This is a genomic window from Bradyrhizobium manausense (assembly GCF_018131105.1).
GTDB lineage: Bacteria > Pseudomonadota > Alphaproteobacteria > Rhizobiales > Xanthobacteraceae > Bradyrhizobium > Bradyrhizobium manausense_B.
This window is the reverse complement of the sequence record NZ_JAFCJI010000005.1, coordinates 112,152-168,701: the sequence shown is the minus strand read 5'-3', so window position 1 is coordinate 168,701 and position 56,550 is coordinate 112,152. Positions and strand designations below refer to the sequence as shown.

53 protein-coding genes, 1 tRNA gene and 1 pseudogene (2 of these 55 running past the window's edge) are annotated in these 56,550 nt (G+C 63.3%); 30 read left to right on the top strand and 25 right to left on the bottom strand.

All coding sequences use genetic code 11. From position 1 onward, the window contains the following. The 4 genes from cobT to JQ631_RS29885 form a co-directional block, all read left to right on the top strand. Positions 1-111, top strand: the 3' portion of a protein-coding gene (cobT, locus tag JQ631_RS29900) for a cobaltochelatase subunit CobT (protein ID WP_212333079.1). The gene continues 1,791 nt to the left of window position 1, outside the view; 111 of the gene's 1,902 nt are visible here — the last part of the coding sequence; its start codon lies beyond the left edge, outside the window; its stop codon occupies positions 109-111. Further along, a complete protein-coding gene (locus JQ631_RS29895) occupies positions 108-1,169 on the top strand; it encodes an esterase-like activity of phytase family protein (RefSeq protein ID WP_212333075.1) in 1,062 nt (353 codons plus the stop codon). Before cobT ends, JQ631_RS29895 begins: the two co-directional genes overlap by 4 nt. Positions 1,170-1,488: 319 nt before the next feature. After that, complete coding sequence (locus tag JQ631_RS29890) at positions 1,489-2,601, top strand: NADH:flavin oxidoreductase/NADH oxidase (protein WP_212333073.1); 1,113 nt, start codon at positions 1,489-1,491, stop codon at positions 2,599-2,601. 325 nt (positions 2,602-2,926) lie between these two features. Beyond that, on the top strand, positions 2,927-3,334 hold the full coding sequence (locus JQ631_RS29885) for a hypothetical protein (protein ID WP_212333071.1): 408 nt from the start codon (positions 2,927-2,929) through the stop codon (positions 3,332-3,334). A 143-nt stretch (positions 3,335-3,477) separates the two neighbouring features. On the opposite strand, the gene JQ631_RS29880 is transcribed toward JQ631_RS29885, so the two are convergent. After that, positions 3,478-3,723, bottom strand: a complete 246-nt coding sequence (locus JQ631_RS29880; RefSeq protein WP_212333069.1) for a PilZ domain-containing protein — start codon at positions 3,721-3,723, stop codon at positions 3,478-3,480. A 482-nt stretch (positions 3,724-4,205) separates the two neighbouring features. Beyond that, positions 4,206-5,537, bottom strand: a complete 1,332-nt coding sequence (locus JQ631_RS29875) for a T6SS phospholipase effector Tle1-like catalytic domain-containing protein (RefSeq protein WP_212333067.1) — start codon at positions 5,535-5,537, stop codon at positions 4,206-4,208. 51 nt (positions 5,538-5,588) lie between these two features. Here JQ631_RS29875 and JQ631_RS29870 point away from each other — a divergent pair, with 51 nt between their 5' ends. The 3 genes from JQ631_RS29870 to JQ631_RS29860 all read left to right on the top strand — a co-directional run bounded on the left by JQ631_RS29870 (position 5,589) and on the right by JQ631_RS29860 (position 7,788). Next, the gene (locus tag JQ631_RS29870; protein WP_249161245.1) at positions 5,589-6,314 is read left to right on the top strand and encodes a class I SAM-dependent methyltransferase; all 726 of its coding nucleotides are present in this window, start codon (positions 5,589-5,591) and stop codon (positions 6,312-6,314) included. 122 nt (positions 6,315-6,436) lie between these two features. Next, positions 6,437-7,138 carry an SIR2 family NAD-dependent protein deacylase gene (locus JQ631_RS29865; RefSeq protein WP_249161244.1) on the top strand — a complete coding sequence of 234 codons (702 nt, stop codon included), beginning with the start codon at positions 6,437-6,439 and terminating at the stop codon, positions 7,136-7,138. Positions 7,139-7,140: 2 nt separating this feature from the next. Next, the gene (locus JQ631_RS29860) at positions 7,141-7,788 is read left to right on the top strand and encodes a non-canonical purine NTP pyrophosphatase (RefSeq protein ID WP_212333063.1); all 648 of its coding nucleotides are present in this window, start codon (positions 7,141-7,143) and stop codon (positions 7,786-7,788) included. Here the strand turns inward: JQ631_RS29860 and JQ631_RS29855 are convergent. Further along, positions 7,783-9,456: an HTH domain-containing protein gene (locus tag JQ631_RS29855; protein ID WP_212333062.1), complete on the bottom strand. Its 1,674-nt coding sequence runs from the start codon at positions 9,454-9,456 to the stop codon at positions 7,783-7,785. The two genes, JQ631_RS29860 and JQ631_RS29855, sit on opposite strands and share 6 nt — an antisense overlap. Before the next feature lie 265 nt (positions 9,457-9,721). Continuing rightward, positions 9,722-10,027: a 50S ribosomal protein L28 gene (gene rpmB, locus JQ631_RS29850; RefSeq protein WP_148751926.1), complete on the bottom strand. Its 306-nt coding sequence runs from the start codon at positions 10,025-10,027 to the stop codon at positions 9,722-9,724. Between the two features lie 481 nt (positions 10,028-10,508). Between rpmB and JQ631_RS29845 the strand changes: the two genes are divergently transcribed. The 5 genes and pseudogenes from JQ631_RS29845 to JQ631_RS29825 all read left to right on the top strand — a co-directional run bounded on the left by JQ631_RS29845 (position 10,509) and on the right by JQ631_RS29825 (position 17,164). Further along, positions 10,509-11,372 (top strand): DUF3108 domain-containing protein, encoded by an 864-nt coding sequence (locus JQ631_RS29845; protein WP_433995534.1) that lies wholly within the window; start codon positions 10,509-10,511, stop codon positions 11,370-11,372. A 490-nt stretch (positions 11,373-11,862) separates the two neighbouring features. Beyond that, on the top strand, positions 11,863-15,246 hold the full coding sequence (locus tag JQ631_RS29840; protein ID WP_212333060.1) for a helicase-related protein: 3,384 nt from the start codon (positions 11,863-11,865) through the stop codon (positions 15,244-15,246). A gap of 13 nt (positions 15,247-15,259) precedes the next feature. After that, a pseudogene (locus JQ631_RS29835) lies at positions 15,260-15,532 on the top strand (RNA-binding S4 domain-containing protein); the annotation flags it as partial. A 143-nt stretch (positions 15,533-15,675) separates the two neighbouring features. Further along, positions 15,676-16,014: a ferredoxin FdxA gene (gene fdxA / locus JQ631_RS29830; RefSeq protein WP_212333058.1), complete on the top strand. Its 339-nt coding sequence runs from the start codon at positions 15,676-15,678 to the stop codon at positions 16,012-16,014. A gap of 349 nt (positions 16,015-16,363) precedes the next feature. After that, the gene (locus tag JQ631_RS29825) at positions 16,364-17,164 is read left to right on the top strand and encodes a CarD family transcriptional regulator (protein WP_212333057.1); all 801 of its coding nucleotides are present in this window, start codon (positions 16,364-16,366) and stop codon (positions 17,162-17,164) included. Positions 17,165-17,266: 102 nt separating this feature from the next. Here JQ631_RS29825 and JQ631_RS29820 read toward each other — a convergent pair whose 3' ends face one another. The 8 genes from JQ631_RS29820 to cyoA form a co-directional block, all read right to left on the bottom strand. Next, a complete protein-coding gene (locus tag JQ631_RS29820; RefSeq protein ID WP_249161272.1) occupies positions 17,267-18,655 on the bottom strand; it encodes an adenylate/guanylate cyclase domain-containing protein in 1,389 nt (462 codons plus the stop codon). A gap of 132 nt (positions 18,656-18,787) precedes the next feature. Next, positions 18,788-19,321, bottom strand: a complete 534-nt coding sequence (locus tag JQ631_RS29815; RefSeq protein ID WP_212333052.1) for a response regulator transcription factor — start codon at positions 19,319-19,321, stop codon at positions 18,788-18,790. After that, positions 19,311-20,696, bottom strand: coding sequence for an ATP-binding protein (locus JQ631_RS29810; protein WP_212333050.1), 1,386 nt, complete (start codon positions 20,694-20,696; stop codon positions 19,311-19,313). Before JQ631_RS29810 ends, JQ631_RS29815 begins: the two co-directional genes overlap by 11 nt. Continuing rightward, the gene (locus JQ631_RS29805; RefSeq protein ID WP_349645030.1) at positions 20,668-21,504 is read right to left on the bottom strand and encodes an SURF1 family protein; all 837 of its coding nucleotides are present in this window, start codon (positions 21,502-21,504) and stop codon (positions 20,668-20,670) included. The genes JQ631_RS29810 and JQ631_RS29805 overlap by 29 nt, the downstream gene beginning before the upstream one ends. An 8-nt stretch (positions 21,505-21,512) precedes the next feature. Further along, entirely contained in the window at positions 21,513-21,893 is a 381-nt protein-coding gene (cyoD, locus tag JQ631_RS29800; RefSeq protein ID WP_212333048.1) for a cytochrome o ubiquinol oxidase subunit IV, read from the bottom strand. Further along, on the bottom strand, positions 21,890-22,519 hold the full coding sequence (gene cyoC, locus JQ631_RS29795) for a cytochrome o ubiquinol oxidase subunit III (RefSeq protein WP_212333046.1): 630 nt from the start codon (positions 22,517-22,519) through the stop codon (positions 21,890-21,892). Before cyoC ends, cyoD begins: the two co-directional genes overlap by 4 nt. After that, positions 22,520-24,517, bottom strand: a complete 1,998-nt coding sequence (gene cyoB / locus JQ631_RS29790; RefSeq protein WP_212333044.1) for a cytochrome o ubiquinol oxidase subunit I — start codon at positions 24,515-24,517, stop codon at positions 22,520-22,522. 25 nt (positions 24,518-24,542) lie between these two features. Then, positions 24,543-25,703: a ubiquinol oxidase subunit II gene (gene cyoA / locus JQ631_RS29785; protein WP_212333042.1), complete on the bottom strand. Its 1,161-nt coding sequence runs from the start codon at positions 25,701-25,703 to the stop codon at positions 24,543-24,545. A gap of 180 nt (positions 25,704-25,883) precedes the next feature. Here cyoA and JQ631_RS29780 point away from each other — a divergent pair, with 180 nt between their 5' ends. Next, positions 25,884-27,221, top strand: coding sequence for an MFS transporter (locus JQ631_RS29780; protein WP_212333040.1), 1,338 nt, complete (start codon positions 25,884-25,886; stop codon positions 27,219-27,221). 26 nt (positions 27,222-27,247) lie between these two features. Here JQ631_RS29780 and JQ631_RS29775 read toward each other — a convergent pair whose 3' ends face one another. Further along, on the bottom strand, positions 27,248-28,090 hold the full coding sequence (locus JQ631_RS29775; RefSeq protein WP_349645029.1) for a LysR family transcriptional regulator: 843 nt from the start codon (positions 28,088-28,090) through the stop codon (positions 27,248-27,250). Between the two features lie 319 nt (positions 28,091-28,409). Between JQ631_RS29775 and JQ631_RS29770 the strand changes: the two genes are divergently transcribed. From JQ631_RS29770 to JQ631_RS29760, 3 genes are all read left to right on the top strand, one after another. Continuing rightward, positions 28,410-28,820, top strand: a complete 411-nt coding sequence (locus tag JQ631_RS29770) for a TadE/TadG family type IV pilus assembly protein (protein WP_212333036.1) — start codon at positions 28,410-28,412, stop codon at positions 28,818-28,820. 1 nt (position 28,821) lies between these two features. Continuing rightward, positions 28,822-30,483: a pilus assembly protein TadG-related protein gene (locus JQ631_RS29765; RefSeq protein ID WP_249161242.1), complete on the top strand. Its 1,662-nt coding sequence runs from the start codon at positions 28,822-28,824 to the stop codon at positions 30,481-30,483. 87 nt (positions 30,484-30,570) lie between these two features. Then, complete coding sequence (locus JQ631_RS29760) at positions 30,571-30,963, top strand: c-type cytochrome (protein ID WP_212333032.1); 393 nt, start codon at positions 30,571-30,573, stop codon at positions 30,961-30,963. A 10-nt stretch (positions 30,964-30,973) separates the two neighbouring features. On the opposite strand, the gene JQ631_RS29755 is transcribed toward JQ631_RS29760, so the two are convergent. Both JQ631_RS29755 and JQ631_RS29750 read right to left on the bottom strand, forming a co-directional pair. After that, a complete protein-coding gene (locus JQ631_RS29755) occupies positions 30,974-32,464 on the bottom strand; it encodes a M48 family metalloprotease (RefSeq protein ID WP_212333142.1) in 1,491 nt (496 codons plus the stop codon). A gap of 33 nt (positions 32,465-32,497) precedes the next feature. Continuing rightward, on the bottom strand, positions 32,498-33,349 hold the full coding sequence (locus JQ631_RS29750) for a thermonuclease family protein (protein ID WP_212333141.1): 852 nt from the start codon (positions 33,347-33,349) through the stop codon (positions 32,498-32,500). Between the two features lie 259 nt (positions 33,350-33,608). On the opposite strand from JQ631_RS29750, the gene JQ631_RS29745 reads away from it, so the two are divergent. From JQ631_RS29745 to JQ631_RS29730, 4 genes are all read left to right on the top strand, one after another. Then, complete coding sequence (locus JQ631_RS29745; RefSeq protein WP_212333030.1) at positions 33,609-34,817, top strand: ABC transporter substrate-binding protein; 1,209 nt, start codon at positions 33,609-33,611, stop codon at positions 34,815-34,817. Positions 34,818-34,951: 134 nt separating this feature from the next. Beyond that, positions 34,952-35,740 carry an enoyl-CoA hydratase gene (locus JQ631_RS29740; RefSeq protein ID WP_212333022.1) on the top strand — a complete coding sequence of 263 codons (789 nt, stop codon included), beginning with the start codon at positions 34,952-34,954 and terminating at the stop codon, positions 35,738-35,740. A gap of 2 nt (positions 35,741-35,742) precedes the next feature. Further along, positions 35,743-36,492 (top strand): VOC family protein, encoded by a 750-nt coding sequence (locus tag JQ631_RS29735; protein ID WP_212333020.1) that lies wholly within the window; start codon positions 35,743-35,745, stop codon positions 36,490-36,492. Positions 36,493-36,618: 126 nt separating this feature from the next. Then, a complete protein-coding gene (locus JQ631_RS29730; RefSeq protein WP_212333018.1) occupies positions 36,619-38,733 on the top strand; it encodes an acetate--CoA ligase family protein in 2,115 nt (704 codons plus the stop codon). Positions 38,734-38,794: 61 nt separating this feature from the next. On the opposite strand, the gene JQ631_RS29725 is transcribed toward JQ631_RS29730, so the two are convergent. From JQ631_RS29725 to JQ631_RS29715, 3 genes are read right to left on the bottom strand one after another with little or no spacing between them, the layout of a single operon-like run. Next, on the bottom strand, positions 38,795-39,613 hold the full coding sequence (locus tag JQ631_RS29725) for an enoyl-CoA hydratase/isomerase family protein (RefSeq protein WP_212333016.1): 819 nt from the start codon (positions 39,611-39,613) through the stop codon (positions 38,795-38,797). Between the two features lie 39 nt (positions 39,614-39,652). Beyond that, entirely contained in the window at positions 39,653-40,813 is a 1,161-nt protein-coding gene (locus tag JQ631_RS29720) for an acyl-CoA dehydrogenase family protein (RefSeq protein WP_212333014.1), read from the bottom strand. Positions 40,814-40,828: 15 nt separating this feature from the next. After that, positions 40,829-41,893 (bottom strand): acyl-CoA dehydrogenase family protein, encoded by a 1,065-nt coding sequence (locus tag JQ631_RS29715; protein WP_212333012.1) that lies wholly within the window; start codon positions 41,891-41,893, stop codon positions 40,829-40,831. Positions 41,894-42,159: 266 nt separating this feature from the next. Between JQ631_RS29715 and JQ631_RS29710 the strand changes: the two genes are divergently transcribed. Continuing rightward, a complete protein-coding gene (locus JQ631_RS29710; RefSeq protein WP_212333010.1) occupies positions 42,160-42,945 on the top strand; it encodes an SDR family NAD(P)-dependent oxidoreductase in 786 nt (261 codons plus the stop codon). A 131-nt stretch (positions 42,946-43,076) separates the two neighbouring features. Here JQ631_RS29710 and JQ631_RS29705 read toward each other — a convergent pair whose 3' ends face one another. Both JQ631_RS29705 and JQ631_RS29700 read right to left on the bottom strand, forming a co-directional pair. Continuing rightward, complete coding sequence (locus JQ631_RS29705) at positions 43,077-43,349, bottom strand: GlsB/YeaQ/YmgE family stress response membrane protein (RefSeq protein ID WP_194479162.1); 273 nt, start codon at positions 43,347-43,349, stop codon at positions 43,077-43,079. Between the two features lie 43 nt (positions 43,350-43,392). Then, complete coding sequence (locus tag JQ631_RS29700) at positions 43,393-43,986, bottom strand: YidB family protein (RefSeq protein ID WP_212333008.1); 594 nt, start codon at positions 43,984-43,986, stop codon at positions 43,393-43,395. Positions 43,987-44,148: 162 nt separating this feature from the next. On the opposite strand from JQ631_RS29700, the gene JQ631_RS29695 reads away from it, so the two are divergent. Both JQ631_RS29695 and JQ631_RS29690 read left to right on the top strand, forming a co-directional pair. After that, on the top strand, positions 44,149-45,162 hold the full coding sequence (locus tag JQ631_RS29695) for a 2-dehydropantoate 2-reductase (protein WP_212333007.1): 1,014 nt from the start codon (positions 44,149-44,151) through the stop codon (positions 45,160-45,162). Between the two features lie 19 nt (positions 45,163-45,181). After that, a complete protein-coding gene (locus JQ631_RS29690) occupies positions 45,182-45,394 on the top strand; it encodes a hypothetical protein (protein WP_212333005.1) in 213 nt (70 codons plus the stop codon). Positions 45,395-45,468: 74 nt separating this feature from the next. Here JQ631_RS29690 and JQ631_RS29685 read toward each other — a convergent pair whose 3' ends face one another. Then, positions 45,469-46,083: a hypothetical protein gene (locus JQ631_RS29685; protein WP_212333004.1), complete on the bottom strand. Its 615-nt coding sequence runs from the start codon at positions 46,081-46,083 to the stop codon at positions 45,469-45,471. A gap of 209 nt (positions 46,084-46,292) precedes the next feature. Here JQ631_RS29685 and JQ631_RS29680 point away from each other — a divergent pair, with 209 nt between their 5' ends. From JQ631_RS29680 to JQ631_RS29665, 4 genes are all read left to right on the top strand, one after another. Further along, positions 46,293-47,312, top strand: coding sequence for an alpha/beta hydrolase (locus tag JQ631_RS29680; protein WP_212333140.1), 1,020 nt, complete (start codon positions 46,293-46,295; stop codon positions 47,310-47,312). A gap of 111 nt (positions 47,313-47,423) precedes the next feature. Then, entirely contained in the window at positions 47,424-48,941 is a 1,518-nt protein-coding gene (locus JQ631_RS29675) for an AMP-binding protein (protein ID WP_212333003.1), read from the top strand. A gap of 23 nt (positions 48,942-48,964) precedes the next feature. Next, positions 48,965-49,603: an RraA family protein gene (locus JQ631_RS29670; RefSeq protein WP_212333002.1), complete on the top strand. Its 639-nt coding sequence runs from the start codon at positions 48,965-48,967 to the stop codon at positions 49,601-49,603. A gap of 91 nt (positions 49,604-49,694) precedes the next feature. Beyond that, positions 49,695-49,771, top strand: a tRNA-Arg gene (locus JQ631_RS29665). A 14-nt stretch (positions 49,772-49,785) separates the two neighbouring features. Here JQ631_RS29665 and JQ631_RS29660 read toward each other — a convergent pair. Continuing rightward, entirely contained in the window at positions 49,786-50,778 is a 993-nt protein-coding gene (locus JQ631_RS29660; protein ID WP_212333001.1) for a GlxA family transcriptional regulator, read from the bottom strand. A gap of 105 nt (positions 50,779-50,883) precedes the next feature. Here JQ631_RS29660 and JQ631_RS29655 point away from each other — a divergent pair, with 105 nt between their 5' ends. Then, positions 50,884-51,525 (top strand): HD domain-containing protein, encoded by a 642-nt coding sequence (locus JQ631_RS29655; protein ID WP_212333000.1) that lies wholly within the window; start codon positions 50,884-50,886, stop codon positions 51,523-51,525. A gap of 139 nt (positions 51,526-51,664) precedes the next feature. Then, the gene (locus JQ631_RS29650; RefSeq protein ID WP_212332999.1) at positions 51,665-52,804 is read left to right on the top strand and encodes an amidohydrolase/deacetylase family metallohydrolase; all 1,140 of its coding nucleotides are present in this window, start codon (positions 51,665-51,667) and stop codon (positions 52,802-52,804) included. 32 nt (positions 52,805-52,836) lie between these two features. Here JQ631_RS29650 and JQ631_RS29645 read toward each other — a convergent pair whose 3' ends face one another. Together JQ631_RS29645 and JQ631_RS29640 are read right to left on the bottom strand one after the other, a co-directional pair. Next, positions 52,837-54,447, bottom strand: coding sequence for an ABC transporter substrate-binding protein (locus tag JQ631_RS29645; protein ID WP_212332997.1), 1,611 nt, complete (start codon positions 54,445-54,447; stop codon positions 52,837-52,839). A gap of 242 nt (positions 54,448-54,689) precedes the next feature. After that, entirely contained in the window at positions 54,690-55,415 is a 726-nt protein-coding gene (locus tag JQ631_RS29640; protein ID WP_212332995.1) for an alpha/beta fold hydrolase, read from the bottom strand. A 122-nt stretch (positions 55,416-55,537) separates the two neighbouring features. On the opposite strand from JQ631_RS29640, the gene JQ631_RS29635 reads away from it, so the two are divergent. Then, positions 55,538-56,518 (top strand): helix-turn-helix domain-containing protein, encoded by a 981-nt coding sequence (locus tag JQ631_RS29635; RefSeq protein WP_212332987.1) that lies wholly within the window; start codon positions 55,538-55,540, stop codon positions 56,516-56,518. Positions 56,519-56,526: 8 nt separating this feature from the next. On the opposite strand, the gene JQ631_RS29630 is transcribed toward JQ631_RS29635, so the two are convergent. Then, on the bottom strand, positions 56,527-56,550 hold the 3' end of the coding sequence (locus JQ631_RS29630) for an acyl-CoA dehydrogenase family protein (RefSeq protein ID WP_212332985.1). It continues 1,122 nt past the right edge of the window; 24 of the gene's 1,146 nt are visible here — the last part of the coding sequence; its start codon lies off the right edge, out of view — the gene reads right to left on this strand; it ends in the stop codon at positions 56,527-56,529.

Below are 56,550 nucleotides of genomic sequence, written 5' to 3'. Positions count from 1 at the left end.
GCCGAAGAACTCGGCGGCGCCATCACCGAAAAGCTCGCCGAACTCTTCAGCGAGACCAACACGGCGCCCACGCAACCGGCCAATCGCCCGCGGCGCAAATTGCATTCGTGAGCAACCTTCGATCCCGCCGCAGCTTTCTTGGCCACGTGGCGGCGGGATTTTCCACTCTCGCTCTGCCTCGGCTCGCGCTGGCCGAACCTGCGCCCAGACCGGCGCAGCCCGAGCACGCCGTCACCGCGCCGGTCAGCATCGACGTCAATGCGCGGCAGATCCCGTCCTTCGAGCCGCGCGATCGCGCGCGCGTGCGCTTCGGCTCCTTGCAATATCGCAGCGGGCTGGTGCTGACCTCGCCGCATCGCGGCTTCGGCGGCCTCTCCGGCTTTCGCTTCCTCGACGGCAAGGGCGAGCGCTTCCTGGCGCTGTCGGATCAGGGCACCTGGTTCACAGGCGGCATCCGCTATGCCGGTGGCAAAATGGCCGGGCTCGACGACGTCGAGGCCGCGCCGATGCTCAATGCCGAGGGACGGCCGATCACCGAAAAGCGGCTCTGGTACGATACCGAGTCGCTCGCGCGCGATGGTTCGCTCGTCTATGTCGGGCTCGAACGCGTCAACCAGATCATGCGTTTCGACTTTGCCAGGGGCGGCACGCGCGCCCACGGCGAGGTGCTGCCGACGCCGTCCGCGCTGCGCAAGCTGCCCTACAACAAGGGGCTGGAGGCGCTGGTGTTCGTGCCGAAAGGCCAGCCGCTTGCCGGCACGCTGATCGCGATGTCGGAAGGCGGCATCGATGCCGACGGCAACCTGGTCGGCTTCCTGATCGGCGGGCCCTCGCCGGGCCAGTTCAGCATCAAGCGCACCGACAAGCAGTTCATCAGCGATGCCGTGCTGCTGGCCTCGGGCGAATTGCTCATCCTCGAGCGAAAATTCTCATGGTTCACCGGCATCAACATCCGCATCCGCTCGCTGCCCCTGAAGGCGATCGCGCCGGGCGCAGTGGTCGACGGCCCGGTGCTGTTCGATGCCGATCTCGGCCATGAGGTCGACAACATGGAAGGCATCGACGCCCATGTCACGACGGAGGGCGAGACCGTGCTGACCATGGTGTCGGACGATAATTTCTCGCTGCTCCAGCGGACGCTGCTGTTGCAGTTCACGCTGATGGAGTAGCCCGGCTGTCGCGGCAATCTCCGCTGTCGTCCCGGACAAGCGAAGCGCAGATCCGGGATCCATGACCACAGGGAGTGGTTTGGCGAGGACTCGGGGTGACCGGTTTTGCGCAACAACTCCTCCCTGGGGGTATGGGTCCCGGCTCCCGTGCGCAATTGCGCACCAGGCCGGGACGACGGCTGTGGGTCTGGCCCCCATCACATGACGACCACAATGCATGACCCCGCGCGCCGCCATGCTCCCCGTGCGGCTGGCAATTCGCCGTCGGGACACTAAACTTCATGCAATCGCTTCCATTCCTCCATTCCCGGATCCCCGCATGAGCGCCCTGTTTTCCCCGATCAAGCTGCGCGGCCTGACGCTGAAGAACCGTCTGGTGGTGTCGCCGATGTGCCAGTATTCGGCCGAAGACGGTGTTCCCACCGATTGGCATTTCACACACATCAACAATCTGGCGCTGTCGGGCGCGGCGATGTTCTGCATCGAAGCGACCCATGTCGAGGCGATCGGCCGCATCACGCCGGGCTGCCTCGGGCTCTACAGCGACGCCGCCGAGGCCGCGCTGAAGCAGATCCTGAGCTCGGCCCGCAAGCATTCGAGCACCGCGATTGCGATGCAGCTCGCCCATGCCGGTCGCAAGGCCTCCAGCGCGCGGCCCTGGGACGGCGGCCAGCTCATTCCGATCGGCGAAGGCGGCTGGCAGACGGTGGCGCCGTCGGCCATTCCGCACAAGGAGGGCGAGGCCGCCCCCCTCGCGCTCGATGCCGCCGGCCTGAAGCGCATCCGCGAGGCTTTTGTCGACAGCGCGAAGCGCGCGGAGCGCATCGGCATCGACGCGATCGAGCTGCACGGCGCGCATGGTTATCTCATGCATCAATTCCTGTCGCCGATCTCGAACAGGCGCACCGACGAATATGGCGGCTCGCTCGAAAATCGCATGCGCTTCCCGCTCGAGATCTTCGACGCGGTGCGCGCCGTGTTCCCGCATGACAAGCCCGTCGGCATGCGGGTGTCGTCGACCGATTGGGTCGAGGGCGGCTGGGACCTCGCGCAGACCATCGAATTCGCGAGAGCCTTGAAGGCGCGCGGCGTCGACTGGATCGATGCCTCCTCCGGCGGCGTCTCGCCGCTGCAGAAGATCGCGCTCGGCCCCGGCTATCAGGTGCAGTTCGCGGACAGCATCAAGCGCGAGACCGGCTTGCCTGTTATCGCGGTGGGCCTGATCACCGAAGGCAGGCAGGCCGAGGAGATCGTCGCCTCCGGCAAGGCCGACATGGTCGCGCTCGCCCGCGGCATGCTCTACGACCCGCGCTGGGGCTGGCACGCCGCCGCCGAACTCGGCGGCGAAGTCGAAGCCCCCCCGCAATTCTGGCGCTCGCAGCCGTCCACGCAAAAGGCGCTGTTCGGCAAGACCACGTTCGGGGCGCGGTAGCCCAGGCGCATTCTGTCGCACGTGTGGCGCGATGACCGCGCCGCAATCGTATTGTCGTCCCGGCGAAGGCCGGGACCCATAACCACAGGAAGTGGTTTGGCGAAGACCTTCAGTTGCTCTGCGCGATAGCAACACGCACCGTGCTCCCTCGATGAATCACGCGGTATGGGTCCCGGCCTTCGCCGGGACGACGGCGGAAAATGTGGCGAGGCCATCGTCTCCCTCGCCGCCCGCCCACCTCACGCATCCGTAAAACCACTCACCTTCCACCGGTGGCAAATCTGGCCTAACCTCTGACCTATCCGAGGCATCACGGAGGTCCGCCATGCGGTTTCGTGTTCGCAAGACAGCCCACCTGCTGGAGCGCGTGGGCCTCGCGATGGCAGGCGCCGCGTGCGGGCTGTTCGTCGGCGCCTATGTCGGATCGGCGATCCCCTCGCTCACGACGCAGGGCTTCCTGCTGCTGATGATGCTGCTCGGCGTCGTCGGCTTCTACCTCGGCATCGACACGCCGCAGCTCCCCTTCGACGACGCGCACAGCGAGATCGACGCCGCCGAGTTCCTGAGCTCCGCCGGCACCCTCTGCGCCACGCTCGCCGCCCTTGCATCCGTCGCCGTCATCGTGCTCCGCCTCGAGCCGCACGACGCGCTGACCTGGCTGGTGCTGCTCGCCTGGATCGCCGGCGTCGCCATGCAGATCGTCGCGGGCGCGAAGGCCAGGATGCGGGCGTAGGGGCGGTAGTTGTAAACGACGATCGCACCGCAAATGCGATGCGTTCCTTCCCCTGCAAGGGGGGAGGGAGCCGAGTGGTGTGCTTGGCTAAGTTATCAGGCTCACATTGATGCTTTCGAAAAAGCAGCTCGCGTTCGGTTCGATCAAAACACCACGCCCACCTTCGTCCCGCGCTTCCACGCCACGCGGCAGCGCTTCTTGGTGTTCACGTGCAGCAGTTCGAAGCGATCGGGGATCTTCACCTGCCCGCCGAGATCGACACAGGCCCCGCCGGGCGAATAGTCGATCAGCGTGCAGACGATGACAGGCGCGCGCGGGTCGGTGATGATCTTGGCCTGGCGGGACACCAGGCCTGACGGCTTCACCCGGGCATGTCGACGCGGATGCATTGGCACTCTCCTCCAATACCGCGGACAACGCGGTGGCAGGGTTCCAATGATGGCGGAGCAGGTGATGCGAACAGGCTAAGGCGGGCCGGAGAATTTTAATGAAAAGTAGCGGCGATTGGAGAAAGCGAAGGTAGTGGGGTGGGGGCGGGTGGTGATGTGTTGCTACGCTCTCGCCTCACCGTCGTCCTGGCCTAGTGCGCAATTGCGCACGGGAGCCAAGACCCATTACCCCAGGGCGGAGTTTGGCGAAGATTGGCTGTTCGGGATTAGTACCGCCCACAATCGGCACATCACGCGGTATGGGTCCTGGCTTTCGCCAGGACGACGCTGGTGGTGTCGCGCAAGCCTGCCTCCTCACACTCCGTCATTGCGAGGAGCGAAGCGACGAAGCAATCCAGACTGCCTCCACGGAAAAAGTCTGGATTGCTTCGCTGCGCTCGCAATGACGCGCGGAGAGACTGCGGCATTCACGCCCGCCGCCCTCACACCCCCTCCATCACCCCATCCCGATCCCCGCCCGCCGCCAGGTCCACCCCCGGCGGTACCGGCATCGGCACGGTCACGAAGTCCTTCGGCATGTTCACCGGCCGATAGTCCGGCTCCACCGCCATGCGCTTCAGCACGCTCTCATGCACATGCGCGCCCTCGGGGATGACGCGCGGCTCGCAATCCGGAATGTAGAATCCCGCAACCACCTTCCGCTCCGGCCATTCCTTGTACGTCGCGCTCTTCGGCAGATATTCCAGCACGCGCCAGGCCGCGCTCATCGAATCGTGCAGCTGGCCCGCCGTGCCGGTGTAGGCGGGTGGGACGTACTGGAACGGCGAGGCCTTGCGCTGGATGCCCCAGGCGAGCTGGTTCACGGTGCGCGGGTTGAAGTTCAGCCCGGCCTTTGTTGCCTCGTCGATGATCCAGATCAGCGGATATTTGGACTCGCCGCTCTCCGCTTCCGGATAGCCGCCGCCGACGTCGCTGTGCACGCCGGCGAACCACACCTGCAGGATGTCCTGCGGCACTTTCTTCTCGTCGGGCACGTAGCGGTTGCTCCAGTACTCCTGCGGCTCCTCATACGCCTTCAGGCGGAACATGCAGCGCCGCTCGTCGATCGCCATCGCCTGGCGGAAGATGTTGACGCTGGGATTGCGCAGCGTGAAGGCAAGCTCCTCCAGGCTCGGCCAGAACAGGCGGTCGGCGCGCGGCACGATCACGCTCGCCACCGTGTCCCACACGCCGATGAAGTGGATGGTCGGCCAGCGCGTGGAGGTGATGCGCGCGAACTGCGCGGCGAGGTCGAATGCGTCCTTCGGCAGCGGCCCCTGCTCGTCGACATCGAAATCCAGGTCGGAGATCGCGTTGCCGTGCCCGGTCCCGGAATATTGCTTGTAGGCGATCAGGCCCGAGCCGGCGAGGTTCGCCTGCTCCGGCGAGATCAGCCCGACCTTGTGGATCAGCCCCGCCAGCACGCGCACCGTGTAGGCGCCGCGCGAAAAACCGAACAGATAGATCTTGTCGCCCGGCGCATAATGCTCGACCAGGAAGCAATAGGCCGAGAGCACGTTGTCATCGAGCCCGTAGCCGGTGGCGAGCCCCAGCACCAGCTTGATGTTGGACTTCCACCTGTTCCAGGTCGACGGCTCCGTCACCGTGCCGACCCCGGGATCGTAGAACACCATCTGCCGCGGCTGCGTCCTGTCGGTCTTGCGCAGGCAGCGATAGAGCTTCAGGACGTTGGAGATGTTCTCCGAGATCTCGTTGCCGGTGCCGTCACAGCAGATGACGAGGTTTTTCGGTGCGGTGTTGGCCGAGTGCTCCACGGGATGCCCCTCCGGGTGATGCTACCGGGGCGAGTATAGCAGAACAAATCGATGGTCGCATGCGAAGCACGCGGTGGACGAAGATCAACCAGTGATTGCGATGTCGTGTCGTTATTCATAGACTGTCAGTTTCTGGCTCAATCCGTTGCAGGCAAGATGACACGAAATAATGGTGGCTACGACGAAGGTTATTCGTCGAGCGATTGCTTTTGGGGAGCTTCTCCCGGCTCACTAGTCAAGACGTTTCTAAAAGAGCAGCCCGATCTGCAAGGTGTCCGTGTACTCGATTTGGGCTGCGGGGAAGGAAAGAATGCCGCTGCTTTTGCAAGATGTGGCGCAAGTGTCACGGCAGTTGATTGCTCTGCCAAGGCTATCGAAAATGGGCGGCGGGCATTTCAAGACCTGCGGATTGAATGGCTCGTCCTAGATGGGAGGGCTTATCTTTCTAGGATTGAATTGTTTGACGTGATTGTGCTCTACGGCTTGGCGCACTGTCTTGGTTCGTCGGAGGAAATATTCTCACTAATCCAAACTGCACTACAGAGGACGCGAAATGGCGGGTTTCATTTCCTTGTTTCATTTAACGATGGGCCGCACGATTTGTCGGCGCATCCAAATTTTTCACCAACGCTACTGCCTCATTCGTTTTACGTAGATCAGTACCAAGGCCACACGATCCTCACTGAATCGGACTCAATTATTCACGAGACGCATCCTCACAACAACATTCCACATTTTCACAGTCTTACTCGGCTGTTGGTGAAGAAGGTTTCATGACCTGTCCCCCTGATCTTCGAAGATTGTATCGTGATAGGCGTGTGGTCCCGTTTATTGGCGCGGGAGCTTCTATATCAGTCAGTTGGGACGGCGGTAAGAAGCGAGGGCCGTCTTGGGAAGCTATGGTAGATCAAGCCGCCAAGCTGATTGGCTGTAACGAAGAGAACCTACTGCGGATGCGAGGAAGTGATCTTCAAATACTGGAATACTTTAAGATTATGAACCGCGAGCTCGCGCCGCTAACTAACTGGCTCTCACGGCAATTTGCAGAGGCGACCGATGCTGATATTCTTGCTTCGCCCATTCATTCAGAGTTGGTCAAGCTAGATCGCTGCAGCCTTTATTATACGACGAACTATGATGACTTTATCGAACGAGCTTTAAAAAGGAGCGGACGTAGTACGCACATTGTTTCCGGCGAACACACTATCGCACATGATAGGACAGTCGTTGAAGTCGTAAAGTTTCACGGTGACTTCAACAACCCGCTGCAGATGGTGGTGACCGAGTCGGAATACATGGACAGGATGCGACTGGAAAGTCCAATGGACTTCAAGTTGCGCGGCGACATTCTCGGGAGGGCCGTTCTATTCATCGGATACAGTTTCCGCGACCCCAATGTGAACTACATCTTTCACGTCGTGAATCGCCTATTTTCTGATCTGCCAAACTCTTCCAGCGGAAGAAGAGCATACATCGTTCTCCCGGAGCCATCGGAGTTCGAGCGTCGGCTCTTTAGTGAACGTAACATCGAGGTCATACCGGTTGGGGCCGAGGAGATATCGAAGAATGTAGCTGAAGTGCTCCATGGGATGAGGATCTAGTGATGAGTGCCTCTCCCATACAGATCGCTTATTGTTCTTGGAGTAATTTCAAGAAGGAAGAATGGGCGTTAGCGAAGGACGCGATTGAGCTTGACGGTACCGGCAAGAAGCTCGGCGAGCTCTTCGATATTCGCTTTATAAGAGCTAAAACAACCGAGCCGCTGTTGTGCGATCTCGAAGCCATGGTGAAGTTCAAGGTTGGGTCTGCGTATCGACAGATTCAAATTCCCTGCATTGTTGAGCATGCTGGGCTTATTCTAGAGGGGTTCGAAGATAAATCGTTTCCAGGCGGCCTCACTCAGCCTATGTGGGACTCGCTTGCGCCAGAGCAATTTGTAACGGCTTGCTCGACGCTCTCAAGTAGAGCTGTGGCGCGAGCTGTAGTCGGGTATTGTGATGGCCTAAACGTTCATACCTTTGTTGGGGAGATGCGAGGCGCTCTGAGCAATTCTCCAAGAGGGACTCGGGATTTCTATTGGGACACCATTTTTTGTCCTGACGGATTTGGTGGCCAGACCTACGCTGAGATCGTGAAGGATGATCGTTCTGGTCTCGGAAAAAAGCTAGCGGTGTCCCAATCAATCAAGGCGCTTAAGGCATTCATGCGGCATCGCTTAGGCGCTGAACCGTCGTTGTTTCCAGCACTATGAACGCATCTTTGGCAATAGCTCGTCTAGCGTTCGCCGAAAGGCCTCCATTCCAAACGAATTATAGATGTACGCGTTTGCTTGGCGCCCGAGGCTCGAAATTTCGCCCTCGACTGGCGCGTCATATACTTTGAGAAAGTCGCGATAGCTAAATTTGAGCGTCCCTGCTTCTCTGGCGCGATACATGTCGAAGGCGACGTCGGGTGGAGTTTGCACAAAGAGCAAACCAACGCTGCTGTCACACTTTCGTTCTAAGTGCTCAAACGTGTCGAGATTTCGAATTCCATCAACAATTGTACGATTGCCTTCCCCGCAAGCGATTTGGCTTGCGATCGCGTCGGCTAGCTTCTTGGTGCCACCTTCTGAGCTTATGAATTCGTATGCTCGAGTTTGAAATGCCTCACGCCCAATCTCCGAGATCGGAGGTGACGCCATCAATTCACGAACTAAGTCGCCGGTCTTGATCAAAGAACAATGCAAGCGCTGGCTTAGGTAATTGGCGGTTTCTGACTTTCCTGATCCAATTCGGCCTGCGACGACCAGGATGCGGTCGCTAGCGAGGCGAGAGTTATTTACGATCTCGAATCTTGCCCGCGTGAACAGAGTCGACGGATAGAAGCGCCGCAAGCAGAGTTGTGACCAATATTCGAAGTCCGTTATGTCGACCTTGTCCTTTGAAAGATCGATCCATCCGAGCCCTTTGATTGACGAGTCGCCCTTTTGAAGTTTTTTGGCCGTGTTCCAGTCCGGGAGCCAGGCGCGATAAACAACGGCAACGTGTCGTCGCCCGACTTCCGAAGAATCGTCGTTGAGGACCCCAAGACACTCTAATGGGACACCCTGGAAAAGATCGATAGTGGCTTTGTCTGTAAGGTTTGCCTCAGTCGAAATCTTGCGATTTCGTCGAGGGCGGTCCGGCAAAAAAAGCTCTTCCGCGAGCTCTCTGCGACCGCAAGCCGACAAGCCAAAGTCTGCCCGCGAAAGCATATCGAGGTCAGCAGCGCTGACATGGCCGCCGAATCCGATGCACTTTGATCCTCTCAGAAATTCGGCCGCTCGGCTGAGATAGGACCGCTTGAAGAACAGTAAGCGCTGGCCGCACTGAACTAGGACGTACGTTATGAATTGCTTGGCGTCATTGTTGACCTCGGCCTCAGCCCGGCCGACGTAGGTGGTGTTCTCCTCGCTAAGGAGTTGCCCAAGTATTGGGGGTGTGTCGGTGTCGATACCCTGAAAGGTGAGGACATCGCGAAATGCTGACTCCGGAACGCATAGGACTTCTTCTTTCGGTGTACGAAGGACACGGCGCTCAGCGACATATTCAGATTGAACGTCGGCAATGGTGTTGTCCTGCTCACTGACTGACGTGCCTAGAGAGGTGCGTAACGTAAAGCGTCCGCGACCAGTGCGCACAAATTGTGAGTCAGTCTTTCCGTGCAGGATGTCCATGCTGAGCCGTGCTTGCATGGATTTTTGGGGAGTGCGGCCCATGGTGTGGTCGCCAAAGAGTCCTTGCTCGATCCCTCGATCAACGATCTCGCCAGCGCTAAGGGGGACCCGAGACTTGCTCAACACAATCTCCGCGACACGAAGAAAGGTTTGTCGTTCACCTTCGACGTGCTCGTCGGTGTGAGTCTGCACGGTAACCGTTTGTTTTTGGTAACTATGCATTAGGGCGATGTGCTTCCGCTGGCCGAATGCTCAAAGGCTAACTCGGTCTGAGCCGCGCAAGAGGTGCAGTGCGGCCGCCGCTTGTGAGGCTCCCAAAAGGTTCAGTCGATTGATGACCTTAGCGTAGTTTAATCCGAGCGACGCGGCGACATAGACATTTGCACCACAAAACAAAAACGGCCGGATCTTTCGATCCGGCCGCAACGCAAACTCTACTTGGCTAAGCCTACGCCACGCAACCTAGCCCCCGCCCAACTCTGAAATCTTAGCTGGCCTTCTTGACCGGCGCGTCGCCGACCTTCTTCTGGATGGCGCGCTTCAGCTCGAGGGCGCGCGGCGACAGGACGTCGGCCTTGGCCTTGAGCAGGAAGGCGTCGAGGCCGCCATTGTGGTCGACGCTCTTCACCGCATTGGTGGAGACGCGCAGGCGCACGTTGCGCTCCAGGGCTTCGCTGATGAAGGTCACGTTGACCAGGTTCGGCAGGAAGCGGCGCTTGGTCTTGATGTTGGAGTGGCTGACCTTGTGGCCGACGAGGGGGCCCTTGGCCGTCAGTTCGCAGCGGCGAGACATGGTAGAAATCCTTAAAGCTGATCCCCCAACGGGTGCGGCCGCCATTCTGGGCGCCACGGGGGCTAATTCTTTCGTCCTTGCAGGGAGCGGGCGGACGTATAGGGGGGAAGGGGCGGGACGTCAAGGTTTTGGCCGGTCTTTTCGCCTCTCCCCGCGTGCGGGGAGAGGCCGGAATGCGCGCGATTAGCGCGGATTCCGGGTGATGGGGAGTCTCCGCGGGAGTGGGGCAGCAGTTAGCGCCCCCCAGAGGAGAAAGCCCTCACCCGCGCTGCGCGCGATCTCTCCCGAAAGCGGGAGAGGTATCCGGGCCCGGGCTCCTCAATCACAAAAACGGCAGTGTTTAAAACGCCTTACCATCACATAAAGGGCGCAATCGCCCCCGAATAGTCCGGTGAGTTCCCGGCTTGTGACGCCTGGATGCATTGCTTGCGGCTGTAACAGGCTTAAATAACAATCACTCGCTTCCGGATTGGACCGTCTCGTGCACACGTCTTTCCCCTTTCCGCCCCGGTTGCGTTCAACCGGCAGGCTGGCGCTGGCCGCTCTCGGCGGGCTGGTCCTGGCGTGGGGGGCTGCGCCGGCGGCCGCGCAGGGCAAGCTCGAGGCGCAATATGAGGCCTCGCTGGCGGGCATTCCGGTCGGCCGCGGCGCCTGGAACATCGACATCCAGGACGACGTGTTCTCGGCGGCGGCCTCCGGCGGCACCACCGGTATTCTGAAATCGTTCGCGGGCGGGTCCGGCACCGGCGCCTCGCAGGGGCGCGTCGTCAACGGCGCGCTGGTCGCGACCGCCTACCACGCCTCCACCACCACCTCGAAGAAGACCGAAGAGATCCACATCACCCTCGACAAGGGCAATGTGAAGGAGTTCGGCATCGTTCCGGAGCCGCCTGTTGATGCCGACCGCATCGTCGTCACCGACGCGCATCGCCGCGGCGTGTTCGATCCGATGACGGCCTCGCTGGTCCGCGTCCCCGGCAACGGCGAGGTGCTGTCGCCGGAGGCCTGCCACGGCAGCGCGTCCGTGTTCGACGGCCGCATGCGCTACGAGCTCAAGCTCGATTTCAAGCGCATGGAGACCGTGAAGGCCGAGAAGGGCTACAAGGGCCCGGTCGTGGTCTGCGCGCTCTATTTCGTGCCGGTCGCCGGCTACATCCCCGACCGCCCCGTGATCAAATACCTCGCCGCCCAGCGCAACATCGAGATCGCGCTCGCGCCGGTCGCGGGGACCCGGATCCTGGTCCCGTTCTGGCTGAAAGTGCCGACGCCGCTGGGCCCTGCGATGCTCGAAGCGACCAGCTTCATCACCACCGCCCAGCCGCCGCGGGTGGCGAAGACGCAGTAAGGCGCCGCTGCTGAACGCCCCCAGTCATATCAATGGCTTGGCTACTGTGCATGGGGTTGTTTTCGCTGATATGAGCTGGGTGGTCGGCTTTTTCCGGAATCCATTTGACTCCCCGCCGATTCTGATTCGACTCCGCGTCGTCCCCAACTTAACCAAATCCGTCACCCCATCGCCGCTTGTGCGGCGACCCAAAACTCCATCTAGTGCGCAGGAAACAAGAGTCCCGCGACATGTTGCGTGAACGGAACAGGACTCCGAAGGGAGTCAGCGATTCGGCCGCGATTCGTTCTAGAGTCGTTCCGAAGCTTAAAACGAACGGGAAAAGCGTCGCAAAGTGAGACAGTTGCGCGAGGATTTCTGCTCCCACGCCGAGCGGGCAGGCCACGGCGTGCCGGATGCCCCGGTCAAGCCGGGGCATGACGGCGGCGCACCCCATTGCCTCAAACAGCACTGACATTCGCCCCATTCGCCACTACCTAATCATTTAGACATGGCTTTCTCTTCCTCCTCCTTCGCTTCCGAGCGCGCGCCTTCCGATCGAGTGCCCGGCGCCGGCGTCACTGCGGTGCTCGGGCCGACCAACACCGGCAAGACCCATCTCGCCATCGAACGGATGCTCGCGCATTCCTCGGGCGTGATCGGCCTGCCGCTGCGGCTGCTCGCGCGCGAGGTCTACAACAAGATCGTCGCCCGCGTCGGCCCCGAGGCGGTCGCGCTCGTGACCGGCGAGGAGAAGATCAAGCCGAGAAATCCGCGCTATTGGGTCTCCACCGTCGAGGCGATGCCGCGCGACCTGGATGTCTCCTTCCTCGCCGTCGACGAGATCCAGATCGCTTCCGATCTGGAACGCGGCCACGTCTTCACCGACCGCATCCTCAACCGCCGCGGCCGCGACGAGACGCTGCTGCTGGGCGCCGCGACCATGCGCCCGATCATCGAGCGGCTGCTGCCCGGCGTCTCCATGATCACCCGTCCGCGCCTGTCGCAGCTGGAATTCGCCGGCGACCGCAAGATCACGCGCCAGCCGCGCCGCACCGCGATCGTCGCGTTCTCGGCCGACGAGGTCTACGCCATCGCCGAGCTGATCAAGCGCCAGCATGGCGGCGCGGCCGTGGTGCTGGGCTCGCTGTCGCCGCGCACGCGCAATGCGCAGGTCGAGATGTTCCAGAACGGCGACGTCGACTACCTCGTCGCCACCGACGCTGTCGGCATGGGCCTCAATCTCGACGTCGACCACGTCGCCTTCGCCTCCGACCGCAAGTTCGACGGCTACCAGTTCCGCCGCCTGACGCCGGCCGAATTCGCGCAGATCGCCGGCCGTGCGGGGCGCGCCACGCGCAACGGCACCTTCGGGACGACAGGCCGCTGCGGCCCGTTCGAGCCCGAGCTGGTGAATGCGCTCCAGAACCACATCTTCGATCCCGTCAAGATGCTGCAATGGCGCAACTCGAAGCTGGATTTCTCCTCCCTCGGCGCGCTCCAGGTCTCACTGAACCTCGCGCCCGGCCACGAGACGCTGACGCGGGCGCCGATCGCCGAAGACATGCGCGTGCTCGACCACGCCGCCCGCGACGTCGATGTGCGCGATATCGCGCATGGCAAGGCCGCCGTGGAGCGGCTCTGGGACGCCTGCCAGGTCCCGGACTACCGGAAACTGTCGCCGGCCGCCCATGCCGAACTGGTCACCACGCTGTATGGCTTCCTGATGCAGAAGGGCTGCATCCCCGATTCCTGGTTCGCGGCCCAGATCGACCAGGCCGACCGCATCGACGGCGATATCGACACGCTGTCGGCCCGGATCGCGCAAATTCGCACCTGGACCTTCGTCGCCAACCGCCCGGACTGGCTGAAAGACCCCGAACGCTGGCAGGGAATCGCCCGCGAGGTCGAAAATAAATTATCGGATGCGCTCCATGAACGCTTGACTGAGCGTTTCGTTGATCGCCGGACCAGTGTATTGATGCGCCGCCTGCGGGAGAACACGAGCTTGAATACGGAAATCGGCAAGACCGGCGAAGTCATCGTCGAAGGCCATGTCATCGGCCGCCTCGATGGCTTCACCTTTGCACCGGATGCGGCGGAAGCCGGCTCCGATGCGAAAGCCTTGCAGGCTGCCGCGCAAGCGGTGCTCGCCGGCGAGATCAATGCGCGCGCCGAAAAACTGGGCAACGCGCCGGACGACCAGTTCGTGCTGACCTCGGACGGCACCATCCGCTGGACCGGCGACGCCGTGGCCCGGCTGACCGCCGCAGAGGAGGCGCTGCATCCGCGCATCCGCATCATCTCGGACGAGCGGCTCACCGGTGGCCCGCGTGAGAAGGTGCAGGCGCGGCTCGACCTCTGGCTCAAGACGCATATCGAAAAGCTGCTCGGGCCGATGTTCGAGCTGTCGAAGGCCGAGGACGTCACGGGTATCGCCCGCGGCATCGCCTATCAGCTCGTCGAGGCGCTCGGCGTGCTCGAGCGTCCGAAGATCGCCAATGAGCTGAAGGATCTCGACCAGCCCTCGCGCGCGACGCTGCGCAAATACGGCGTCCGCTTCGGCGCCTATCACATCTATTTCCCCGGCATCCTGAAGCCCGCCGCGCGTGCGCTCGCAGCACTTTTGTGGGCGCTGAAGCAGGACAATGTCGATCTGTCGGCGCTGTCGGGCGCGCAGCATCTGGCCTCGTCCGGCCGCACCTCGTTCCCGGTCGACAAGAGCCTGCCGCGCGATGCCTATCGCGTGCTCGGCTACAAGCAGGCCGGCGAGCGCGCCGTTCGCGTCGACATTCTGGAACGCCTGGCCGACCTGATCCGCCCGGCGCTGGCCTGGCGCGAGAATTCGCCCGGAGAAAAGCCCGCCGGTGCATTCGACGGCCGCGGCTTCGTGGTGACGCAGGCGATGACCTCGCTCACCGGCTCCGCCGGCGAGGACTTTGCCTCGGTCCTGCGCGCGCTCGGCTATCGCATGGAGAAGCGTGCGCCGCTGCCGCCAAAGCCGGCTGCGCCTGCTGCCGCGGAGACGCCGGCTGTTGAGGCTTCTGCCGAGGCGCCTGCGACCGAGGAGACTGCGGCGCCCGCAGATGCCGCGATCGAAGCTGTCACTGTCGAAGACGCGCCCGGCATGGAGCAGCACGACGAGCCCGTTCACGAAGAGCCGGCGCTCGAGGCCTCGCCTGAAGCGCCCGTCACGCCCGAAGATGCCCCGGGCATCGCGCCGCCGGCGGAAGAGGCTGCTGCGCCCGCTGAGAGTGCTGCTGAAGCGGCTCCTGCCGAAACCGCGGCTGTGGAAGCCGCCGCCTCTCCCGATGCCGCTGCGCCCGTTGAAGCTGCTGCCGCGCCCGCCGAGCCTGAGCTCGTCGAAGTCTGGCGCCCCGGTGGCCGTCACGAGGATCGCAAGCCGCGCCACGAGCGCCACCGTCATCAGCGCCACAACAACCAGCGTCCGCAGGCCGGTGCTGAGGCTGGCGCTGCACCTGCCGACGGCGAGGCCGCGCAGGCCGCTGATGGCGAGAAGCGCGGTGAGCGCCATCGTCACGGCGGTCATCGTCGCGACGGCGGCCGAGATTTCCGCAAGCCGCGCGAAGGTGGCGAGGGCGCACCGCGCCAGGAAGGGCGCGACGATCGCAATCGCAGCTTCCAGGGCAAGGACCGCGACAACAAGGATCGCGATCGCAATCGCGACAACAAGAAGTTCGGCGGCGATCGTGACAAGGGTCGCGACAATCGTGGCCGCGACCGCGACAAGGGCCGCGACCGTCAGGGCGGGCCGTCGCTGCGTCCCTACGCTTCGAGCGCGAATCCGCGTGAGCGCGATCGTCCCGCTGACCCGAACTCGCCGTTCGCCAAGCTTGCCGCGCTGAAAGAGCAACTCGCCGGTCGGAAGGAGTGATCCCACGACCACCGAGCGGCAGCGCCTCGACAAATGGCTGTGGCACGCGCGGGTCGTGAAGGCGCGCACCTCAGCGGCTGAACTCGTCGAGTCCGGACACGTCCGGATCAACGGCACGCGCGAGAAGTCGCCGGGGCACGCGATCAAGATCGGCGACGTCATCACCGTCGCGCTCGATCGCACGGTGCGCGTGTTGAAGGTGATTGATTTCAGCGAGCGCCGCGGCGATGCGGCTTCGGCGCGCGTGCTCTACGAGGAGCTCGGCGCGAAGAGCTCGGCGACGTAAAGCGCAATTAGTTGCGCTTCGCATTCATTTCTTGGTCGATCAACCACATAAAGCCGTCATGATCGGGGCTTCCCGACCTTGCAGCGCGGGGCCATCCGCGCTACGCAAGCCGCGACTTTTAAAAGAGCTTTTCGGAGCGTTGGATGACTTACGTCGTCACTGAAAACTGCATCAAGTGCAAGTACACCGACTGCGTCGAGGTCTGCCCGGTCGACTGCTTCTACGAGGGTGACAACATGCTCGTCATCCACCCGGACGAGTGCATCGATTGCGGCGTGTGCGAGCCGGAATGCCCCGCCGACGCCATCAAGCCGGACACGGAACCGGGCCTGGAAAAGTGGCTGGAAGTGAACACCCAGTACGCCAAGAGCTGGCCGAACATCACCCAGAAGAAAGAATCACCCGAGGACGCCAAGGAATTCGACGGCATGGAAGGGAAGTTCGAGAAATATTTTTCTCCGAACCCCGGCTCCGGAGACTAAATTCCGGCGTAAACTTAACCCTAATACCGTCGTCAGCGTCGAAAACCAGCCCTCAAGACCCCTAAATCATTGATTTTTGCGGGAAATGTGCTATATTGGGCACATTAAGCTGAACCCCCGTCAGCCCAGTTGGCCCCGTTGGGTTCCCGTGAAACCAAATGTCGAACAGGGGCGTGGCAGTTTCCGCGCGCAGGCTGTGTCACAGAAAACGCGTAAAAAGAGTACTTCAGCGAGGGCTTCCCATAAGGAGGCCAAAAAAGTCGCCGCGGCCAGCCGTAGCGCATCCAAGGGTCGGGCCGCTGCCAAGGCGCCGCCGGCTGCAAAGTCCTCGAAGAACAAAAGAAGCGCAATGCCTAACAAGACTGCCAAACCGGCCGCGAAAGCGACCGTTGCCAAGCCTGCTGCTGCCAAGGCTCCCGCTGCCAAGCCCGTTGCTCCGAAGGCCTCTGCTCCTGCCGCCCCTGCCAAGGCCCCCGTTGTTGCGGCCAAGCCGGCTGTGAAGGCCGCCGCGCCCGCGCCGAAGGTCGAGGAAAAGAAGGTCGTGACCCAGCGTCAGGGCTTCAAAGCCAATGAATTCGTCGTCTATCCCGCTCACGGCGTCGGCCAGATCCTGGCCATCGAGGAGCAGGAGATCGCCGGCGCGAAGCTCGAACTGTTCGTCATCAACTTCATCAAGGACAAGATGACGCTGCGCGTTCCGACCGCGAAGGTCGCCAACGTCGGCATGCGCAAGCTGTCCGAGCCCGCGCTGGTGAAGAAGGCGCTCGAGACCCTCAAGGGTCGCGCCCGCGTCAAGCGCACCATGTGGTCGCGCCGCGCCCAGGAATACGAAGCGAAGATCAATTCGGGCGACATCGTCGCGATCGCGGAAGTCGTGCGCGACCTCTATCGTTCCGAGTCGCAGCCGGAGCAGTCGTACTCTGAACGTCAGCTCTATGAAGCGGCGCTTGATCGTCTGTCCCGCGAGATCGCGGTGGTGCAGCACTCGACCGAGACCGAAGCGGTCAAGGAGATCGAGGCCCAGCTCGCCAAGAGCCCGCGCCGCAACGCCAAGGCAGAAGCCGCCGAAGGCGAGGGCGATACGGATGCCGACGGCGACACCGACGAGACCGATGGCGACGGCAGCACCGTCGCCGACGAGGCCGCGTAAGCGCCTCGTAGCGTCGATCGCAAGCAATCAAAGCCCGGCCGATCGGCCGGGCTTTTTGTTTTGGATGTCCCGACATCGCAGCGGTTTAGGTTGAGCGGCGCGCTACGAGCCGCGCGGCTGGGTCCAGATCAGGATCGGTTGCTGAATCCCGCGGATGGCCTGCGGCTCCCGCGCGGTGAGTGGCCGGAACGTTTCGGCCGCGCCGCCAAGCTCGGCCTTTGCACGGCTGACGAGATCGTCGCTGGCCACCAGCGCGCAATCAAGCATTCGGGTCAATGCCTCGAGGCGACTTGCGGCATTGACGGTCGCACCGATCACTGCAAATTCCAAACAGGTCTTCCCGAGATCGCCAAGCACCGCCGGCCCGTAATGCAGGCCAAAGCTCACTCGCAGTGGCGGCTCACCGGCTGCACTTCTTCGCTCGTTCCAATCGTCCGCCGCGGTGATCATTGCCTGGGCGCACCGAAGCGCATTGCTGGCGTCGTGCGCCCCGTTGAAAGGGGTTCCGAACGTCGCCATCAATCCGTCACCGAGATATTTGTCGAGCGTGCCGCTGTGGCGAAACACCTCCTGCTCCATCGATCCGTGGAACTCGCGCAACGTCCGCACGACCTCCTCCGGCGTTCGCGTATCGGCAAACGCCGTGAACCCGACGATGTCGACGAACAGCACCGCGACGTTTTGCGTCCGCACCTGCTTCAGCGGCTCGTCCTGCTTCGATAATTCCGTCACGACATTCGGTGAGAAGTAGCGCGCAAGATTGCCGCGTTCTCGCTCAACCGCGGCATGCCTGATCAACAGGTCGTTGCTGCGGCGGACCGCGAGAGCCAAGGTCGCGGCGACGATCATGAAGACGACGATCTCCTGGATGCGAACGCCGAATTCGATGGCATCGGGCGATATCAGCGCAAACAACCGGTGATCGCTACCCACCGCGGCTGCGATGCTGGCAGTCAGCGCAGGATTGCGATCGGGTTGCCACCACACCCAGGCCATACCGATCATCCAGAGCAAGGCGGTCCACGTTCCGACCGCAATTACGGTTCTCCAGGAATAGGCCAGTACAGCGCCTGCGAGCAGGACGAAGAAATAGATGAAGTTACCGAAATGGTACTGCATTGCGACCGGCCAGTGCGTGGTCGCGAACGGATTCGGGACCACGATGATGAACGTGAGCAACGCCAGGTCGCAAAACATGAGCGCCAACTCCGACCGTGACACGCCTACTCGCCCAACCCTGACCTGGGCCCAGCCGATCAGAGCGAACAGGCCGAGCAGCACCACGTAGTAAAGTTGCTCCCAGACGGGATTGATCACGATGAGCAGGCAGGCGATGACGGCGAGGGCGACATGGCGCGCCCGCACCGCGAGTTGCAGGCCTTCGCGCTTGGCGGATGCAAGCGCGGTCTTTGCGAATTGAACCGTTTCGGCGTCGCGCTGGTTTCGCGCGGGCGAAAGTGCCGCGGACCAGTTGAACCGATCGATAAGCATCGTCACGGGGAGCTCCTCGCTAAGGCGCTTGCAGCACAGCGACGGCAATGAGCCGCTGCGACCGGCAGCTTAGCGGCGGCTGTCTGCGAGGTCATCCGCCACGCCGGACAATTTGCCCCGCGCAAGCCTTGCCTACTTCACCGGCCGCTTCTCGAGTTTCCTCGCCAGCGTGCGGCGATGCATGCCCAGCCGCCTTGCGGCCTCCGAAATGTTGAAATCCGTCTCGATCAATGTCTGGTGGATGCGCTCCCATTCCAGCGTCTTGATCGAGGTCGGCCGCGTGTCCAGCGCGACGTCGGCGTTGCCTTCGGCCTTGGTGAAGGCGGCTTCGATATCATCGGTGTTGGAAGGCTTGGCGAGGTAGTGGCAGGCGCCGAGCTTGATGGCCTCCACCGCGGTCGAGATGCTGGCAAAGCCCGTCAGCACCACGATCAGCATCTCCTCGTCATGTGCATGCAGCAGCTCGACGCAGGCAAGCCCGGAGGCGCCACCGAGCTTGAGGTCGACCACGGCGTAGCCGAAGGATCGGTCCCCCAGAACCTTCCGGACCTCCTCGATCGAGGCGGCAAGCACGACCTCGTAGCCGCGGCGCTCGAATGAGCGCTTCAGCGTGCGCGCAAAACCTTCGTCGTCCTCGACGACGATGAGCGAACGGTCAGGTGTCAAAGCTGCCTCCGATCGCGAGCGTGGCGAGTGGCAGTGTCAAGCGGACGGTGGCGCCGCGCTTTCTGTGGTTCTCGGCGGTTACCCTGCCGCCCAACTTGCGCACCACGTTCACCACCAGGAACAGGCCGAGCCCGCCGCCGGCGCGGCCCTTGCTCGACTGATAGGGCTTTCCGAGCTGCGCCAGCATTTCCGGCGCGAAGCCCGGGCCCCGGTCGCTGATTGCCAGCACGAGATTGTCGCCTTCGCGTTCGGCGACCAGTTCGACCCAGTCGCGCGAGACCTCATAGGCGTTGTCGAGCACGTTGAAGATCACCTGCTTGAGCGCAATGTCGGAGACGATCGCGACATCCTCCCCGAAGGTGTTGACGAAATAGAGCGTCCGCGCCGAACGGGCATCACGCCATTCATCGACCAGCGCGGTGACGAAGGCCGTCACCGTCGTCGGCGACGATCCCTCGCCGCGCGCTTCGCCGGCCGACACCAGGATGCCCGTCACGATGGACTTGCAGCGTTGCAGCGAGGTCTCCATCTCGGTGAGGTCCTCGGCCAGTTCCTGGTCGGCGGCGAGATCGGGCATGCGGCGCCAGTCGCTCAGGATGACGGAGAGCGAAGCGAGTGGCGTGCCGAGCTCATGCGCCGCGCCGGAAGCGAGCACCCCCATGCGAACGATGTGATCCTGTTCGGCGGCGTGCTGGCGCAGCGCCGCCAGATGGGCGTCGCGCTGGCGCAAGTTCCTGTTGATGCGGGTGACGAACACGACCAGCAGCACGGCGTTGAGGACGAAGCCGAGCAGCATGCCGGTCACGGTGAGAGTGTAGGTCTCGCTCAGCGGGTTCGGCGGCAGCTCGAGCGGCCGGTAAGCCATCGTGAGCCACACAAAGCTTGCGCAGGTCAACGCCACCAGCGACCAGGTCGAGCGGGCATCGAGCAGCACCGCGCCAAGCGTGACCTGGAGCAGGAACAGCGAAGTGAAGGGATTGGTGGCTCCGCCGCTCAGGTAAAGCTGCGCGGTCAGCGCCGCGACGTCGAGCATCAGCGCGACCAGGAGCTCGTTGTTGGTGATGGCGGCGCGATGGCGCACCCAGACCAGGCTCGAGACATTGAGTAGCACCAGCGCGCCGATCACCGCGCCCATACGAGACAATGGCAGGGGAATGCCAAGCCAGAAATGCACACCGCCAATGGTCACGATCTGACCGACTACCGCTGTCCAGCGCAGCTGGATCAGCAGCGCCATGTTCTTGCGATTGGTCTCGTCGTCGGTGGGGGCCGCGCCGATCAGCTCGCCGCGCGCGTCCGCCTGCGATTGCAGCGTGACCGCGAGCTCGCCGTAAGTATTCCCGTCGTCAGGTCGGTTCGACGATCGTTCCAGCATCTGATCCCGTCATGCGGACGGGGGCATCGGAGCCACCGGCCGGTTCGTGGACGAAGCGTTTGCGGCGGAACAGCCCGCCGCCGAATGTGACGAGAAGTTTACCGGCCAGCATGAAAGCCAGGGCAAACCAAGTCAGCGCGTAGATCAGGTGGTTATTGGGAAAGCGGACCACGGTCAATCCGCCGATAGGACCGCCGGCGGATTGTGATCCGGCATCGGCATCGACAAAGAAAGGCGCGACGTTCTGGAGATCGCGCGCGGCCGCGATCGCGGCGACATCCCGCGAGTACCAGCGGTTGTGCTGAGGTACGTTGTCCCTGAGGAAACCACCCTTCGGCTCGGTGATGCGCAAGAGGCCGCTAATCTCGACCTGGCCGTCGGGATTGGCGTTCTGTCGCGTCGATGCATCGCGCCGCTCGGACGGCACGAAACCGCGGTTGATCAGGACCGTCGTGCCGTCGTTGCGTCGGAGCGGCGTCAGCACCCAATAGCCGGGGCCTTCCTCAGTGACCGCCTGAACCAGTGTTTCGCGGTCATGCAGGAAGCGGCCGGAGACGCTGACATGCCGGTATTCGTCGTTGGCGGCGGAGACCGTAGCCCATGAAGCGGGTGCGGGAATCGGCCGCGCCGGCGCATGGACGCGCTGCTCAACGCGGTCGATGAGCGCCAGCTTCCAGGCGCGTCGTTCGACCTGCCAGATGCCGAGGGCCATCAAGGCAACGAATGTGGCGAGCGAGAGAGCCGTGAGCCACAGGTGCGGGCGCGCGGCTCCTGCGTGGCCGCGCGGTTCGCTATCCTCTGGTCTCACGAGATGGCTCACTTCATTCCCGTCATCTCGTGGATCGGCATCATGTTGCTGTTGAGGTGATTCATCACCCACAGCGAACCTGACAGCGCGATGACCACCATCACGATGGTGAAGATCAGGGCCATCATGCTCCAGCCGTTCTCGGACTTCGGACTCATGTGCAGGAAGTAGATCATGTGCACGACGATCTGCACGACCGCGAAGGCCATGATGACCAGCGCCGTGATCTGCTTGCTCGGCAGCGTACCGCTCATCACCAGCCAGAACGGGATTGCGGTGAGCACCACCGAGAGCACGAAACCGAGCATGTAGCCCGAGAACGTGCTGTGAGCGTGGCCGGCATCGTGGTGATGGTCGTCCGCGTGGGCGGCGTGGATGTCGGTGTTCATCGCAGAACTCCCAAGAGATAGACGAAGGTGAAGACGCCGATCCAGACCACGTCGAGGAAGTGCCAGAACATCGACAGGCACATCAGGCGACGGCGGTTGGCCTCGATCAGGCCGTAATGCCAGACCTGCACCATCAAGGTCACCAGCCAGATCAGGCCGCAGGAGACGTGCAGGCCATGGGTCCCGACCAGGGTGAAGAAGGCGGACAGGAAGGCGCTGCGCTGCGGCGTGGCGCCTTCATGGATCATGTGGGCGAACTCGGTGAGCTCGATGCCGATGAAGGCGGCGCCGAACAGGCCAGTGATCAGGAGCCACATCTGTGTCTGCGCGATCTTGTTCTGCTGCATCGTCAGCATGGCAAAACCGTAAGTGATCGAGGACAGCAGCAGCATCGAGGTGTTCACCGCGACCAGGTCGAGGTCGAACAAATCCTTCGGCGCGGGCCCGGCAGCGTAGTTGGCACCGAGCACGCCGAAGGTGGCGAACAGCATCGCGAAGATGAGACAATCGCTCATCAGATAGATCCAGAAGCCGAGCGAGGTGCTGTAGCCTTCCGGATGCGGATGCTCGTCGGCGAGATAGAAGACCGGCTCGCCGGTCTGGGCGGGGTTGACGGCGACAGTCATTTACTGGGCTCCGGCGAGCAGTTTGGTGCGCGCGTCCTCGGCCCGGATGACGTCGTCAGCCGGAATGTCGAAGTCGCGATGATAGTTGAAGGTGTGACCGATCCCGACGACGAGCATCGCGATGAAGCTCGCAGCCGCCAGCCACCAGATGTACCAGATCAGACCGAAGCCCATCGCAGTGGCGAAGCCGGCGAGGATGATGCCGGTGCCGGTGCTGCTGGGCATATGGATCGGCTTGAATCCGGTCAGCGGGCGCTGGTAGCCGCGCTTCTTCATGTCCCACCACGCGTCGTTGTCGTGAACGACGGGGGTGAAGGCGAAGTTGTAGTCCGGCGGCGGCGAGGAGGTCGCCCATTCCAGCGTGCGCGCATCCCAGGGATCGCCGGTGACGTCCTTGAGCTGCTCGCGCTTGAGGAAGCTGACCGCGAACTGCATCAGCATCGAGAGGATGCCGAGAAAGACGAGGCCGGCGCCGATGGCGGCGATGACGAACCAGATCTGGAGCGAGGGATCGTCGAACACGCGCAGGCGGCGGGTCACGCCCATCAGGCCGAGCACATAGAGCGGCATGAAGGCCATGTAGAATCCGGTGACCCAGAACCAGAACGACAGCTTGCCCCAGAACGGATCGAGCCTGAAGCCGAACGCCTTGGGGAACCAGTAGTTGATGCCGGCGAATGCGCCGAACACCACGCCGCCGATGATCACGTTGTGGAAGTGCGCGATCAGGAACAGGCTGTTGTGCAGGACGAAGTCGGCCGGTGGCACTGCGAGCAGCACGCCGGTCATGCCGCCGAGCACGAAGGTCAGCATGAAGGCGATGGTCCACAGCATCGGCAGCTCGTAGCGGATACGGCCGCGATACATCGTGAACAGCCAGTTGAACATCTTCGCGCCCGTCGGGATCGAGATGATCATCGTGGTGATGCCGAAGAACGAGTTGACGCTGGCGCCCGAGCCCATCGTGAAGAAGTGGTGCAGCCAGACCAGGTACGACAGGATGGTGATGACGACCGTGGCGTAAACCATCGAGGTGTAGCCGAACAGCCGCTTGCCGGAGAACGTCGAGGTTACTTCCGAGAAGATGCCGAAGGCCGGGAGAACCAGGATGTAGACTTCAGGGTGGCCCCAGATCCAGATCAGGTTCACGTACATCATCGGGCTGCCGCCGAAATCGTTCGTGAAGAAGTTGGTGCCGACGTAGCGATCGAGCGAGAGCAGCGCGAGCACCACGGTCAGGACCGGGAAGGAGGCGACGATCAGGATGTTGGTGCAGAGCGAGGTCCAGGTGAACACCGGCATCCGCATCATGGTCATGCCGGGGCAACGCAGCTTGACGATGGTGCAGATCAGGTTGATGCCGGATAGCGTCGTTCCGACGCCGGCGACCTGCAATCCCCATATGTAATAGTCGACGCCGACGTCTGGACTGTAGCCGATGTTGGACAGCGGCGGATAAGCCAGCCAGCCGGTGCGGGCGAATTCACCGATGAACAGCGAGAGCATCACCAGCACCGCACCGCCGACCGTCATCCAGAAGCTGAAATTGTTCAGGAACGGGAACGACACGTCGCGCGCGCCGATCTGCAGCGGCACCACGAAGTTCATCAGGCCCGTCACCAGCGGCATCGCCACGAAGAAGATCATGATCACGCCGTGGGCGGTGAAGACCTGGTCGTAATGATGGGCCGGGAGGAAGCCTTCGGAGCCGTTGAATGCGAGCGCCTGTTGCGCGCGCATCATCAGCGCGTCGGCGAAGCCACGCAGCAGCATCACGATGCCGAGGATCATGTACATGACGCCGATGCGCTTGTGGTCCACGCTGGTGAACCATTCGCGCCAGAGATAACCCCAGAGACGGAAATAGGTCAGGCCGGCGAGCAGCGTGACGCCGCCGAGTGCGACCACTGCGAAGGTGCCGACGAGGATCGGCTCGTGCAGCGGCAGCGAATCGATGCCGAGACGGCCGAAGATGAGCTTGAGAAGATCAGGAGACATGCGAGCTCTCTTTAGGAGTCTGACTTCAGGAGTCCGACTTGGGACGTTGTCCCAGGAAGAAGGACGAGGACTTCAGCGGCGTGAAGGTCGGACGCTTCAGGCCCGCCCCGAGCAGCGGCGCGGTATCGAGCGGGGCCTTGATCGAAGCCGTGGTCTGGCCTTGTGGTGCATCCGGCGTGCAGGTGCCGGCGACGAAGCTCGGCTCGGGACCGAACGCGGTGCCGCGACGGGCATATTTGTCGTAGGAGAGCGGAAGGGTGTTGTTCAGACCCTCATGGCCGTTGCCGCCCTTGGCGTCGATCGCCATCATCTCGCTCTGGCACATCTTGCCGGTCTCGACGCACATGTTGAGGATCAGGCGGTAGAGATCGGAATCGATGGTGCCCCAGCGGCGCACCGGTTCGTTCTCGCTCGGCTTTTCGAGCTGGAGATATTCAGTGCGGCCGAGCGATCCGCCGGCCGATTTGGCCTGCGCGACCCAGGCGTCAAAGCCCTTGTCGTCGAGGCCCTGGAAGTTGAAGTGCATGCCGGAGAAGCCGGCACCGCTGTAGTTCGCCGAAAAACCCTTGTACGTGCCGGCGTGGTTCACGACGGCGTGGAGCTTGGTCTCCATGCCCGGCATCGCATAGATCTGGCCGGCGAGGGCGGGGATGTAGAACGAGTTCATCACCGAGGAGGCGGTGATGCGGAAATTGATCGGGCGATCGACGGGCGCTGCGAGATCGTTGACGGTGGCGATGCCGTAGTCGGGATAGATAAAGAGCCACTTCCAGTCGAGCGCGACGACATCGACCTCGAGCGGAGCCTTGGACTGGTCGATCGCGCGGTCGGCATGGATGCGGCCGAGCGTGCGATAGGGGTCGAGCAGATGCGTGCCCATCCAGGTCAGCGCGCCCAGGCAAACGATGATCAGCAGCGGCGCCGACCAGATCACCAGTTCGAGGCTGGTCGAATGGTCCCATTCCGGCTCGTAGCGGGCCGAGGTGTTGGACTGGCGGTAGCGCCAAGCGAACAGCACCGTCAGCGCCATCACGGGGACGACGATCAGGAGCATCAGGACGGTGGAGATGATGACGAGGTCGCGCTGTTGCGCTGCGATATCGCCGGCCGGCGCCAGCACGACGTAGTTGCAGCCGCTGAGCGCAATTGCCAGAGGTAGCAGCGCCAGGATCTTGAGACGGGACACGGGCCGAGCCTTTGAGAATGAGTTTCCTTTGCGGGGCCAATGGGTAGCTGCGGCGCAGCAATTCGGACATTGGACAATTTGTCCAATGTTGCAGTGCGGGATGTTGGGTCAAACAGGTCCGGATTTCCTGGCGTCCCGCCGGGTGGTCGGCTTTGGTTTTCAGGACGTTAGGGCGCACGCATGGCGACGGCACAGACCCCCGCAATGGTAGATCTCCACTCGGGCGAGCACGGCCATGACCAGGCCAGTCCCGGCGAGATCGCCATCGGCGTCATCATCGGCCGCACCTCGGAATTCTTCGACTTTTTCGTTTACGCGATCGCCTCGGTGATCGTGTTCCCGCGCCTGGTTTTCCCGTTCACCAGCGAACTGACCGGCACCCTCTATTCATTCATGATCTTCGCGCTGGCGTTCATCGCCCGGCCGATCGGAACCGTCATTTTCATGACGGTCGACCGGGAGTACGGCAAGACGGCCAAGCTGGTCTCGGCGCTGTTCCTGCTTGGCACCGCGACCGTGGCGCTGGCGTTCCTGCCCGGCTATCAGGACATCGGCGCTGCCGCGATCTGGCTGCTGGCGCTGGCGCGTCTCGCGCAGGGTCTGGCCTGGGGTGGTGCCTGGGACGGTATGGCCTCGCTGCTGGCGCTGAACGCGCCGGCCTCCAAGCGTGGCTGGTACGCGATGGTGCCGCAGCTCGGCGCCCCGCTCGGCCTGATCGTCGCCAGCGCGCTGTTCGCCTATTTCGCCGGCAACCTCTCGGCCGACGATTTCTTCGACTGGGGCTGGCGCTATCCGTTCTTCGTCGCCTTCGCCATCAACGTCGTGGCGCTGTTCGCGCGCCTGCGCATGGTGACGACGGAGGAATATTCCTCGCTGTTCGAGACCCGTGAACTGCAGCCCGCGCGCATCTCCGACACGGTTGCCCGCGAAGGCCAGAACATCATGCTCGGTGCGTTCGCGCCGCTCGCGAGCTTCGCGCTGTTTCACATGGTCACGGTGTTTCCGCTGTCCTGGGTGTTTCTGTTCACCCGCGAAAGCCCGGTGCGCTTCTTGATCATCGAGATCGTCGCTGCCGTGTTCGGCGTCGCCGCGATCGTGACCTCCGGCATCATCGCCGACCGGGTCGGTCGCAAATCGCTGCTGATGGGATCGGCGATCGCGATCGCGATCTACAGCGGCTTCGCTCCGCAGTTGCTCGACGCCGGCACGTTCGGTGAGACCATCTACATGGTGATCGGCTTCATCCTGCTCGGCCTCTCCTTCGGCCAGTCCTCGGGCGCGATCGCCTCCAACTTCAAGCAGGCCTATCGCTACACCGCCTCGGCGCTGACCTCCGACATGGCCTGGTTGTTCGGCGCCGGCTTTGCTCCGCTGGTCGCGCTGCTGCTCGCCACCAATCTCGGCGTCATCGCCTCGGGTGCGTACCTGCTGTCAGGCGCGTTCTGGACCCTGCTCGCACTCTGGCTGAGCGGCCAGCGCGAGGCGGGTGACATGGACGCGGGCGAACCGTCGAACTGACGTCCCCGGGGGCGACGTAACGGCGGCTAACCGCGTGAAACGTCGTCCCTTTGCAGACTCCTGTCGACGCTGAGATTGGCCAGAAGCCCGGACAGCCGCTTCGTGAGCTGTTTCACATCGGAATCGTCCAACCCGTCGCGAACGCAGACGACCGCGCGCGACGGGGGCAGCTTGGGCAAATAATAGTCTCTCGACTTGACGAGATCTGCGGCAGCCAGTGCGCCCGGCATGGCGGACAGGCCGAGGCCGGCGCGGACGGCGCTCGTGCGCACAGCGGAATCCGAGCTTCGCAACACGATCCGGTAGGCAATGCCGCTCCGGTCCAGCGGCCCGATCATCCAATTGTCTTCGGGGAGCGTGATGATCGGGATCGGTGCGCCGGGCCGCGCCACGAAATCCCTCGCCTTGATCCAGTTCGTCTCGAACTGAAATTCGCCGACGATCCGGTTTTCGAGTTCTTGCCCGAAGCTCTCGAGCAAGAACAGACACGCGACATCGATGAATCCTTCGAGGAGTCCGCGTCGAATTTCGCTGGAATGCTCGGCGAAAACGAACACGCCCGAGAGATTCTCCCGGCTGAATTCGTCGAACAGGCTTTGCGCGAGCAGCTGGCTGATGCCGAGCCGCCGCATGGAGGATCGGTCCGATCCTCCCAACCTGAGAAGTTGGTCGTTGGCATCGATGATCCGGCGCGCTTGCTGAAGTGCGAGCTTGCCGAGCTCGGTCAGCGCGGTCCCGTTCGCCGTTCGCGTGAAGAGCTCACCGCCGATGAGGCCCTGTAGTCGCTTGATCTGGGCGCTGATCGCGGGCTGGCTGAGGCTGAGTTTGTCTGCGGCTTTGGACATGCTGCCCGTCTCGGCGATCGCCACGACGGTTCGCATGATCTCCATGGGAATGTTTTGTATCTGCTGTCGAAGCATCCGGGCTCCTTCGGGCAGGCAAGATCAAAAAAATCTATTCCCCTATCGACTCGCATTCTTTTGATTTAGCGCAACGTCTCGCGGTTCTACGAAACAGGGGCCGGGCGTTGCATCGCTTTCCGTATTCAATTTCGATGCTATCAACAGAATCTATATGTCTATTCGCATACATAGCGACTTCAACTAATACGTGCATGGCAGTCCATACAATGTAAATGCGCCTCTCTCAAGCTTTTCGAAGAAGCTCGGGAAAAAGAGGCAGGCTCATATGCACTTTACACGACATGAGGGCGGAGCCACGGCGGTCGAATTCGCCATGATGCTCCCGATCTTTCTGACGTTGATTTTCGGCATCGTGGTGTTCGGCTCCTATTTCGCGATGATCCACGGCGTTCAACAGCTTGCGGCGGAAGCCGCACGGACGTCGGTCGCGGGCCTCAGCGACACGGAACGCAACAGCCTCGCCCAGTCCTACGTCACGACCAGCGTGGCCGATTATCCGCTGCTCGATGCGACAAAAGTGAACGTCGTAGCGGCCCCGTCGAGCTCCGATCCGAACGTCTATGTCGTGACAGTCAATTACGACGCTTCGTCCAGTTTCATCTTCACGCTTCCCTTCGTTCCTGTGTTGCCGCCGTCGATCTCACGATCGGCGGTTATCCCCTATGGAGGGTTCTGACATGTGGGCGACGACGCTAATTCGCCGCTTCATCACGGACCGGTCGGGCAATTTCACCATCATGGGTGCGGGATTGATGACCCTGGTCATTGGGTGTACCGCGCTCGGCGTCGATGTCGGATCGATCTTTGCCGACAGGCGGAAGGCGCAGAGCGCCGCGGACCTTGCCGCCATCGTGGCTGCCAGCAATCTGAACAACGCGTTCAATGCCGCGTCCGCGACGGTGGTGAAGAACAACTACCCGGCCAACTCGCTGGTCGGCGTGGATATCGGCACCTACACGCCCAATCCGGCGGCGGCGCCACAAGCGCGCTTCGTGACACCCGCCGCGGGATCCGCAAATGCTGCGCGCGTCACGCTAAGGACGCAGACCCCGCTCTACTTCGCACGATACATCACCGGCAGCAGCCAGTTCACGATCAATACCCAGGCGACCGCTTCGAGCACGGCCCTCGCTTCCTTCGCGATCGGGTCGCGCCTGGTTTCGATCAATGGAGGACTCCTCAACGCCATTCTGGGCGGCATGCTGGGGACCAGCATTTCGCTGACGGCGATGGACTACCAGTCGCTGATCAATGCAAGGATCGACGCTTTCGATTTTCTCTCGGCTCTGGCAACCCGTGCAAATCTCACCAGTGTGACCTACAACGATCTGCTGACGGGCAATGCGAGATTGCCCGATGTTGTTGCCGCGGCTCTGGCGGCACAGCAGGCGACCAACGGCCCCAGTTCAGCCACCACCGCACTGTCCAAGATATCGCAGGCGGTATCTAGTCTCTCGACCAGGATCAATCTTGGCTCGGTGATCGATCTGGGGCCCTATAATGGGATGATCACCGGCCAGAAGCCGAAGGTCGGCGTCAGCGTGTCGGTCTTAAGCCTGCTTTCCGCGGTGGCGGAAGTCGCGAACGGCACGCACCAGATCACGGCTCCGGTCAATTTGGGGCTGCCCGGCATCGTCGCCGCCAGCCTGGTGGTGACGGTCGGCGAACGTCCCGTCGGCTCGGGCTGGGTCGCTGTCGGCACGCAAGGTGCAAGCGTTCACACCGCCCAGACGCGGATCCTGCTCACGGTCCAGATCGGCGGCAGCGGCATCGTTCCGGCGATCAACCTGCCGCTTTATGTCGAAATTGCCCAAGGTACGGCCACGCTCAACGCCATTTCGTGCAATCACGCGAATATAACGAACTCGACAGTGACGCTGGGCGTTACGCCGGGGCTGGTGGATGCCTGGATCGGCAATGTCTCGCTGGCGGACATGACGAATTTCGCGACCAAACCGAATCCGCCTGCGGCCGTGCTTGTCAATGTCGGCGGGATCAACGTCTCCGGTCGCGCCCATGCGGCGATCGGGAATACGTCGCCGACCTCGGTCGATTTCACCTATGTCGATATTCAGTCGCAAGTGGCGAAGACCGTCAGCACACGCAACTTCACCTCGTCGCTGACATCAAGTTTGCTCGGCGATCTGTCACTGAGTGTCAACGGAGCCGGTGTTCCGATCCCGGGCCTGACGTCGGCGGTCACCGGAATCCTGTCCGGATCGACCGGTTCGATCGACCAACTCGTCGCCTCGACCTTGTCGACGCTCGGGGTCGGCGTAGGCCAGGCCGATGTCTGGGTCTCGGGCGTTCGCTGCGACGGTGCGGTGCTGGTGAACTAGGGTGTGACCGACATTTGTGCTGTCCGCGGACGGGAATAAAAGCCGTGGCCGGACGATCCTGTTTGCGTGTCGCTAGCAGGAGATCACATGAACGTCTGGTCGAATTCCGCCTCTGGGCGAAGCACCGCAAGCCTGGCCGTCGCGATCGCGCTTTTATGCGCAACGGACCCCGCCGTCGCGACCGGCAACGCCGCACGCGGCCAGACACTCTACAAGGGCTGCGCCGACTGTCACTCGATCAACGAGAACGGCGTCGGCCCGATGCACAAGGGCGTGGTCGGCCGCAAGGCGGGCAGCGTCTCCGGCTACGACTACTCGCCCGACCTGAAGAATTCAGGGATCGTCTGGACCGAAGACAACCTCGACAAATGGCTGACCGGGCCGCAGGCCATGGTGCCTGAGACCAAGATGTACTTCGATGTGCCGGATGCACAGGATCGCGCCGATATCATCGCGTATTTGAAGGAGAAGGCGCGGTAGCCGCCACGCCTCAATCCGTCACGATCTTGACGCGGTCGCGCACCTTCACCTGCGCGGTGCGGTCGAGACCGTTCAGCACGCGAAAGCGTTCGGCCGGATGATCGACGCCGGCCATGCGGTGGGACAGCGATTCCACGGTGTCGCCGGGCTGCACGGTGATGACCTTGATGCGCAGCGGACGTGCGGCCTGGATCTCTTCGAGGGTCAGGCGGCGGAATGAATTGACGGTCTCGCGCGCATTGCGTTCGCTCTCGGTCGATTTCTGCCGTGTTGCGAAGATGAAACGGTAGACGTCGCTGCCGAAGCGCAGTGCATACACCTTGAACTGCCACTGGTCGCCCTTGGCGGTGGCAGAGGCCGCCGGGAAGCCATTGATGGTGATGTCCTCGGTGGAGGCTTTCTCGACGCCCTCCATCCAGCCGGAATTGAGGTAGTCGCCGAGCGACTGCTCGGCCGGCACGCGCACGACGTCGAAGCGCATCGCCTGCGAGCCGCCCTCGCGCACGCCGATCACCGCCTGCGCGGTGTTATCAAGTGTGAAATTGTCCGGCGCCTGGAAGGTGAAGCCGAGCTTTGGATGCAGGAAACGCCGGCCGCGGACAAAGCCTTCGCTGGGGTCCTCGCCATAGACGAGGTTGTCGATCGCGGAGAGATAGCTCTCGCGGTCGCGCTCGGCACCCTCGGGCGCAACATATTGCCGCGCGATGGTCTGCGCATTCTGAACGCGCTCGGGCGTGGCCGGATGCGACGAGGTGAAATCCTGCACGCGAGGATCGAGTGAGCTCTTGCCGGCTTTGAGTTCGGCATTGCGCTCCATTGCGGCGAGGAAGCGGGCCGCGCCATAGGGGTCGAAATGTGCCTTGGCGGAAATGCCGACGCCGATGCCGTCAGCCTCGAATTCCTGGTTGCGCGAAAAGCTCGCCATGGTGAGCTTGGTCTTGGCGAGCGCAAGCGCGGTGAGATCGGGATCGGTGCTCATGTCGGTGACGACACGGGTGACGATCGCGGCCTGGCGCGCCTGGTCCTCGCGCATCGCGGCGTGCTTCGACAGCACATGCGCCATCTCGTGGCTCAGCACGGAGGACAATTCGGAGGTGTCGCTGGCCAGCGCAAGCAGTCCGCGGGTGACATAGAGCTGGCCGTTCGGCAGCGCGAACGCGTTCACCGCACCGGAATTGAGGATGGTGACCTTGTAGCCCTGGTCGGGACGGTCGGAGGCGGCGACCAGCCGGTCGACAGTTTTGGTGACCAGTGCTTCGAGCCGGGGATCGTCATAGGTCCCGCCATAGCTCGCCAGGATGCGCTCGTGCTCCTTTTCGGTAGCGGGGGTCTGGGCGACGGCCGGCTTCGGCTTGGGCATCGCGACAGTCGGCGGAGCGGTTGCGGTCTGGAACCGGCCCATATCACCGCAACCGGCGAGACCGCTACCCAGCAGCAGGCAAAGCGCGGCCGGCGCAGCCCGCAGGCGGCGGCCATCACCTCGTCCGTGCCGTTCTAGCACCCCATTCACGTCGCTTAACCCGTGCCCGGCCCCTTAAGGCCTTACCCCAATAGGCTCGTTTGCGCCCAGCAATTCAACCTGTCCCAAGAGACGTACGTCAATCCGCGGCCCCGTCGTCCCCTCAATCCAGCCTCTGACGCGAATACGCCTATTTTCCAGAGACTTAAGGGGCATGCCAGCGCTTTCGAACACCGGCAGCGTGCGCTTTGAAATAGTCACCGCAAAGCTGTGTGTCCAGTTCCGTCCGAAGTTGAGGTAGGTCATTGCCCCAGCTTGCCGGACCGACAGGACTTTGCCCTCGACCACCATAAAGCGCCCGATCCCAACCAAAATATCGTCCGGACTTTCCGCGTTTTTTATGGCCGACGGGTCAGCCCAACTGCCCTTTTTTTGGCGCCGCGCCTCGGCTTCCGACGCCATCAGGGCCGCCGCGCAGTCCTTGTCCGCAACCTCGCCCGAGACGAGGGCATCGCCCTGGGCGAGCAGCGTGGCCTGCACGGAAGTCTCACTCTCGCCGATGAACATCAGGGCGCCCTGACGGCCGTAGCGGTCGGGCGTGTCGTCCGTGCTGCGCAGCGTAACGTCGCGGCCGACGAGCAGCGAGGTCAGCTCCTGCCTGGTCGTTGCTGTCGCCTCGATGCCGGTGAGACGAACTTCGCGGCCGTCATCGAGGCGCACGCTGTGCGCGTCCACGATTGCAGTGACGCGGCCCTCGCCCTGTGCCTCGAATTGGCACGGCGTCGCGGACGCTGCGTCGGCGGCGACGAGAAGGAGTACGACGATGAAGTGAAGCCGCTGCGTCACATGACCCGGAGAGGTTGCGTTACGCGCTAGTTTTAACTCATGCGCGGTGGATCGCGAAGAGGCTTTGCCACACTCCGTCATTGCGAGCGCAGCGAAGCAATCCAGACTGCCGCCGCGTAGAGATTCTGGATTCCTTCGCTGCATGCGCAATGACGACGCGGAAACGTCTTGCGTCTTCCGACCATTCCGCTTTGCGGAAAACGCAAGGCCGTTGCGGGATGCGCAACGCGCTTCTGCTTGCTGCGCTCTTGCGCATGCGGCATGATTGCGGGAATAGCGATTGCCAAGAGCAATAATCAAGCCGTCATCAGAGACAGGCAATCAAGGGAGGCCCTTTTCCATGAAGCATATTTTGTCGGGTATTTTTGCAGCAGCGTTCGCCCTGAGTGCGAGCGCCGCCGCGCAGGCCCAGGACAAGCCTCCTCTGAAAATCGGCGGCATCCTCGACATGTCGAGCCTTTACGCCGACATCACCGGCCCCGGCAGCGAGACCGCGGCCAAGATGGCCGTGGAGGATTTCGGCGGCGAAGTGCTCGGGCGCAAGATCCAGGTGCTGGCGGCTGACCATCAGAACAAGGCCGACCTGGCCGCCAACATCGCCCGCGACATGCTCGACAATCAGGGCGTCGAGATGATCTACGACGTCGCGGCCTCCGCGACTGCGCTCGCCGCCGGCGAGATCGCAAAAGCGCGCAACAAGATCATCATGTTCAACGGCCCGGGCTCGATCCGTCTCACCAACGAGGCCTGTGGTCCCTACACCATCCACTACGTGTTCGACACCTACGGCCAGGCCAATGTGACCGGCCTTGCGGCCGTGAAATCAGGCCTCGACACCTGGTTCTTCCTCACCGCCGACTACGCGTTCGGCCAGGACCTGGAGAAGGACACCAGCGCCGTGGTCATCAAGACTGGCGGCAAGGTGCTCGGCGCCGTCCGTCATCCGCTCAACACGTCCGACTTCTCGTCCTTCCTGCTTCAGGCGCAGGCGTCCAAGGCCAAGGTGATCGGGTTGGCCAATGCCGGCGGCGACACCGTCAACGCGATCAAGCAGGCGGCCGAGTTTGGCATCACCAAGGGCGGACAGAAAGTTTCGCCGCTGCTCGCCTTCGTGACCGACATTGATTCGATCGGACTGGAGACCGCGCAGGGCCTGCTGCTGGCCGAGGCGTTCTACTGGGACATGAACGACGAGACGCGTGCATTCTCGAAGCGCTTCATGGAGCGGGTGAAGCGGCCGCCGACCTCGGCACAGGCCGGCGTCTATTCCTCCGTCATGCACTATCTGAAGGCGGTGAAGGCGGCCGGTACGACCGACTCGGCCGCGGTCATGAAAGTGATGAAGGAGACGCCGATCAACGATTTCTTCGCGCATAACGGCAAGATCCGCGAGGACGGCCGCATGATCCACGACATGTACCTGTTCGAAGTGAAAAAGCCGTCGGAGTCCAAGGGCCGCTGGGACGACTACAAGCTGCTCGCCACCGTGCCTGGCAGCGAGGCGTTCCAGTCGCTCGAGCAGTCGCGCTGCCCGCTGGTGAAGAAATAGGTCTCGTCGTTGCGAGCGAAGCGAAGCAATCCAGACTGTCTCCCACGGAAACATTTCTGGATTGCTTCGTCGCTTCGCTCCTCGCAATGACGAATGTGGCGATAGACCGAACAGAACAACAAGGGAGACGTCCCATGAACGACATGGTCCTGCAAAAGCTCGAGGGCGGGCTGCTTACCATCACCATGAACCGTCCCGAGCGAAAGAACGCGCTCAACCCCGAGATGGTCGCAGGATTGGTCGAGGCGGCGCGACGCGCGGCCGATGATCCCGACGTGCGTGCCGTGCTGTTCAAGGGCGCCGGCGGCTCGTTCTGCGTCGGCGGCGACGTCAAGTCGATGGCGGCCGGTCGCGCGCCGCTGCCGTTCGAGGTAAAGATGGCGAACCTCCGCCGCGGCATGGAGGTCTCGCGCATCCTGCACCAGATGCCGAAGCCGGTGGTGGCACAGCTTGATGGTGCCGCGGCCGGCGCCGGTCTCTCAATGGCGCTGTCGTGCGATCTCCGCATCGCTTCCGAATCCTGCAAGATCACCACCGCTTTCGCCAAGGTCGGCTTCTCCGGCGATTACGGTGGCACCTATTTCCTGACCCAGCTGCTCGGCAGCGCGCGGGCGCGCGAGCTCTACCTGACGTCGCCGGTGCTCACGGCCAAGGAAGCGCATGCGATCGGCATGGTGACGAAGGTGGTCGCCGATGCCGAGATCGATGCGGCTGCGCACGAGCTCGCGCTGTCGCTGGCGCAGGGACCGTCGATCGCGCTCGGCTTCATCAAGCGCAACATCAACAATGCCGAACACCTGCCGCTGGAAGATTGCTTCGACGGTGAAGCCATCCACCACACCCGCTGCAGTGACACCGAAGACCACAAGGAAGCCGCCAAGGCTTTCGTCGAGAAGCGCAAGCCGGCCTTCAAGGGGGCATGACGATGGCGCCGTATATGCGGCTGCGGCAGATCTGTCTCGTCGCGCCGCAGTTGGCGCCTGTCATCTCCGACATCGCCGGGATCATGGGTCTGTCCGTCTGTTACCAGGACGGCAACGTCGCCAAATACGGTCTGGAGAACGCGCTACTCCCGGTCGACACGATCCTGCTGGAAGTGGTGGCGCCGTTCAAGAACGGCACCACGGCCGGTCGCTTCATAGAGAAGACCGGCGGCCGCGGCGGCTACATGGCGATCTTCTGCTGCGACGATCCGGATGAGCGCGGCCGCAACGCGAACGCGATGGGCGTACGCACCGCCAATGTCATCGACCACGCGCCCTACCACGGCGTGCAGCTCCACCCCCGCGACTGCCGCGCGGCCTTCATCGAGTTCAACCACACCGAAGGCAGCGACGACATTCTGGGGGCGTATCCGCCGGCGGGTCCGGACTGGCAAAGCTTCATCCGCAAGGATGTGACGCAAGCGCTGACGGGCGTTGAGATGCAGAGCCCGGATCCGCAGGGGCTGGCGGAGCATTGGGGCAAGATCATCGGCACTGCGGCTGATGGTCCCGAGTTGAAGCTGCCGAACGCAACCTTTCGTTTCGTAAGGGGTGCCAGCGAAATCATGAGCGCACTGGAGTTTCGGGTGGCTGACGTCGCCCAGGTGCTGCATGGCGCCAAGGCGAGGGGACTCGCGGTGGCCGGGAACGAGTTTCTGCTTGGCGGAGTGACGTTCCGGCTTGTGGCCTGAGCTCTTGCCTGAGCTGCTCTTGATCCGTCATCCTGAGGTGCGAGGCGCTGCGCTCCGGCACCTCCCGCGACAACCGCTTCGCCGTTGCGCGGGGATGACGGATTAAGACAAGAAGAAGGCTTCAATATGCCCCATCCGCTCGACAGCTTCTTCGCCCCCGCGAGCATTGCGCTGATCGGCGCCTCCCGCGATCACGAGAAGATTCCGGGCCGGCTGCTCGCGATGCTGCGCAAGAACGAGTTTCCCGGAAAGATCTATCCGGTGAACCCGAACTACGCGGAGATCGACGGGCTCGCCTGCTACAAATCGATCACGGATATCGGCGTGCCGATCGATCTTGCGGTGATCATCATCCCCGCCCGCGCCGTGCTGCCTGCGCTCGAGCAATGTGCCACTGCCGGCGTCAGGAACGCAGTCATCATTTCCTCCGGCTTCGCCGAGGAGGGCGGCGACAGCGCGGCGATGCAGGATGCGATCGCGGCGCTGGCGAAGCGCACGGGCATGCGGATCTCCGGGCCCAATGCCGAGGGCTTTTTCAGCCAGGTTCAACGGGTGGCGGCGACGTTCAGTCCGGCCGTGGACGTCAAGCCGGGCGTGGTCCCGCTGGTGGTCACGACCAAGCGGATCGGCATCGTGGCGCAGAGTGGAGGCATCGGCTTTGCCTATTACCATCGCGCCAAGGCGCTTGGCATCGCCGTGAGCTACGTCGTCAGCGCCGGCAACGAATCCGATCTCGGCGCCGGCGAGTTCCTCGACTACATGGTGCGGGATGCCTCGACCCATGTGATCCTGCTCTTCGTCGAAGGCATCCGCGACGTCGACAAATTTCTCGCGGCCGCCCGGCGGGCAGCAGAGCTGAAGAAGCCGGTCATCGTTACGAAGGTCGGCCGCTCCGGCGCCGGCGAGCGCGCGGCAGCCTCGCACACCGCGAGCATGGCCGGCTGGTCAACGGCCTATGACGCGGTGTTTGCGAAATATGGTTTTATCGTATCCAACGATCTCGACGAGGCGCTGACGATCGCCGCGGTGCTTGTGAGCAATCCGCTGCCGAAAGGCGATCGTGTCGCCGTCGTCACGACGTCAGGCGGCGCCGGCATCTGGGGCGCGGATGCCGTGGCGTTGCAGGGCTTGCAGGTGCCGGAGCTTTCCCGGTCGATCCAGACGGAGATCGGAAAGCTGATGCCCTCCTACGGCACCGCGCGCAACCCGATCGATGTCACGGCGCAGGGGGTGACTTCGGGCGGGCTCCAGAAGAGCGTCGACCTGCTCACGATTTCTGATGACGTCGATGCGATTCTGGTCGTGCTGTCGCTGTCGAGCGACGTGCGCAAGCCCTTCAAAGAGCCCGAGCTGACGCCGGCGCTGGTGGCGCAGCACAAGCCGGTGGTGTTCTATTCCTACACGGTGCCGTCAGACTTCGCACGGCGCGAACTCGCCGCATCAGGTGTCGTCGTGCTGTCAGGCCTGACCCATGTCGGTGTCGCGATGCGGCGGGCCGTCGACTATGCGAAGTTCAGCCCGCCGATGCCTGCCGACGAGACGCGGTTGCCGGTGCGCGATCTCTCTGCGCACCTGACCTCGCCGGTTCTGTCCGAGGCGGACAGCAAGGCGCTGCTCCGCACCGCCGGCATTGCGCTGACCGACGAGGTGCTGGTGAAAGACAAGAGCGAGCTGGATGCGGCGGTCGCCCGCGTCGGCTTTCCGCTCGTGATGAAGATCCAGTCGCCCGACATTGCTCACAAGAGCGAAGTCGGCGGCGTGCGGGTCAACATCACGACCAAGGGCGAGGTGTTTCTGGCGTTCGAGGCGCTGCTCGACAATGCACGCAAGCATCGGCCGGAGGCCGGCATTCAAGGCGTGCTGGTCGGGCCAATGGCGAGGCGCGGTGTCGAGATCATTGTGGGTACGATGACGGACAAGACGTTTGGCCCGATGGTCATGGTGGGCCTTGGCGGCATCACCACGGAGCTGTTCCGCGATGTCGTTTACCGCCCCGCGCCGGTCAGTGCGGCCGAAGCCGGGGCGATGCTGGCCGGGCTGAAAGCTGCGCCGCTGCTGAACGGCTTTCGCGGGGCGGCGAAGACGGATGTTGCGGCGCTGGCGCAGCTGATCGCGGATATCTCAGTGCTCGCCGCGCGGCATGCAGGCGAGATTGCGGAGATCGAGCTCAATCCGGTGCTGGTGCATCCGGAGGGGCAGGGCGTGACTGTTGTCGATGCGCTGGTGGTGAGGAGGAAGTAACGCGCCCAATCACCAGTGTCGTCCCGGCCTTCGCCGGGACGACAGGCGAGCGCCAGCGAAATTACCGCCCCTTGAAATTCGCCACGCGCCGCTCTTCCGTGGCCTTCACGCCTTCCTTGAAATCTTCCGTCGCGCGCAGGCGGGTCTGCTCGGCGAGCTCGTGATTGGTTGCGGCCATCACGCGATCGGCCAATCCAGCGCGCATGGTGGCGCGGGTGGAGACCAGGCCGAGCGGGGAGCATTCGGCGATCTCGGCGGCGAGCTTCATCGCGCCGGCCTTCACCTGGTCCTGCGGCACCAGCACATTGGCGAGGCCCCATTTATAGGCTTCTTCGCCGGTGACGCGGCGGCTGGTGTAGAACATCAGCTCGGCGTTGTTCTTGCCGATCAGCTCGGGCAGCGTCGCCGTCAGGCCGAAGCCGGGATGGAAGCCGAGCTTCGTGAAGTTAGCGGCGAATCGGGCTTCGGGGCAGGTGACGCGGAAATCCGCAGACACAGCAAGCCCGAGGCCGCCACCAATAGCGGCGCCCTGCACGGCTGCCACGATCGGCTTCTTGGCGCGGAAGATGCGCACGGCCTGGATATAGAGATGGTTGATCGCGCCGAGGCTGTCGGCCGGATCGCCCTTGGCCTTCTTGTCGGCTTCGCGCGCCTCTTGCGCTTGCCGGGCCGGATCCTGGAAATTCGCGCCGGCGCAGAACGCCTTGCCCTGCGCCGAGAGGACGGAGGCGCGGATCTCGATGTCGCGGTCGAATTCGTCGAGCGCATCCGCGATCTGGTTGATGAGCGAGATGTCGAAGAAGTTGAACGGAGGCCTGCGAATTTCGATGGTGCCGACGTGTCCGACCTTCTCGACGCCGATATCTGTGTAGGTGCTCATGATGTCCTCGAAGAGTTAGCGCAGACCGGGTCCGCGCGACTAGCGCAAACCAAGTCCGCGGGCGATGATGCCGCGCAGCACTTCTGTGGTGCCGCCCTGGATGGTGAGTTTCGGTGCGGTCTTGATGGCGAAGTCGAGCTGCCGCTCCAGCGTCTCGCGGTTGGTCGCGGTCTCCTCGACGAAGGCCGCGAGATCGCGCACGCGGTGCGGAAGCTGCTGCTCCCAGACCGTGCCGATGTCCTTGACGATGGACGCCTCCACCACCGGCTCCTTGCCGGCCTGCAACATGCCGGCGACCGAGACCGACATGCGCCGCATGGTGTGGAGCTGCGCGACGAGGCGGCCGATGCCTTCGGCGCTGCGCGTGTCCGGATTCGAGCCTACCGCGCGCACGAGCTCGGTCAGCACGTAGTAAGTCTCGAGGAAGCGCTCGGGACCTGAGCGCTCATAGGCAAGCTCCGATGTCGCCTGCTTCCAGGCGCCGTCGACTTCGCCGAGCACGTGATCCTCGGGCACGAAGAAGTCGGTGAAGACGACCTCGTTGAACTCGTACTGACCCGTGATCTGGCCGATCGGGTTCACCTTGATGCCCGGCTGCTTCATCTTGACGAGGAACTGGGTCAGGCCGTGACGACGATTTTCCTTGGTCGGCGGTGACGTCCGGAAGATCGCGATCATGTAGTCGGCGATATGCGCCGACGAAGTCCAGATCTTGGTGCCGTTGATGAGATAGCCGCCGTCGGTCTTGGTCGCGCGCGTCTTCGCGGCGAACAAATCCGAGCCCGAGTTCGGTTCGCTCATGCCGATCGCAAAGCAGATCTCGCCGCGGCAGATGCGCGGCAAGATGTCCATCTTGATGTGCTCGGGCGCGTACTTGATCAGCACCGGCCCGCTCTGGCGGTCGGCGACGAAGAAGCGCCGCGTCGGCGCATTGGCGACGCGCATCTCTTCGGTCACGACGTAGCGTTCGAGGAACGAGCGCTCCTGGCCGCCATACTTCTTTGGCCAGGTCATGCCAAGCCAGCCCTTGGCACCGACCCGGCGGGAAAATTCCGGCGCGTCGGTGTCTTCGCGGTTGGGCTTGTGCGGATCGAAGGTGCCGGCGGCGATTTCTTCGGCGAGGAACGCGCGCACTTCCTTGCGCAATTGCTCGCATTTCTCGGGCAGGCGGATCGGATCGAAACGGAGAGCAGCGGTCATGTGTTTCGTTCCCTGTCAGCGCGACGCCACGAGTGGCCACAATTCATCAGCGCCCCGGGAGGCGACGAGTTTGCCGAGCTCGACGGCCCAGTGGCTCTCGGATCCGAAATCATCGCGCCAGGCCAGCGCCCGCAGCGAATAGCGGTGCAGGATGTGCTCGATGGTGAAGCCGATCGCACCATGCACCTGATGCGCGATGGCGCCGCCCTTTTCTGCGGCTTCCGCGCAGCGGATCTTTGCGGAGGCTGCCTCGAGATAGACCTCGTCGTCGAACGACTTTGCGTTCGCGATCGCATCAGCCGCAGACGTCGCGGCTGCGAGTGCCGCTGCGGATTCGCCGGCGAGACGCGCGAGATTGTGCTGCACCGCCTGGAACTTCGAGATCTTCTTCTCGAAGGCGACGCGTTCGTTGGAATAGCGCACGGAGATGTCGAGCATGGATTCCAGCGCGCCTGCGATCTGCAGGCTGCGCGCGACTCCGCCCATCAGCATCAGCGTAGTCTGGTCAGCGCCTTTTGGTGCGGCCTTGATGGTAACGGGTTGGACCTTGTCGAGCGTGACGGTATCGCTGTGGTCATAGCCGACATTGAGCCCCGACTCGGTTCGCACCTTGGCGGCATCGACCAGCGCAATGGAGACCCCATCCTTGCCATGCGCGAGCACCGCAAAGTGCTTCGCCGCTTTGGCAAAGGGCACGCCGCGCGCGCGACCGGAGAGTGCGCCGTCGGCATTAACAGTGATGCGATCCTTTGGAGAGGCCGGCAGCACGGTCATCTCGCCTTCGGGCGAGGCGATCTTGGCCTGCGCGAGCAGCCAGCCGGCGAGCATCGTTTCCGCCAGGGGAACCGCGACCGCGAAGCGGCCGGCAGCGTTCAACAAGGCAAAACCGTCCGCAAGGCTCGCGCCGGAGCCGCCGAGATCGTCGGGCACCCATGCCAGCGGCAGGCCGGCTTCGCTCAGCGCCTGCCACAGCGGCGCCTGCCACGAATTCTTCTTGTCGTTGTTGATAGTCTGCGGATCGGCGAGATCGGCGAAGATCTTCTCCGCGGTCTCGACGACGATATTGTCACTCTCCGCCACTGCGTTCCCCGTGTTTTGTCATTGCCGCGTCCTGCCCAAGGAGCGGCGCTGTCTCTTCTTGCGCCCGATGATCCGAAAAAGCCATGGTCCTGACAAGCGCTGATCGCAGGCCCATCTGCGGCTTCGGCATGGGACAAGAGCAAGCCTCGGAGCCGGTCTGGACTAATTCCGCTTAGCGGAGTTTGCTCGATTTGCAGGGCGCGGCAAACTCGCTAAACAGGGCCGGTTCTAACAGCCTGCATTCAATCAAGGGGAAGGAAATCCGGATGGCCAAGGACAGTTTGTGCGCAATCGTGACGGGGTCCGCATCCGGCCTCGGCGCTGCGACCGCGGCAATTCTCGCGGCGAGCGGGGCGCGGCTCGTCATCAATTATTCGTCGAGCAAGACCGAAGCCGAGGCCACGGCAGAGCTCTGCCGCAAAGCCGGGGCGGCGGAAGTTCTGGTCGCGCAGGGCGACGTCTCGAAGGACGACGATTGCCGCAGGATCGTTGCGGCCGCGAGCGGCTGGGGCAAGCTCGACATCCTCGTCAACAATGCAGGTACCACCAAGCACGTCGCCCATGCCGACCTCGATGGATTGTCGGCGGAAGATTTCCATCGGCTGTACGGCGTCAACACCATCGGCCCGTTCCAGATGGTGCGTGCGGCGCGCAGCCTGCTCGAAGCGGGTGCGAAGGCTTCGGGGCGTCCATCGGCCGTGGTCAACGTGTCTTCGGTGGCCGGCATCAGCGGCGTCGGCTCGTCGATCGCCTATGCCGCGAGCAAGGGCGCGCTCAATACCATGACCTTGTCGCTGTCGCGCGCGCTCGCGCCGCTGATCCGCGTCAACACTGTATGCCCCGGCTATATCGACACGCCCTGGTTCACCAAAGGCCGCGGGGAGGCCGGCGCCAAGCAGGTGCGCGACAGCGTGGTGGCGAAGGTGCCGCTGAAGGTTGCCTCGTCTGCCGAAGACATCGCGCAGCTGGTCTGCTTCCTGGCGATGCCGGCCTCCAGCAACATGACCGGCGAGGTCGTGCGCATGGATGCGGGGATGCATTTGGTTACGTGATCCGTCATTGCGAGCGAAGCGAAGCAATCCAGAAAGCGTCCGCAGGGACAGTCCGGATTGCTTCGTCGCAAGAGCTTCTCGCAATGACGATGAGGAGGCAGATGAGCCTTCTCACGCGACGGTATGCGCCGTCACCCCTTGATGACGCCGCTCGCGACCAGCCGGTGCCAGATGAACAGCACCACCACCGCGCCGATCGTAGCCATGATGAATCCCGCGCCTTGATCCGGGCTGTAGTGACCGATGGCCTGGCCGACGAAGGTCGCCAGAAACGCACCGACGATGCCGAGAATGGTGGTGAGGATGAAGCCGCTCGGGTTGTTCGGTCCCGGCGCCAGGAAACGCGCGATGAGGCCGGCGACAAAGCCGACCACGATGATCCACAACAGACCGCCCATGCTCATGTCAGTGTTCCCCCTTACCTGGTCCACGTCAAATCGATTGCGACTAAATCCGTCCCGAGATTTCGTTCTCGGTCGGCAGCCGTCCGTCCGGCGTCAGATGATCGACCACCTGCGGCAGGTACTGGCTGAGGCCGGAGAGCAGATCGTCGCGCGACAGGCCGCTCTGGGCCGAGAGGCTCTGGATCTGATCGGCGCCGAGCGCATTGGCGAGATCGCCGGGGCTGATCGCCTTGTTCTGGCCCTTGCCGACCCAGGTGCTCGCAGTCTCGCCGTGGCCGCCCTGCTGCAGCTGGTTGAGAAGATCGCCGAGGCCGCCGCTGAGCACGGAGCCTGCTGCGCCGCCCGCGAGCAGGCCGCCGAGACCGCCCTTGAGGACATCACCGAGGCCGCCACCGCCACCAAGCGCACCGCCGAGGCCACCACCAGGGCCCGCATTCACCGGCGGGGGTACAGGGGTCGGCGCCGATTGCGGCGCGGCGCCCGGTTGGCCTGCCGTCATATGCTTGAATGCCTTCCAGGCGAGCAGGCCGAGCAGCGCCATGGTCATCGGCGACATGCCGCCTGATGAGGGCTGCTCACCCGTGCGCGATCCATGTGGCCCGTTCTGCATGCCGTTGAGGACGTCGAGTAGACCCATGGTGCTCTCCTTTGGCGTTCTCGTCGGCGAGTTCTCGCCGGTGACAAGCCCCCGGGCAAAAACATATGGGGCTCTCATGACGGTTACAAGGCAGATGCGGCGTGATGGGCATGCCGCTCTACCTCTGCTAATCGAGGGGAAGACAGTCAGGGAGCAAGTCAGGTGGTGACCGATCGACCGATCGCGGTGGCCGGCGCGGGCGCCATCGGCTGTTTTGTCGGAGGCCAGCTGGCGGCTGCCGATCGCCGGGTCGCGCTGCTGTTGCGGCCGAGAGTGAAGGCCGAGATCGAGCAGTTCGGCCTGCTGCTGACGGATTTCGATGGCTCCGAGAAGAGGCTCGACGCGGGCCGGCTCGCGCTGTCGGAGGATCCTGCGATCCTTCACAGCGCGGGGATCGTGCTGGTCACGGTCAAGAGCGCCGACACGGCCGATGTCGCGGGTCAGATCGCGCGACATGCCCCCCAGGATGCCGTGATCGTGTCGTTGCAGAACGGTGTCGGCAATGTCGCGGTGTTGCAAGAGCGGGTCGGCGGCCGGCGCGTGCTTGCCGGCATGGTGCCGTTCAATGTGGTCGCGATGGGCGAGGGACGCTTCCACCGATCGACCTCCGGCGACATCACCGTCGGCGAAGATGCCGACAACACGGGGGCGGCGCTCTCGGTGCCGGGGCTTAACCTGCGCGCCAGCCGCGACATCAGCGGCGTGCAATGGGGCAAGCTGATCATCAACCTGAACAATGCGCTCAGTGCTCTCTCTGATATGCCGCTCGCCGCGCAACTGGCGAACCGCGACTGGCGAAGACTGTTCGCCGACCAGATGGCCGAAGGGTTGGCGGCACTGAAAGCCGCCGGCATCGTGCCGGTCTCGTCAACGCCGATCCCGATGAACTGGACGCCGACCCTGCTGAGACTGCCCGACATGATCTTCAACGCGATCCTGGGGCGCACGATGAAGATCGATCCGGAGGCGCGCTCCTCGATGTGGCAGGATCTGAAGCAGGGCCGCACAACCGAGATCGACTATCTCCAGGGCGCGGTCATCGCGCTCGCCGAGCAGAACCATGTCGACGTGCCGCTGATGCGCCGCATTGTTGCGCTGATCAAGGAGGCGGAGACAGCAGGCAAGGGCCCGCCGGGACTTTCACCGCAGCAAATCCGCGGTGTGGCTTCGTGTTGACGGTTGATGGAGAGGCGCGATGAAAGCTTGCCTGACGATCGGGCTGACGCTCGCCGCACTCTGCGCCGTCTCGCGCTTCGCGGAGGCTCGGCCGCCGACCGTCATGAATTCCCCCGGCTATGATGCGCGCTTGCAGGAGAGCCGCAAGGCGCTGGGTGCTACGACAACGCCGGCGCCAGATACGCAGCCGGTGACCACACCCAGGAAGAGCAAGAAGAAGCATACGCACTGAGATGCGGCATCCTCACTCGTCATCCCTCGCGAAAGCCGGAGAGTGTGGCGCAGAAGTCGGACGACGGGCTTGGCTCAGCCCTTCTTCGCCGGCTTGCCTGGCGTCGGGCTGAACAGCTTTTTGATGTCGTTCAGTCCTTCCGAGAGTCGCGGCCATTCGCAGGAGAACGCGCCCTTGGTGCAAGGGGCATTCTTCGGCCGCACACCGAGCGCCTTCGGTCGCTCGACCGGCACGGGGACACGCTCGACTTCGGTCCGCAGCGCGACCTGCTGAAGCTGCTGAGCCTGTTGTTCCTGCTGTTCGCGCTGCTGCCGCGCCATGGCCTGGGCCGCTTCATTGCTGCGGCGCTGATCGGCAAGATAAGCCGTGTAGGATTCGTCGATCTTCTTCTGCTCTTCCGGCGTCGGATTCGGCCCGGCAATGTCGAAGGTGCGGTCCTGGAGAAAGTCGTAATAGGTGTAGCCGCCCCCCGCCTTGCGCCGGCCGGCGAATTTCGCGTTGCAAACTGCAAGCGCCGAAGTCTTTTCCGCCTTGGTTGCGGATTTCTCGGCAGCGTCGGCGCATTCCTCGAAGTCGACAGGCGCGCGCTTCCACCATTGCGCGTGGGCATGCGACGAGGTCAGCAGAAAAAGACCTGCTGCGGCAACAAGAAGCGGCGCCGCGCGACGCGATGCAACTACGTCCGACATTCTACGAGGGCATTCCTTGCAAAACTCAACCCTAACTGAGTCGGAACGGATTTTTGCCCCTTTATGGCCGGCTTGTCACCCATGGAACTCGGGAATTTCATGGCCGGATTGCTGACATTTTTTGCTTGACGTGGCCGGGGAGTCACAGCCGCGCGGCCCTTGATGCGCTTAGACTTTTATCGGTTTGATGCGACAGGGGCATGTTCGTCATGAGAGCGCTGAGCTGGATGGCCGCGATCGGTTTGGTGCTGGTGTGCGGCCCCACCCTCGCCGCGGAGGAGGAGGCCCCCAACAACAAGCCGGTCAAGGTCGTCGCCGACGCGCGGTTGTCGGTGGGCGGTCAGGGACAACTTCCGCTTTATCTCTCCAACGACTGGTCGATGCCGCTGCCGGCGATCTCGCGCGCCGTCATCGTGCTGCACGGACGCCTGCGCAATGCCGACGAATATTACATCTCGGCCCACGCCGCGCAGGTCGCAGCCGGCGACGACGGCAAGAGCGCGTTGATGATCGTGCCGCAGTTCCTGGCAGAGGTCGACATCGAAGCTCACAAGCTGCCGGCCGATACGCTGCGCTGGTCGCTGGTGGGATGGGAAGGCGGCGATGCGGCGCTAGCGCCGAATCCGGTCTCGTCCTTCGAGGCGCTCGATGCGATTCTGGCAAAGCTCGCCGACCGGCGCGTCTTCCCGAACCTGAAGCAGGTCGTGATTTCGGGTCATTCCGGCGGCGGCCAGGTCGCTCAGCGTTACGCCATCGCCGGCAAGGGCGAGGCGGCGCTGTCGCGTCAGCACATCGGCATCCGTTATGTCGTCGCCAATCCCTCCTCCTATGCATATTTCAGCCGCGAACGGCCGGTGCCGGCGATTGCCGCATCCTGCCCGGGCTACAACGTCTGGAAATACGGCATGGACGGGCGGCCGCCCTATCTTGCAGACGCGACACCCGCGGCGCTGGAGCAGCGTTATGTCGAGCGCGATGTGATCTATCTGCTCGGCTCGCTCGACACCAAGCAAGCGGCGGACAAGAGCTGCATGGGCGAAGCACAAGGTCCCAATCGCTACGCCCGCGGTCACGCCTATGCCGATGCGATGGCGAAGCGTGATCACGGCACGCCCAATCACAGAGTGTGGGATGTTGCCGGCGTCGGCCACGATGGTGACAGGATGCTGACCTCGAAATGCGGCCTCGCGGCTCTGTTCGATAGTCCGGGCTGCGGCGCAGAGCGTTGATGCAAATGTCTCGGAGGCTTGCGCCTTGAAGGTCCAGCCCTGGCTGTTACACTTCGCGTCGTGAGCGCCTCGCCCTGAGGCAACACCAAGAAGACGAAGTGGAAACGCCTGATGCTGCTGCCCCTGTCCGATGTGCCGCGCTGGTACGCTCAACGCAAACCCGAAGGCACGATCGCCGTCCAGCATGGGGACAACAAGCTGACATGGGACGAGCTCGAGCGCGGCGCCAACCGCCGCGCGCGGGCGTTTGCCGCGAAAGGCGTCAAGCCCGGCGATTTCGTCGCGATCGGATTGCCGAACGGCAATGCGTTCTTCGAGACCACCTTTGCGGTATGGAAATGCGGCGCGACGCCGACCTCTTTGTCGTGGCGATTGCCGAGGGGCGAAGCCGCAGCCGTGCTCGAGATTCTCAAGCCCGCGCTGGTGGTCGGCGGCGAGACCGACTGGAATGCGCCAAATCGCCTGCCCGCGGATTTCGTGCCGGAAGGTTTTTCCGACGAGCAACTCGACCCGCCGGTCGCGCGCTACTGGAAGGCCATGACATCGGGCGGCTCGACCGGCCGCCCAAAGGTGATCCTTGATCACAACCCCGCGGTCATCGACACGGCCACGCCGCTGCCGCTCAACATGCCGTTCGAAGCCTCGTTGCTCAACCCCGGCCCGCTCTACCACAATGCGCCGTTCATCGTATCGCACTATGCGCTGTTCGGCGGCGGCAAGCTCACCGGCCTCGTCAAGTTCGACGCCGAGGAGACCCTGCGGCAGATCGCGCGAGAGCGGGTGCAATGGGTCAATTTCGTGCCGACCATGATGCACCGGATCTGGGCGCTGCCTGACGACGTTCGCAATGGTTACGACGTGTCGAGCCTTCAGACGGTGTTCCACATGGCAGCCCCCATGCCGCCCTGGTTGAAGGAGAACTGGATCAGCTGGCTCGGACCTGACAGGGTCTGGGAGCTCTATGGCGGCACCGAGCGGCAGGGTGCCTGCATCATCTCCGGGACGGAGTGGCTGACGCACAAGGGCTCGGTCGGCAAGATCGGAGAGGCGGCGCGCTTGCGCATCATCGGCGAGGACGGCAACGACGTCGCGACGGGCGAGATCGGCGAGATCTACTTCCTCAACAATGACGGCAAGGATGCCACCTATCACTATCTCGGCGCCGAGCCGAAGCGTCGCGCCGACGGCTGGGAGTCGCTCGGCGACATCGGCCGGCTCGACGCCGAAGGCTATCTCTATCTCGGCGACCGCCTCGCCGACATGGTGCTGCGCGGCGGGGCCAACATCTATCCGGCCGAGGTCGAGGCTGCCGTCTCGGAGTGCCCTGGGGTGCGCTCCTGCGTGGTGGTGGGCCTGCCTGATCCGGAGCTCGGCCAGCGCGTGCATGCCATCATCGAGCCGGAGGCGAACGCGGATGGCCAGGCCATCGCGGACGGCATGGCGGGTTTCTTGAAGGACAGGCTCAGTCGCTACAAGCACCCGGAGAGCTTTGAGTTCGTCAATGCACCGCCGCGCGATGATTCCGGAAAAGTCCGCCGCACGCTGTTGCGCGACGAGCGCGCGGCGTGGATGAAGGAAGGACGCGCGTTTCGCATCATGCCGGCGAAGGCGCCGGCGCACGCCGAATAAGACATACAGAAGGACCGAACTCCATGACGATTACCATCGCAGCGAACAGCGTGCCGAAACCGTCGGCCGACATCATCGAAGGTTTCAGGAATGCACCGACCTCGATCATCTCGGACAATCTCGGCCGGCTGCCGGGCGCGGTCGGGTTGAAGCCGTATCACCGCAGCGGCAGACTGATCGGCGCGGCTTTTACGGTGCGCACCCGGCCCGGCGACAATCTCGCCATTCACCGCGCGCTCGAACTTGTCGGTCCCGGCGACGTCATCGTGGTCGATGGCGGCGGTGACGAGACCCGGGCGCTGGTCGGCGAGATCATGAAAAACATCGCGCAGTGGCGCAAGGCCGAAGGCTATGTGATCGACGGCGCCATCCGCGACGTCGCGGCCTTCGCTGACGACGACTTTCCCTGCTTCGCCCGCGCAGTGATCCATCGCGGCCCCTACAAGAACGGTCCCGGCGAGATCAACGTGCCCGTGACCATCGGTGGCAGCGTGATCTCGCCCGGTGACATCGTGGTGGGTGACGAGGACGGCGTGGTGTCGTTTCCCGCCGCCGGTGCCGCGGCGCTGCTGGAGGCCGTGCGTGTTCAGATCAAGCGCGAGGAGGAGACGCTGAAGGCGATTCGCGAGGGGCGCTACCAGGGGTCCTACGGCAAGTCCTGATCGACCGCTTGTTGTCGAGCGAAGGGCTTCCGGTCCGGCCCTCGCTTTGATATGTACACGTCCAGGCAACCCGCCCATCGGCGGGTTCCGCGGTCCCGTAGCTCAGCCGGATAGAGCGGCGGTTTCCTAAACCGTAGGTCGCATGTTCGAGTCATGCCGGGATCGCCATTCTCTTCTCCCCTTTAGATCGCCGAAGCCGGGATTCGCGCAAAGCGCTTGCGATACTCGGCAGGCGTCACGCCGACATGCCGGGCGAACGCGCGGCGCAACGTGTCCGCATCGGCAAAGCCGCAGTGTCTGGCCACTTGCTTGGGGGCCTCGTTTCCGAGCTCGAGCAGACGCCTTGCAGTGTTGACGCGGGCCTCCTCAATCCAGGTTGCCGGCGTGATTCCGACTTCGGCGCGGAACAGCCGCGCAAAATGACGCGGGCTGATTTCCATGCGCGCCGCAAGGCTTGCGACGCTGTGATCCAGTCCGGGATTGGCCGCGACCCAGCGTTGGAGCTCCTGTAGCGCGGCGCGTCCGGCGGGGACGGTCTCGCCCTTGCGGGTGAACTGCATTTGCCCGCCCGGGCGCTTGAAGAACATGACGAGCTGGCTCGCAACTTTCATCGCGATCTCGCGTCCAAGGTCTTCCTCGACGAGTGCCAGCGCGAGATCGAGTCCCGCGGTGACGCCGGCGGCGGTGCGGAGCTTGCCGTCGGTGACGTAGATCGCGTCCTTGTCCACGGTTACCGACGGGAATTTTTCGGCAAGCCGGTCCGCAACGGCCCAATGCGTCGTGACTCGCTTGCCGTCGAGGAGCCCTGCGGCTGCAAGGAAGAACGCGCCCGAGCATACCGACCCGAAGCGCCGGGTTTTGGAAGCGCGCCGACGTAGCCAATCGATCACCACGCCGTCCGCCGGCACGTCGCCAGCATTCGGGCATCCCGCGACCAGCAATGTGTCGATGCTCTCCTGGAAACCGCGACCGATGGTGCAATCAGGCATTAGACACACGCCTGACGAACTGCGGATTGGCCCCGGCGCTGCCCCCGCCACCATCAGCGCATAGACCTCGCGTCCGGCTTGCACGTTCGCCTCGGCGAAGACATCGAGAGGTCCAGCAACGTCGAGGAGCTGCACTCCGGGCAGCGCAATGATCACAACATTCCTCGGTTTTGGCTTCGCGCTCATGTCCGCCCCGATCCGATCTTGTCTGCTTTAGACGTATTACGGCAATTGAGGACAGGATAGAGCCGATCTACCTTGCTGGCGAGCCGCTATTTTCAGGAGCCCGTCATGCCAGAGATCACTGAAGCCGCCGCCATTCCCGACAGCAAGTTGGCACGCGCCATTGCCGACTACATCCGCGATACCGAGACGGAATTGCTCTTCAACCATTCCAGCCGCGTCTATCATTTCGGCGCGCTGGCGGGCATTCGCCGTGGGTTGAAATTCGATCGTGAGTTGCTCTATGCCGGCGCCATGTTTCATGACCTCGGGCTGATGCCCGGTCATGGCAGCAAGCATGAACGGTTCGAGGTCGACGGCGCGCATGCCGCGCGCGACTTCCTCCGCAGCCACGGCATCTCCGAACAGGACGCCTACACGGTCTGGACCGCGATCGCGCTGCACACTACGCCCGGCGTGCCGCAGCACATGCATCCGGTCGTCGCTCTGGTGACGGCAGGTGTCGAGATGGACGTGCTCGGGCTCACTTACAAGGAGTATTCCGACGCGGAGCGCGAAGCCGTCGTGAAGGCATTTCCGCGAACACTGCACTTCAAGGAGGACATCATCCAGGCCTTCTACGACGGCATCAGGCACAAGCCGGACACGACGTTCGGCAACGTCAAGGCCGACGTCATCGCCGACAAGGAGCCGCATTTCCATCGTGGTAATTTCTGCAGCGTCATCCGCGGATCGCATTGGCACGGGTGAAAGAGGAAACGCCGCACGGATCGAACGGACACTGACAGCGACCGATTTGCTTCGGCAGCGCGAAAATTGCTAACAAAGGCGACCGGGCTGGAAGCGCACCTTCCAGCCCGGTCCATGCGTGCCACATCCGGAGACAATCATGCCCTTCGATTTGATCCTGCGCGGCGGACGGGTCGTTGACCCCTCGCAGAAGCTCGACGCCGTGACCGATGTGGCATTTTCCGGCGGCAAAGTTGCTGCGGTCGGCACCGGGCTCAAAGCGGATCCGGCGACAGAGGTCCGTGACGTTTCGAAATACATCGTGACCCCCGGTCTGATCGATCTCCACACGCACGTCTATTGGGGCGGCACCTCGCTCGGCATCGACGCCGAGGAGTTCTGCCGTGCCTCCGGCGTCACCACCTCGGTCGACACCGGCAGCGCCGGCCCCGGCAATTTCGCCGGCTTCCGCAAGCATGTCATCGAGCCGAGCCAGGTCCGCATCCTTGCTTACCTGCACGTCTCCCATGCCGGCATTTTCGGCTTCTCGCACCGGATCATGGTCGGCGAGAGCGAGGAATTGCGGCTGATGAATCCGATCGAGGCGGCCAAGGTGGCTGATGCCAACCGGGACGTCATCGTCGGCATCAAGGTGCGGGTGGGACTGCACTCCTCGGGCACCTCCGGCGCCGTGCCGCTCGATATCGCGCTTCAGGTCGCCGACGAGGTCGGCATGCCCCTGATGGCGCATATCGACCATCCGCCGCCGACTTATGAAGAGGTGCTGGCCCGTCTGCGTCCCGGCGATGTGCTCACCCATGCGTTCCGTCCCTTCCCGAATTCGCCGGCGACTGCGCAGGGCACGGTGAAGAAGGCGGTGCTGGACGCGCGCGAACGCGGCGTGCTGTTCGACATCGGCCACGGCAAGGGCTCGTTCGCGTTCAAGACCGCGCGCGCGATGCTCGCCAACGGCTTCTATCCTGACACCATCTCATCCGACATCCATCAGCTCTGCATCGATGGCCCGGCCTTCGACCAGGTGACGACCATGTCGAAATTCCTCTGCATGGGCATGTCGCTGTCGGATGTGATCGCAGCCTCGACGGAGAATGCCGCGATGGCGCTGCGGCGGCCCGAGCTCGGCAGCCTCAAGCCGGGCAGCGTCGGCGATGCCACGCTGATCTCGGTGAAACAAGGCCAGTTCGACTATGAGGACGTCGTCGGCGAGCATCTCATCGGCGACAAGAAGATCGTCTCCGAAGGCGTCGTCATCGGCGGCCGCTGGTGGCATCCGAACTAGACCTCGTCGTCGCTAGTGGAGAGGCCGTCAGTCTACTCATTCTTTTCGACATTCCAGAACATCGGCGTCGCCGGGCCGTCGATCACGCCGGTTAGCGATTTGCGCCATGCGCTCGGCGCCTGGAATTGGCCGAGCGGGACATAGATCACCTGATCGTAGGCTTCCTTCTGGATGTCGAAGGCGATCTTCTTCTGCTCGTCCGGCGTGGCGGCGCGAGCAAAGTCGTCGCGCAGCTTTTCGAGCTTGGGATCCTCGGACCAGCCGAACCAGCCGCCTTCCTTGCCCTTGCCGACCATCGCGCCGTTGACGAGCGGGTTCATCGAGTCGGCCGCGCCTTGATAGGTGAAGAACATGTTCCAGCCGCCTTCCTTCGGCGACTTCTGGTTGGCGCGGCGGGTGACCACGGTCTGCCAGTCCATCGCCTGAAGATCGACCTTGAAACCGGCTTCGCGGAGGAGCTGTGCGACCACGACCGGTTGCGCTTTCAGCAGGATCTGGTCGGTGGGGGCCAGGATCACCACGGGCGTGCCGTCATAGCCTGATTCGGCCAGGGCCTTCTTGGCATCCGCCATGCCGTTGCCCTTGATCAGGGTCTCGCCGCCGGCGTCGCTGCCCAGCGGCGTATCGCAGATGAAGAATGCGCCGCATAGCTTGTAATATTTGGGATTGCCGATCTGTGCGTCGAGCACATCCTTCTGGTTGATCGCGAGCAGCGCGGCGCGGCGGATCTTCACATTGTCGAACGGGGGATGCAGGAAGTTCATCCGGCCGAAGGATTGGAAGCCGAATTTGTTCAGGATCGTCACGTTGATGTCCGGATTGGACTCCAGCACGGGCAGCAGATCGAACGGCGGCGTTTCGACGAAATCGACGTCACCGGATTGCAACGCATTGAGCGCGGTCTGTGCGTCCGGCATCGTCAGCCACTCGACACGGTCGACCTTGACCACCTTGCCGCCCGAGGTCCATTCGGCCGGCTCCTTGCGCGGTACGTAATCGGTGTTCTTTTGGTAGACGGCCTTTACGCCGGGCTGGAATTCAGCCGCCATGAACTTGAATGGGCCGGAGCCGATCTGCTCCGGGATCTGCTTGCTGATCGGGGTTTCCGCAAGCCGCTTGGGCATCATGAAGGCGCAAATCGACGACGGCTTGGCGATCGTCTCGAGGACGAGGCCATAAGGCTCCTTCAGCTTGAAGACGATCGTCCGGGCGTCTGCGGCCTCGATGCCTGCGGTGAAGTCCATCAGCTTTCGCGCCATGCCGTCGACGCTCGTGCCCCAGCGCTTCAGCGAAGCCACGCAATCCTCCGCCGTCACCGGCGCTCCGTCATGCCACTTCAGGCCGTCGCGCAAAGTGAAGGTGTAGGTCAGCTTGTCCGCGGACACCGTCCAGTCGGCCATCTGCGGCCGCACCTGGAATTTGGAATCGATACCAAGCAGCGTGTCGTAGACCATATAGCCATGATCGCGCGTAATGATGGCTGTCGTGAAGCCGGGGTCGGTGACGCGAAGGTCCGATTGCATCACTGCGGTGAGGGTCTTGGTGCCGGACGCGGCCGACGCCAAGGACGTCCAGGCGGCGGGAAGGGCAGACGGCGCAACGGCAGCAAGCTGAAGGAGTTTTCGGCGCGAGACGTGGACCATTCGCTTGTCCCCTGACTTGACGCAAACGAGACCGGATGGTTGTCGTCCGTCGCATGCAGCCTATGGTCTGGTGCCGCACCTTGCAATGACGGTTGTCCCGCAAATCTGAATTCGTTTGCGGTCGAGCAAGGGTCGTCGGGGTTGGCGCCAGGCCGCGCAGGAAGGCATGGATCTCGCCTTCCTGCCGAAATCGCAGGTTGCGGCGACATCGCCGCCGACAAGCAGATGGGATCTGGCGCGAGCTAGTCGCGCCCTGCCTCCATGATCGCCTCGGCAAGGCGCGCCGGGTCGGAGAAGCACAGCTCATGGCTCCCCGAAACCTGCACCAGGCGGAACAGGCCGAGCTTCTCGGACAGACGCGGATGCCAGCCATAGCTGTGCGGCAGCGCGGTGTCTTCGGTGCAGTTGATGTAGGACTTTGCCAGCGGCATCTCGGCCGGATTGGCCTTGAGCGTGATCTTGTCGGTGAAGGTTGCGAGCGGGTGCGGATTGAGCACGTCATAGGCACGCTGCGCCGTCGCGAGATCGGCGTCGTTGATGAAGGCTTCGCGCCAGACCGGGAAGGGCAGCACCACCGAGCCGTCGCCGCGCTCGGCCGCGATCGCGTCGAACAGCCCGATATAGTGCGGCGGCACCATGTCGTTGAGGCACTCGCCGCTGTTGGGCACGAAGGCGTTCCAGTAGACCAGGCGGCGGATGCGCTCGGGCACCAGGTCTGCGACGCCGGTGATGATCATGCCACCATAGGAGTGGCCGAGCAGGACGACGTCCTTCAGATTGTTTTCGGCCAGATAATCGGCGATCGACTGGATCGCTTCCTTCAGCCCCGTCGTCTTGGCGTCACCGGGACGGTTGCCTTTGATCGTCGGCGTGTAGACCTGATGGCCGTGGGCGCGGATCGGGGCCGCAACAGGCTCGAATTCGGCGCCGGTGTGCCAGGCGCCATGGACGAGGACGTAGGTCGACATGTTGTGGCTCCTCCGGGGGGTGTGGTTAGATCGTTGCGGCGCGTCGCCGTGCGGCCAGTCTGGACCGGCAACGGATGTGGCGCTTGGCTGGAAGTGAACCGGATTGGTCTCGGAGTGAACCGATGCAGGAAATCGCGCGCCCCGCTCCGTCACGCCAATCGGCCTGGAATACCGCAAACATCAGGCCGGGCGAGCAATTCGCCTATTACCGCGAGGCGATCTGCCAGGCCTTCATGAACCTGACGCCGGAGCCGGCGGCGGCTTCGGGCTTTTCGGCCAGCGTCGAGCGCATCCGTCTCGGCGATGCCGCGATCAACCGCGTCAGCTTTCCCGAGCATGTGGTGCGCCGCTCCGCGGCCGACATCGCGGCGTCGGATCGCAGCTGCTTCTATCTCAATCTGAAACTGGCCGGCCGCTGCCGCATCCGGCAGGATGATCGCGAGATCAGCCTGTCATCGGGACAGGTCGGGATCTTCGACAGCGATCGGCAATTCGCGCTTCTGCATGATCGTGGTCCCCAATTGCAGGTCGCATCGTTCTGGGTGCCGGCGGAGGCCTTGCGCGCACGGCTGCCGGCGTCGTTCGACGTCGCAGCGGCCCGCGTCTCCGACGATCCCTATGTCGGCCATCTCATCGTCGAGACGGCACGCACGCTCAGCGATGGTGCGCTGCGCATGACCGAGGACGAGGGTGTGCACCTGTTTCGGGCGCTGATCGAGCTGGTTGCCATGAGCCTCTCGCGGCAGAGCCGCGCGCGCACCGCAGAGGCCGAGAGCCTTGTCGACGCGACTATGCTGGCGCTGAAGCGCGCCATTCACCGGCGGCTGCGCGAACCGGGCCTCAGCGTTGCCGATATCGCCGAGGCTGTCGGTATCAGCGAGCGTTATGTGCACAAGCTGCTGGCGCGATCGGGCTCCGGCTTTACCGATTATGTGATCGACCGTCGCCTCGATGGCATCGCCAGGGATCTCGGCGATCCTACCATGGCGGATCGCACAATCGGCGCCATCGCCTTCGACTGGGGCTTTTCGGACCTTTCTCACTTCACGCGGCGCTTCAAGCAGCGCTTTGGCTGCCGGCCGCGCGACTGGAGGCTGCGTTAGCGGCGCCCCTACAGCGATCTGGCGATCAGCAG

Bases quoted from the DNA above. Each gene is read 5' to 3' on its own strand.
- JQ631_RS29650 (WP_212332999.1), top strand. From the start codon at position 51,665: ATGCCCTTCGATTTGATCCTGCGCGGCGGACGGGTCGTTGACCCCTCG.
- JQ631_RS29770 (WP_212333036.1), top strand. From the start codon at position 28,410: ATGCACTTTACACGACATGAGGGCGGAGCCACGGCGGTCGAATTCGCC.
- JQ631_RS29675 (WP_212333003.1), top strand. From the start codon at position 47,424: ATGCTGCTGCCCCTGTCCGATGTGCCGCGCTGGTACGCTCAACGCAAA.
- JQ631_RS29750 (WP_212333141.1), bottom strand. From the start codon at position 33,349: ATGACGGAGTGTGGCAAAGCCTCTTCGCGATCCACCGCGCATGAGTTA.
- rpmB (WP_148751926.1), bottom strand. From the start codon at position 10,027: ATGTCTCGCCGCTGCGAACTGACGGCCAAGGGCCCCCTCGTCGGCCAC.
- JQ631_RS29740 (WP_212333022.1), top strand. From the start codon at position 34,952: ATGAACGACATGGTCCTGCAAAAGCTCGAGGGCGGGCTGCTTACCATC.
- JQ631_RS29685 (WP_212333004.1), bottom strand. From the start codon at position 46,083: ATGTCGGACGTAGTTGCATCGCGTCGCGCGGCGCCGCTTCTTGTTGCC.
- JQ631_RS29710 (WP_212333010.1), top strand. From the start codon at position 42,160: ATGGCCAAGGACAGTTTGTGCGCAATCGTGACGGGGTCCGCATCCGGC.
- JQ631_RS29705 (WP_194479162.1), bottom strand. From the start codon at position 43,349: ATGAGCATGGGCGGTCTGTTGTGGATCATCGTGGTCGGCTTTGTCGCC.
- cyoB (WP_212333044.1), bottom strand. From the start codon at position 24,517: ATGTCTCCTGATCTTCTCAAGCTCATCTTCGGCCGTCTCGGCATCGAT.
- JQ631_RS29725 (WP_212333016.1), bottom strand. From the start codon at position 39,613: ATGAGCACCTACACAGATATCGGCGTCGAGAAGGTCGGACACGTCGGC.
- JQ631_RS29730 (WP_212333018.1), top strand. From the start codon at position 36,619: ATGCCCCATCCGCTCGACAGCTTCTTCGCCCCCGCGAGCATTGCGCTG.
- JQ631_RS29635 (WP_212332987.1), top strand. From the start codon at position 55,538: ATGCAGGAAATCGCGCGCCCCGCTCCGTCACGCCAATCGGCCTGGAAT.
- JQ631_RS29745 (WP_212333030.1), top strand. From the start codon at position 33,609: ATGAAGCATATTTTGTCGGGTATTTTTGCAGCAGCGTTCGCCCTGAGT.
- JQ631_RS29820 (WP_249161272.1), bottom strand. From the start codon at position 18,655: ATGCTTATCGATCGGTTCAACTGGTCCGCGGCACTTTCGCCCGCGCGA.
- JQ631_RS29765 (WP_249161242.1), top strand. From the start codon at position 28,822: ATGTGGGCGACGACGCTAATTCGCCGCTTCATCACGGACCGGTCGGGC.
- JQ631_RS29645 (WP_212332997.1), bottom strand. From the start codon at position 54,447: ATGGTCCACGTCTCGCGCCGAAAACTCCTTCAGCTTGCTGCCGTTGCG.
- cyoD (WP_212333048.1), bottom strand. From the start codon at position 21,893: ATGAACACCGACATCCACGCCGCCCACGCGGACGACCATCACCACGAT.
- fdxA (WP_212333058.1), top strand. From the start codon at position 15,676: ATGACTTACGTCGTCACTGAAAACTGCATCAAGTGCAAGTACACCGAC.
- JQ631_RS29870 (WP_249161245.1), top strand. From the start codon at position 5,589: ATGGTCGCATGCGAAGCACGCGGTGGACGAAGATCAACCAGTGATTGC.
- JQ631_RS29825 (WP_212333057.1), top strand. From the start codon at position 16,364: ATGCCTAACAAGACTGCCAAACCGGCCGCGAAAGCGACCGTTGCCAAG.
- JQ631_RS29865 (WP_249161244.1), top strand. From the start codon at position 6,437: ATGGTAGATCAAGCCGCCAAGCTGATTGGCTGTAACGAAGAGAACCTA.
- JQ631_RS29880 (WP_212333069.1), bottom strand. From the start codon at position 3,723: ATGCATCCGCGTCGACATGCCCGGGTGAAGCCGTCAGGCCTGGTGTCC.
- cyoC (WP_212333046.1), bottom strand. From the start codon at position 22,519: ATGACTGTCGCCGTCAACCCCGCCCAGACCGGCGAGCCGGTCTTCTAT.
- JQ631_RS29670 (WP_212333002.1), top strand. From the start codon at position 48,965: ATGACGATTACCATCGCAGCGAACAGCGTGCCGAAACCGTCGGCCGAC.
- JQ631_RS29760 (WP_212333032.1), top strand. From the start codon at position 30,571: ATGAACGTCTGGTCGAATTCCGCCTCTGGGCGAAGCACCGCAAGCCTG.
- JQ631_RS29735 (WP_212333020.1), top strand. From the start codon at position 35,743: ATGGCGCCGTATATGCGGCTGCGGCAGATCTGTCTCGTCGCGCCGCAG.
- JQ631_RS29655 (WP_212333000.1), top strand. From the start codon at position 50,884: ATGCCAGAGATCACTGAAGCCGCCGCCATTCCCGACAGCAAGTTGGCA.
- JQ631_RS29855 (WP_212333062.1), bottom strand. From the start codon at position 9,456: ATGCATAGTTACCAAAAACAAACGGTTACCGTGCAGACTCACACCGAC.
- JQ631_RS29680 (WP_212333140.1), top strand. From the start codon at position 46,293: ATGAGAGCGCTGAGCTGGATGGCCGCGATCGGTTTGGTGCTGGTGTGC.
- JQ631_RS29890 (WP_212333073.1), top strand. From the start codon at position 1,489: ATGAGCGCCCTGTTTTCCCCGATCAAGCTGCGCGGCCTGACGCTGAAG.
- JQ631_RS29660 (WP_212333001.1), bottom strand. From the start codon at position 50,778: ATGAGCGCGAAGCCAAAACCGAGGAATGTTGTGATCATTGCGCTGCCC.
- JQ631_RS29690 (WP_212333005.1), top strand. From the start codon at position 45,182: ATGAAAGCTTGCCTGACGATCGGGCTGACGCTCGCCGCACTCTGCGCC.
- JQ631_RS29720 (WP_212333014.1), bottom strand. From the start codon at position 40,813: ATGACCGCTGCTCTCCGTTTCGATCCGATCCGCCTGCCCGAGAAATGC.
- JQ631_RS29840 (WP_212333060.1), top strand. From the start codon at position 11,863: ATGGCTTTCTCTTCCTCCTCCTTCGCTTCCGAGCGCGCGCCTTCCGAT.
- JQ631_RS29700 (WP_212333008.1), bottom strand. From the start codon at position 43,986: ATGGGTCTACTCGACGTCCTCAACGGCATGCAGAACGGGCCACATGGA.
- JQ631_RS29780 (WP_212333040.1), top strand. From the start codon at position 25,884: ATGGCGACGGCACAGACCCCCGCAATGGTAGATCTCCACTCGGGCGAG.
- JQ631_RS29810 (WP_212333050.1), bottom strand. From the start codon at position 20,696: ATGCTGGAACGATCGTCGAACCGACCTGACGACGGGAATACTTACGGC.
- JQ631_RS29885 (WP_212333071.1), top strand. From the start codon at position 2,927: ATGCGGTTTCGTGTTCGCAAGACAGCCCACCTGCTGGAGCGCGTGGGC.
- JQ631_RS29640 (WP_212332995.1), bottom strand. From the start codon at position 55,415: ATGTCGACCTACGTCCTCGTCCATGGCGCCTGGCACACCGGCGCCGAA.
- JQ631_RS29860 (WP_212333063.1), top strand. From the start codon at position 7,141: ATGAGTGCCTCTCCCATACAGATCGCTTATTGTTCTTGGAGTAATTTC.